31 protein-coding genes are annotated in these 43124 nt (G+C 40.5%); 19 read left to right on the forward strand and 12 right to left on the reverse strand.

What is annotated here, in order from left to right:
- Positions 1 to 40: 40 nt before the first annotated feature.
- Positions 41 to 253, reverse strand: coding sequence for a 50S ribosomal protein L31 (gene rpmE, locus K5Q58_RS16720; RefSeq protein ID WP_102527427.1), 213 nt, complete (start codon positions 251 to 253; stop codon positions 41 to 43).
- A gap of 125 nt (positions 254 to 378) precedes the next feature.
- The gene (locus K5Q58_RS16725; RefSeq protein WP_220755036.1) at positions 379 to 1209 is read right to left on the reverse strand and encodes a FimV/HubP family polar landmark protein; all 831 of its coding nucleotides are present in this window, start codon (positions 1207 to 1209) and stop codon (positions 379 to 381) included.
- A 77-nt stretch (positions 1210 to 1286) separates the two neighbouring features.
- Here K5Q58_RS16725 and priA point away from each other — a divergent pair, with 77 nt between their 5' ends.
- From priA to K5Q58_RS16770, 9 genes are all read left to right on the forward strand, one after another.
- Complete coding sequence (gene priA, locus K5Q58_RS16730; protein ID WP_220755037.1) at positions 1287 to 3482, forward strand: primosomal protein N'; 2196 nt, start codon at positions 1287 to 1289, stop codon at positions 3480 to 3482.
- 154 nt (positions 3483 to 3636) lie between these two features.
- Positions 3637 to 5382 carry an arginine--tRNA ligase gene (gene argS / locus K5Q58_RS16735; RefSeq protein WP_220755038.1) on the forward strand — a complete coding sequence of 582 codons (1746 nt, stop codon included), beginning with the start codon at positions 3637 to 3639 and terminating at the stop codon, positions 5380 to 5382.
- A gap of 1 nt (position 5383) precedes the next feature.
- Positions 5384 to 5965, forward strand: coding sequence for an SPOR domain-containing protein (locus tag K5Q58_RS16740; protein WP_220755039.1), 582 nt, complete (start codon positions 5384 to 5386; stop codon positions 5963 to 5965).
- Between the two features lie 166 nt (positions 5966 to 6131).
- Positions 6132 to 6656 carry an ATP-dependent protease subunit HslV gene (gene hslV, locus K5Q58_RS16745; RefSeq protein ID WP_220755040.1) on the forward strand — a complete coding sequence of 175 codons (525 nt, stop codon included), beginning with the start codon at positions 6132 to 6134 and terminating at the stop codon, positions 6654 to 6656.
- Positions 6657 to 6678: 22 nt separating this feature from the next.
- Entirely contained in the window at positions 6679 to 8004 is a 1326-nt protein-coding gene (gene hslU, locus K5Q58_RS16750) for an ATP-dependent protease ATPase subunit HslU (protein WP_220755041.1), read from the forward strand.
- A gap of 198 nt (positions 8005 to 8202) precedes the next feature.
- On the forward strand, positions 8203 to 8583 hold the full coding sequence (locus tag K5Q58_RS16755) for a gamma-butyrobetaine hydroxylase-like domain-containing protein (RefSeq protein ID WP_220755042.1): 381 nt from the start codon (positions 8203 to 8205) through the stop codon (positions 8581 to 8583).
- A 421-nt stretch (positions 8584 to 9004) separates the two neighbouring features.
- A complete protein-coding gene (gene ggt / locus K5Q58_RS16760) occupies positions 9005 to 10735 on the forward strand; it encodes a gamma-glutamyltransferase (protein WP_220755043.1) in 1731 nt (576 codons plus the stop codon).
- A 163-nt stretch (positions 10736 to 10898) separates the two neighbouring features.
- Complete coding sequence (locus K5Q58_RS16765) at positions 10899 to 11303, forward strand: MerC domain-containing protein (RefSeq protein ID WP_220755044.1); 405 nt, start codon at positions 10899 to 10901, stop codon at positions 11301 to 11303.
- Positions 11304 to 11552: 249 nt separating this feature from the next.
- Positions 11553 to 11948: a MerC domain-containing protein gene (locus tag K5Q58_RS16770; protein ID WP_220755045.1), complete on the forward strand. Its 396-nt coding sequence runs from the start codon at positions 11553 to 11555 to the stop codon at positions 11946 to 11948.
- Between the two features lie 214 nt (positions 11949 to 12162).
- Here K5Q58_RS16770 and acnB read toward each other — a convergent pair whose 3' ends face one another.
- Positions 12163 to 14760 (reverse strand): bifunctional aconitate hydratase 2/2-methylisocitrate dehydratase, encoded by a 2598-nt coding sequence (acnB, locus tag K5Q58_RS16775; RefSeq protein ID WP_220755046.1) that lies wholly within the window; start codon positions 14758 to 14760, stop codon positions 12163 to 12165.
- 456 nt (positions 14761 to 15216) lie between these two features.
- On the opposite strand from acnB, the gene hxpB reads away from it, so the two are divergent.
- Positions 15217 to 15876 carry a hexitol phosphatase HxpB gene (gene hxpB, locus K5Q58_RS16780; protein WP_220755047.1) on the forward strand — a complete coding sequence of 220 codons (660 nt, stop codon included), beginning with the start codon at positions 15217 to 15219 and terminating at the stop codon, positions 15874 to 15876.
- A 98-nt stretch (positions 15877 to 15974) separates the two neighbouring features.
- On the opposite strand, the gene K5Q58_RS16785 is transcribed toward hxpB, so the two are convergent.
- From K5Q58_RS16785 to ampD, 8 genes are all read right to left on the reverse strand, one after another.
- Complete coding sequence (locus K5Q58_RS16785; RefSeq protein ID WP_220755048.1) at positions 15975 to 18188, reverse strand: patatin-like phospholipase family protein; 2214 nt, start codon at positions 18186 to 18188, stop codon at positions 15975 to 15977.
- Positions 18189 to 18291: 103 nt separating this feature from the next.
- Positions 18292 to 22656, reverse strand: coding sequence for an EAL domain-containing protein (locus tag K5Q58_RS16790; RefSeq protein WP_259651375.1), 4365 nt, complete (start codon positions 22654 to 22656; stop codon positions 18292 to 18294).
- 298 nt (positions 22657 to 22954) lie between these two features.
- A complete protein-coding gene (gene lpdA, locus K5Q58_RS16795; protein ID WP_153913826.1) occupies positions 22955 to 24382 on the reverse strand; it encodes a dihydrolipoyl dehydrogenase in 1428 nt (475 codons plus the stop codon).
- A 156-nt stretch (positions 24383 to 24538) separates the two neighbouring features.
- Complete coding sequence (gene aceF, locus K5Q58_RS16800) at positions 24539 to 26491, reverse strand: dihydrolipoyllysine-residue acetyltransferase (protein WP_220755049.1); 1953 nt, start codon at positions 26489 to 26491, stop codon at positions 24539 to 24541.
- An 11-nt stretch (positions 26492 to 26502) separates the two neighbouring features.
- On the reverse strand, positions 26503 to 29166 hold the full coding sequence (gene aceE / locus K5Q58_RS16805; protein ID WP_220755050.1) for a pyruvate dehydrogenase (acetyl-transferring), homodimeric type: 2664 nt from the start codon (positions 29164 to 29166) through the stop codon (positions 26503 to 26505).
- 75 nt (positions 29167 to 29241) lie between these two features.
- Positions 29242 to 29994 (reverse strand): pyruvate dehydrogenase complex transcriptional repressor PdhR, encoded by a 753-nt coding sequence (gene pdhR / locus K5Q58_RS16810; protein ID WP_102527414.1) that lies wholly within the window; start codon positions 29992 to 29994, stop codon positions 29242 to 29244.
- Positions 29995 to 30444: 450 nt separating this feature from the next.
- Complete coding sequence (gene ampE, locus K5Q58_RS16815) at positions 30445 to 31296, reverse strand: beta-lactamase regulator AmpE (RefSeq protein ID WP_220755051.1); 852 nt, start codon at positions 31294 to 31296, stop codon at positions 30445 to 30447.
- Between the two features lie 149 nt (positions 31297 to 31445).
- Positions 31446 to 31994 carry a 1,6-anhydro-N-acetylmuramyl-L-alanine amidase AmpD gene (gene ampD / locus K5Q58_RS16820; RefSeq protein ID WP_220755052.1) on the reverse strand — a complete coding sequence of 183 codons (549 nt, stop codon included), beginning with the start codon at positions 31992 to 31994 and terminating at the stop codon, positions 31446 to 31448.
- 248 nt (positions 31995 to 32242) lie between these two features.
- Here ampD and nadC point away from each other — a divergent pair, with 248 nt between their 5' ends.
- Both nadC and K5Q58_RS21260 read left to right on the forward strand, forming a co-directional pair.
- Complete coding sequence (gene nadC, locus K5Q58_RS16825; protein ID WP_220755053.1) at positions 32243 to 33121, forward strand: carboxylating nicotinate-nucleotide diphosphorylase; 879 nt, start codon at positions 32243 to 32245, stop codon at positions 33119 to 33121.
- Positions 33122 to 34175: 1054 nt separating this feature from the next.
- Positions 34176 to 34517, forward strand: coding sequence for a type II secretion system protein (locus tag K5Q58_RS21260; RefSeq protein WP_220755054.1), 342 nt, complete (start codon positions 34176 to 34178; stop codon positions 34515 to 34517).
- A gap of 176 nt (positions 34518 to 34693) precedes the next feature.
- On the opposite strand, the gene K5Q58_RS16835 is transcribed toward K5Q58_RS21260, so the two are convergent.
- Positions 34694 to 36052 carry an O-antigen ligase gene (locus K5Q58_RS16835; RefSeq protein ID WP_259651376.1) on the reverse strand — a complete coding sequence of 453 codons (1359 nt, stop codon included), beginning with the start codon at positions 36050 to 36052 and terminating at the stop codon, positions 34694 to 34696.
- 311 nt (positions 36053 to 36363) lie between these two features.
- Between K5Q58_RS16835 and pilB the strand changes: the two genes are divergently transcribed.
- The 7 genes from pilB (at position 36364) to mutT (ending at position 42402) form a co-directional block, all read left to right on the forward strand.
- Positions 36364 to 38073 (forward strand): type IV-A pilus assembly ATPase PilB, encoded by a 1710-nt coding sequence (pilB, locus tag K5Q58_RS16840; protein WP_220755055.1) that lies wholly within the window; start codon positions 36364 to 36366, stop codon positions 38071 to 38073.
- A gap of 74 nt (positions 38074 to 38147) precedes the next feature.
- Complete coding sequence (locus tag K5Q58_RS16845) at positions 38148 to 39425, forward strand: type II secretion system F family protein (protein ID WP_220755056.1); 1278 nt, start codon at positions 38148 to 38150, stop codon at positions 39423 to 39425.
- Positions 39426 to 39458: 33 nt separating this feature from the next.
- Positions 39459 to 40388: an A24 family peptidase gene (locus K5Q58_RS16850; protein ID WP_220755057.1), complete on the forward strand. Its 930-nt coding sequence runs from the start codon at positions 39459 to 39461 to the stop codon at positions 40386 to 40388.
- 1 nt (position 40389) lies between these two features.
- On the forward strand, positions 40390 to 40995 hold the full coding sequence (coaE, locus tag K5Q58_RS16855) for a dephospho-CoA kinase (protein WP_220755058.1): 606 nt from the start codon (positions 40390 to 40392) through the stop codon (positions 40993 to 40995).
- 9 nt (positions 40996 to 41004) lie between these two features.
- Positions 41005 to 41742, forward strand: a complete 738-nt coding sequence (gene zapD / locus K5Q58_RS16860; protein WP_220755059.1) for a cell division protein ZapD — start codon at positions 41005 to 41007, stop codon at positions 41740 to 41742.
- 40 nt (positions 41743 to 41782) lie between these two features.
- Positions 41783 to 41992, forward strand: a complete 210-nt coding sequence (gene yacG, locus K5Q58_RS16865; RefSeq protein ID WP_220755060.1) for a DNA gyrase inhibitor YacG — start codon at positions 41783 to 41785, stop codon at positions 41990 to 41992.
- A 14-nt stretch (positions 41993 to 42006) separates the two neighbouring features.
- Positions 42007 to 42402, forward strand: coding sequence for an 8-oxo-dGTP diphosphatase MutT (mutT, locus tag K5Q58_RS16870; RefSeq protein ID WP_220755061.1), 396 nt, complete (start codon positions 42007 to 42009; stop codon positions 42400 to 42402).
- Positions 42403 to 43124: the final 722 nt, after the last annotated feature.

Below are 43124 nucleotides of genomic sequence, written 5' to 3' on the forward strand. Positions count from 1 at the left end.
CGCCGAAGGCGTCTTTTTCTTAAAATAATTGCAGTCGCAATTACTTCTTACCAAGTGCACCAAAGCGCTTGTTGAATTTGTCGATACGACCACCAGTGTCAACAACTTTCTGAGTACCAGTGTAGAATGGGTGACATGCACCACATACGTCTAAATGTAAGTTTTTACCTACAGTAGAGTTTACTTTAATTACGTTACCACAAGTACAAGTTGCAGTTACTTCAGCGTAGTCTGGGTGGATACCTGATTTCATTTGGATTACCTTCAATAGCAGGCCATGTCGCTCTCCCAACCCGAAGTTGAGCACCACATGCGTTCATAACAATAGCGTTAAGGCGCGCAATAGTACAGTATCTGTCCAACTCAAACAAGCAAAAGTTAATTGCCTGCATGTTGTTGCTCTAAACCTTCAAATTTCGCCTTATCATCAATCTTGTTTACATATTGATTTAATTGACTTTGCGAAGGGCACATTAAGATTACATCTTGTCTAATCAAATGGATTTTTTGCTTTGAAAAAGCTTTAGGATTAGCATCATAAATCGCCAACATAGCGCCATAGACATTGGTTTGCCATTGTTTATGATAACGTGAAGCAATGCGCCATAAAGTATCAGAGCGATCACGTTCAATGGTGCAACCCTCATTTACTATTGGAGTTGAGAGTGTTTGAGTGGAGAGTGTTGAAGAAGCGGAACTCGCTGATACTGAACTTGAATTCGGAGTTTTCTCTACTGCTGTGGTTTGCTGTGCTTTACCGCCTGTATTTGGCATTGGTGCCACTTTTTTAGGTTGATTTCGGGTATCGATTTTAACTTCGGTTTTGTCGGTAATTTTAATAAAAGGCGAATCAAATACGGGCAACACCGCATACTGGCGCCAACTATTACCTTTATACTCGCTGACAATTAATTTAGCGTTTGGATCGGTAACATTATCAACACCAATCGCAAATAACATATAGCCGCTGATAGGCTGAACCATCAATTCTTCCATGATTTCTTTCGAACCATTAGTTTGGCGAAGGTGGAAGCTAATTCGAGAAAAGTCGTTTTTACCGGCCACAATGTTCAGTTTAATCTTGGGGTGCTGCCCAACATCAAACTGACGACTGTTAATACTGATATGACTCAGTGCAGCTTGTGCCACAAATGAAAATAAAAAAAGTGATAGTGCCAATACAGCTCTGTTGATTATTCCTTTTGACATCAATTTTCTCTTATCCTATTTCTTTATGTTCTGGCTCTAGTAAACTAGGCCTTCTCAATTCTTAATGATGATGAATTATGCCTGTGTTTGTTGAGGTTGCTCTGCCCGTTCCTATGCGGCAAACCTTTAGTTACCAAGTTCCTGAATCCAACGTATCACAAATACAGCTTGGGTTGCGGGTAAAAGTTCCTTTTGGTAGACAACAACTTGTAGGCTTAATCACAGCGATAAAAAATGAATGTGACGTTCCAGCTAATAAAATAAAACCATTTTCAGAACTGCTGGACACCAAGCCGCTATTACCTGACTCACTTTACAAACTCACCTTGTGGGCTGCGCGCTATTACTTTGCCAGTCAAGGGCAAATGCTCAGTCAAGCACTGCCCATAGCTCTGCGTAAAGGTCTCAGTGCACAACCACAAACCGTGACATTTTTTGCCTTAAATGATGCCGGTAAACAAGTGGATATCAGTGTCCTTAAGCGCGCTCCTGCGCAAAAAAAATTATTCGAGCTATTACAACAGTCTTCAATCAGCCAAGATGACTTTACTACCCAAGAGCTTAGCAAGGTTGCCCTTAAAGCTCTTGAAGACAAAGGCTGGATCGATCGCCAGCTCGTTGTAAATGACACAGACTTAAGTTGGCGTGAACAACTTAATATGACTGAAACGCCATTAAAGCTCAATAAGCAACAAGCAGTTGCTGTTTCGGTGTTAAATCAACAACAAGGCTTTCATTGCAGTTTACTTGAAGGTATCACTGGCTCAGGTAAAACAGAAGTCTATTTGTCGATTTTAGAAACGATATTAAAGCAAGGCAAACAGGCGCTGATTTTAGTGCCTGAAATCGGCTTAACGCCGCAAACCATTAACCGCTTCAAACGCCGTTTCGATGTCAATATTGCTGTCATTCACTCAGCACTTACCGACAACCAAAGGTTAGAGGCATGGCGACAAGCAAGGTGCGGTGAAGCAGCGATCATCATTGGTACGCGCTCGGCATTATTTACCCCCATGGCTTATCCTGGGCTCATCATTCTTGATGAAGAACACGACAGCAGTTTTAAGCAGCAAGAAGGGGTGCGTTATCACGCCCGCGATCTTGCAGTGATGCGCGGACACTTAGAGAAGGTGCAAGTCATTTTAGGTTCGGCAACCCCATCGCTAGAAACCTTGCAAAATGCCATTTCAGGTCGTTACACTCACCTTGAACTTGCTGAACGAGCTGGCGCGGCTCAAAAAGTAAAACAAGGCATTATCGATATCCGCTCCCAGCCGTTAAAGTCCGGTATGTCTGCCTCGATGATTAATGAGATGCGCATGCACCTTGATGCGGGTAATCAGGTACTGTTATTTCTAAATCGCCGTGGTTTTTCGCCCGCGCTGTTATGCCATGAATGCGGCCATTTACATGAGTGCGATCGCTGCGATGCATTCTTTACCGTGCATCAAGGTTTGAATGAAATCTGTTGCCACCATTGTGGTAATCAGTATGCGATTCCGCATCAGTGTCATGAATGTGGCAGCACCATGTTAATGGGGCACGGAACTGGCACAGAGCAGCTTGCCCAAGCGCTTGAACAAGAGTTTCCACAATATCCTGTGGTGCGAATCGATCGCGACACCACACGTAAAAAAGGTTCACTGGAAAAACAGCTCAATAGTATTTTAAAAGGCGAATTTAAAATTTTGGTGGGCACCCAAATGCTAGCTAAAGGGCATCATTTTCCTGACGTCACCTTAGTAGGTTTAATGGATGTTGATGGCGCATTGTTTAGTGCCGATTTTAGAGCCCCAGAGCGCTTTGCTCAGCTTTATACCCAAGTATCTGGCCGTGCTGGTCGTGCTGACAAGCCCGGAAAAGTGCTACTGCAGACTCACCAAAGTGAAAACCCAATACTGCATGACTTATTAAAAAATGGTTATGGCAAATTTGCGCGCGCCCAACTTGAAGAGCGCCAACAAGCTTTACTGCCACCCGCATGGCATATGGTGTTATTACGAGCTGACGCCCACTTAGCAGAAGATGCGGATAACTTCTTACAGCAAGTGGCTAACTTATTACCCCAAGATAAAGATTTTGAAGTGATTGGCCCCATGCCTGCACCACTTGACCGTAAAGCAGGTAAATACCGCCGCCAGTTATTATTCCAAGCTAAAAACCGTCAACGTCTGCAACATGAATTTGAACAAATTTTACCGCAAATAGAAGCGCTCAATGAAAGCAAACGTTGTCGTTGGAGCATCGATAGAGACCCCCAAGATCTGATGTAATGCTATTGCAGCATATGAGGTTTATGCTGCGATTTATTTCAAATCAAAAAAATCTTGATTAATTGAGCTGTCGAGATAGCATTTGCATAGCAATAGCGGCTAAAATAGACGGTTACCCCATTCTTTTACTTTAAGTCAGTGCTAATTAACGCCCATGAAATCACATATTGCATCTTTACTAGAACAAACCGTCGACTCTTTTAAGCAACAAGGCATTGTCCCAGCTGATTTTCAGGCGCGAATTCAGGTGGAGCGAACTAAAGATAAAAGCCATGGTGATCTTGCGACTAACTTAGCCATGATGCTGACTAAAGTGGCTAAAAAGAATCCTCGTGATATTGCCCAGTTGATCATAGATAATCTACCAGCTTCTAGCCATGTTGCTAAAGTTGAGATTGCAGGCCCTGGTTTCATCAACTTTTTTATTGATGAAAACGCCCTAGCAAACCAATTACAAGATGCATTAAACGACGACCACTTAGGTGTCACGTTACCGGCTAAGCAAACCATCGTTGTTGATTACTCTTCTCCAAATCTTGCAAAAGAAATGCATGTGGGTCACTTACGCTCAACCATTATTGGTGACAGTGTGGTCCGCGCACTTGAATTTTTAGGTCATGACGTTATCCGTCAAAACCATGTTGGCGATTGGGGCACCCAGTTCGGCATGTTACTGGCTTATATGGAAGAGCTACGAGCAGCAAATGGCGAAAAAGCAGACCTTGAATTATCAGATTTAGAAACCTTCTACCGCGCCGCTAAAGTTCGCTTTGATGAATCAGAAGAGTTCGCTACTCGTGCACGTAACTTAGTGGTATCACTGCAATCTGGTGACGAGTACTGCAATAAGTTATGGCAAGAATTTAACGATATTTCGCTGCATCACTGTCATGACGTTTATGAGCGTTTAGGTGTGAGTTTAACTCGCGCTGACGTCCACGGCGAAAGCGCTTATAACGCTGACTTAGCACAGGTAGTTAAAGATTTAGATGCTAAAGGGTTATTAAGCGAAAGTAATGGCGCTAAAGTGGTTTTCCAAGAGGAGTTCCGCACTAAAGAAGGCGAGCCATTACCAGTTATTATTCAAAAAGCAGATGGTGGCTACTTATATGCCACCTCTGATTTAGCGGCCATGCGTTACCGCTCAAACGTACTTAAAGCTGACCGCGCTTTATACTTCGTGGATTTACGCCAAGCACTGCACTTCCAGCAAGTATTTAGTCTTGCCAAAACAGCAGGCTTTGTTCGTGAAGAGTTATCGCTAGAGCACACAGGTTTTGGCACCATGAACGGCCCTGATGGTCGTCCATTTAAAACCCGTAGCGGCGGCGTCGTTAAGCTGGTTGATTTACTTGATGAAGCAAATACCCGTGCAATTGAGTTAGTGCGCAGCAAAAACCCAGACATGGATGAAGCGACCTTAATTGAAATTGCCCGTGTTGTTGGTATTAGCTCAGTTAAATATGCTGACTTATCAAAAAACCGCAGCAGTGATTACATCTTTAGCTTTGAGCAAATGCTGAGCTTTGAAGGTAATACCGCGCCTTATTTATTATACGCCTACACCCGTATAGCCGGTATTTTCAAACGTGCTGAAGATGTCGATTTAAGCCAAGCTAAAATCGTCCTTGAGCACGATAAAGAAAAAGAGCTCGGCACTAAGCTTGCTCAGTTTGGTGAAGTCTTAACCCGTATGACTGAAAAAGGCTTACCACATGTCATGTGTGCTTATGTTTATGAGCTAGCGAGTGAATTCTCAAGCTTTTACGAAGCATGTCCTGTACTTGCCGCTGAAACAGAAGAGCAAAAGCAGAGCCGCCTATTGTTATCGCATCTAACCGCTAAGACACTGAAAACAGGTTTGTCTCTGTTAGGTATCGAAACATTAGAGCGTATGTAACATGAGCCGAGATTACGCTAACAAAAAGCCTAGTCCAAAGAAGCGTCAGCCAGCGAGAGGCAAAAAGGCACAACCTAAGCCTGCGAGCCGCTATTTGTCTACGTTTGTGATAATTCTACTGGTTGCAGGTTTTGGCTATTTCTTATGGTTTATCAGTGGCAGCTCAGAAGATGCGGTTGAGCAATCAACGCCCGCAGTAAAAACTGAAACTAAGCCAAAAGCGCAACCTGTTAAGAAAGATCCCAATGCTCTTCCGCCAAAACCAACGGAAGAGTGGACTTACTTAGAGGAATTAGAAAACAAAAGCATTGATGTTGATGTGCCAGAAGACGCATTAAAGTCTCAAGGCCCTTATCAAATGCAATGTGCTTCGTTCAGAAGACAAGATCAGGCTGAAGAAATGAAAGCCCTGATTGCTTTTCAGGGACTTGAAGCGCAAGTTAGAGCAACCAAAGGCTCAACTGGCACTTGGCATAAAGTGATATTAGGCCCATTTGAGTCTAAACGCGCCGCCGAGCGTACTCGTCACAAACTGCAACGCGCAGGAGTGAATGGTTGCCAAATTTGGCTGTGGCAATATTAATTATTATTTAGATAATGGCTAATTAAGCATTGTTTGCTATAAAAAGGCGCTTACTCTCAGTAAGCGCCTTTTTTGTCCCTTGAATTCCTAGCAAGCATCCCCATATCTGTTTTATCAACAAGCAGCAGCCTCATTTTTACTGCTGCCGTCGTTAAGAGGATTTACCGTGACTACTATCGTATCCGTTCGCCGCAATAATCAAGTTGTCATCGCAGGTGATGGCCAAGTTTCCCTCGGCAATACCGTCATGAAAGGCAATGCGCGTAAAGTGCGTCGCCTATACCAAAACAAAGTGATCGCCGGTTTCGCTGGCGGCACTGCAGATGCATTTACTCTTTTTGAGCGCTTCGAAACTAAGCTCGAAATGCATCAAGGCCACTTATTAAAATCTGCTGTAGAGCTTGCTAAAGATTGGCGCACCGACAAAATGCTCCGTAACCTAGAAGCCATGCTCATTGTTGCTGATACCAAAGAATCATTAATCATCACAGGTAACGGTGATGTGGTTCAACCAGAGCATGACCTAATTGCTATTGGGTCAGGCGGCAATTTTGCCCATGCTTCGGCATTAGCACTACTGCAAAATACTGATTTAAGCGCTCGTGACATAGCTGAAAAATCGCTAACTATCGCCGGTGATATTTGCGTATACACCAACCAACATAAAACGGTTGAGCAAATCGACTACTAAATTAGAACGTAAGGAATTATTTATGTCTGAAATGACCCCTCGCGAGATTGTCCACGAACTAGACTCGCACATCATTGGTCAAAAAAATGCTAAACGTTCTGTGGCAGTTGCGCTTCGTAACCGCTGGCGCCGTATGCAACTTGAACCATCATTTCGTCAAGAAGTGACGCCAAAGAATATCTTAATGATTGGCCCAACAGGTGTAGGTAAAACTGAAATTGCCCGCCGTTTAGCCAAGCTAGCGAATGCGCCATTCATTAAAGTTGAAGCAACTAAGTTCACTGAAGTGGGTTATGTAGGTAAAGAAGTTGAGCAAATCATTCGTGATTTAACTGACTCAGCTATCAAAATGACTCGTGAACAGCAAATGAAAAAAGGCCGTCATCGTGCTGAAGAATTAGCTGAAGAACGTATTCTTGATGTGTTATTGCCTAAGCCAAAAGATGATTGGAACACTGAGCAAAAAGACGACTCAAATACCCGTCAAATTTTCCGTAAAAAACTACGTGAAGGTCAGCTTGATGATAAAGAAATCGATATCGATTTAGCGGCACCACAAGTTAGTGCTGAAATCATGGCCCCACCAGGCATGGAAGAAATGACTAACCAGCTTCAAAGCATGTTCCAAAACTTGGGCCAAACCAAAGAGAACCGCAAGAAGGTTAAGATTAAAGAAGCTTTCAAGCTGTTAATTGAAGAAGAAGCTGCCAAGCTAGTCAATCAAGAAGACATGAAAGAACAAGCCATCGATTTGGTTGAACAAAACGGTATTGTGTTTTTAGATGAAATCGACAAAATTTGTAAGCGCGGCGAAAGCTCTGGCCCTGATGTATCTCGCGAAGGCGTGCAACGTGACTTACTGCCGTTAATTGAAGGTTGTACAGTAACGACTAAACACGGCATGGTTAAAACCGACCATATCTTGTTTATTGCTTCAGGTGCGTTCCAGATGTCAAAACCATCTGATTTAATCCCTGAACTCCAAGGCCGCTTACCAATTCGTGTAGAGCTTAGCGCATTAAGTGCTGATGACTTTAAACGCATCTTAACTGAGCCGCATGCATCATTAACCGAGCAATATATTGCGTTAATGGGCACAGAAGGCGTTAAAATTGAGTTTGCCGAATCTGGTATTGAAAAGATTGCTCAAGCTGCTTGGCAGGTCAACGAGACCACAGAAAACATCGGTGCCCGTCGTCTACATACTGTGATGGAAAAGCTGATGGAAGAGATTTCATATGATGCTTCTGAAAAATCTGGTAGTACATTTGTAATTGACGAAGCTTACGTAACAGATCATCTTGATACCTTGGTAGAAGATGAAGACTTAAGCCGCTTTATTCTGTAATTGCGCGAGTGATATTTGCCAATTGTGACTTATCACTAATTTAGTCATCCTGTTTTTAGTTAACATTAGCTAATATATGGAATGACTGCTTTAAGAGGTGGTGAACTCATTGAGTGACCACCTTTTTTATTATTATCGTTTTATCATTTTTGCTATTCATTGTTAAACTAACAGCATTGTAATAAGAGAGTATCCGTTATGAGTTCACCTAATGTGACTAACCTTAAATTAAAGCGTAAATCGAAGTTACTTGAAGTCACTTTTGATAACGGCGACGTCTTTAATATCACTTGTGAAATGCTGCGCGTTAACTCTCCCTCTGCTGAAGTGCAGCGTCATGGTAATCCAATCTTAGTTACTCACAAAAAAGCAGTTAATATTAAAGCGATTGAACCAGTAGGTAACTATGCAGTAAAAATCATTTTTGATGATGGCCATGACACAGGTTTGTTCTCATGGAAATTGTTACATGAATTTGGCACCCATCAAGTCGAAATTTGGGAAAGGTACTTAGCCCGTTTACGTGCTGAAAAAGGCTCTCGCGAACCATTGATTGATATGAACATCAAATACTCTTAAGTTTAAAAACGCTGTATATAAGTGTGTAAGTCTTATTTCGTTCAATACTTGATTTAGGGCTTACGCGTTCCTCCGCCAAACTTATCTGCTGCACTTATCAACAGTACTTAACTGCAAGCTATACCTCTTTCACTACTATGCTTATTTTCACCACAAAGCCACTTTGCTACGCTTAAAGCAATTCTCTTCTTGTCTATATTCAAGCCCAAAATTAACGCTAAGCCTTAATCAATACAGTACCATTTAAATAACCTAACCTTAGGCGAATAGTACGACTTGATAGCAAGAATAAAACCTTTAACAACATCAGTATAACGACTTTATACTCAAGCTGAATGCTTGCTGAACCAAACTGAGTTTGGGCACTATTCATTAGGCTGCTATGAAATAATGTTGATTCACTTTATACATAAGTCAGACTATGCATTTATCATTTATTATCCTGAGCTTTTTATGCGTTTCTAGCATGGATGCTAAAGCCAATTCCCTTCCCACTCAGCCTACCGCTGAGGGTAAATCTTTTATGGTTAGCGCCACTAATCCATACGTATCTAAAACGGGTTATCAAGTCCTTGAACAACAAGGTAATGCCATTGATGCCATGGTTGCAATGCAAATGGTCATGACAGTAGTAGAGCCTGATATGACTGGTTTAGGTGGTGGTACATTTGCACTGTATTTTGATAACCAAGCAAAAAAATTTCATGCCTTTGATGGTCGTGAAACCGCACCTGCCAGTGCTTATGCCGATATGTTTATGTCCCCAAATGGCACGATCGATAATAGTGAGGTTTTAGGTCCTCGCTCAGTGGCGATCCCCGGAACCCTAAAATTGCTTTATCAAGTGCATCAACAGCAAGGAAAACTGCCTTGGAACGAGCTGATACAGCCTGCCATTGAGCTAGCGACCCATGGCTACGCCATGAACAGTTATACCTATGATATTGTCGTCAGGGAACAAATCCGCTTACAGCAAGACCCTGAGATAAAATCACTATACTGGCAAGCAGGAGTCATTAAACCAGCTGGCAGTTTAATGAAGAACCAAGCACTCGCTCGTACCTTGAAAAAAATTGCTAAGCACGGCGATGACTACATGTATCAAGGTGAGTTAGGCCAAAAAATTGTAACAACGGTCAATCAACGACTTGATAATAATCAACCAAAGCTGTCGATAGATGACTTTAAAAAATATCAAATCAAGCACCGTGACATTGTGAAGTCCCAATATAACGGCAATCAAATCGTTTCATTTGGCTACCCTTCTTCTGGTGGCACCATGGTGGCACAAACTCTTGAGTTACTTGAGCCTTACCAGCTTGCAAAAATGAAGCCCACTGACGCTGAACCATGGCGATTAATGACCGAAGCAATGCGTATTACTCAAGCGGACCGTATTGCTTACTCCGGCGACCCAGACTATGTCGATATCCCTAGTCAGGAGTTACTTGATAAAACTTACTTAGACAACCGTAGAAAGCTTATGCCTAAAATGGGTGTCATGGTTGAGCAACCCTCAGCAGGCAAATTAACCGCTGTTACTCCTCCTAATGACAACTCATTAGAAGGGCAAGATACCGGCCATATTTCAATTGTCGATAGTCAAGGCAATGCGATTGCAATGACCAGTACAGTTGGAACAGGAATGGGATCGGGTGTCATGGTTGATGGCATGATACTTAACGCACAAATGGATAACTTTACCCATAACCCTAAAGTCGATGGAAAGTCGGCTCAAAATGCGATTGCACCAGGAAAAAGACCACGTTCAGCTACCACACCATTAATGGTGCTAGATAACCAAGAACAACTCCGAGTAGTGATTGGCTCACCGGGTAGCGGTCAAATTCCTGGATACGTTTTAAAATCACTAGTGGGGATCCTTGACTGGAATTTATCAGCCCAAGACGCTATCGATTTACCTAACATCCAATACGGCACCAAAGTCGACCGCACTAAATCACAATACTCAACAGGTTTACTCGTAGAAAAGAAAACCTTTGCAGAAATGCTTGTGCCAGAATTTATCGACTACGGTTACCCTGTTCATGTATTACCAATGGCCAGTGGACTTAATGCCATTGAAATTAGAAATGGCCAAATTATCGGTGCAAGTGATCGCCGAAGAGCATCGACTGCCATGGGTAAATAAAACCATTAAGTCACTCTGCCAATAAACCTTTAATCTTTCTCTAAATATGTAAATTATCCTTATATTACCTATTCCTTATTGAACACCAAGTCAGTCAGTGCTAAATTATAAATGATACAACATATCATTTATAATTTAGCAAATTAATCACTTGAGTATCAACATGAATAAACCTTCACAGATAATATTAGACCGACTCGCAATTTCAGCCTCTGTGTTGTGTGCTCTTCACTGTATTGCAGGTCCTCTTTTGCTAATACTGTTTCCGACAATGTTGGCACTCCCTGTAGGCGACCACTTTTATCATATGCTCATGGTATGGTTTATTATCCCAACTAGCAGTATTGCAGTATTTCTCGGCTGTAAAAAACATAAAGATCCAACAGTATTAGGGTTAGCTTTGATAGGAATGGCTGTACTTGCTGTCGCGGCAATCTATGGACATGACTTATTCGGTGAAACGGGTGAAAAACTGGCAACTGTATTCGCCACTATGATTCTAGCCTCAGCCCACTGGCGTAATTACTCTCTTTGTCGCAAAGACAAATGTGAACATGAACATGATTAAAGGTAGCTATTGGGCTTGAGTAACTATTTACAAACTTTTTTTAATTAATATCTTAGCCCTTATATCCGGTTTCGTTAACCACAATAGATTGCAGGAAAACGCTTTGCGCTAAATAAGCCCCGAAATATGCTAACTACACATATATGACTATTACTTATTGAATACCAAACATGCCAATGGTAGATTACCCGCCCTTAAATGATACAACATATCATTAAAGGGCCGCACATTTATCACTTGAGTATAAAAATGAACAAACCCGCGCAATTATTATTAGATCGCCTCGCTATTTCAGCTTCTGGGCTATGTGTACTTCATTGTCTTGCGGGGCCGATATTATTAGTCCTTTTCCCGGCAATGTCTTCACTTTCAGTAAGTGATCATTTTTATCACATACTCATGCTTTGGTTTATCATCCCAACAAGCAGTATTGCAATGTTTCTCGGCTTTAGCCGACACAAAGACCCTGTTGTATTAGGGTTAGCTTTTGTAGGAATGGGAGTACTTACTGTAGCCGCTATTTATGGACATGACTGGATTGGTCATACCGGAGAAAAACTGGCAACGCTCGCTGCTACCTTCATTTTAGCCTCAGCACACTGGCGTAATTACTCTCTTTGTCGTAACGACACATGCGAACACTAAATAATTAGAAGCCACTATTTAGTGTTGCGGAACTATTTCCAAACTGTGTTTGGACTTGGATTATGGTACTTCAGCCAGCTCCTTACCTTAATCCAAACGAAATTTAGAACAATAACAAGCATCATTAAACAACAAAGCCCAGACACAAAAATGCCAGCTAATTAGCTGGCATTTTTCAGTTTACGCTTTTAAAACGTAACCATCTTATCAAAGATTAAACTGCAGCTTGAAAAATCACGCTGTCAGCTTTCTTAGTGTAAGACTCAATCTCATCGAAGTTCAAGTAACGGTATGTGTCAGCTGCTGTTGCATCTAACTCTTTCGCGTATTCTTGGTACTCTGCAGGAGATGGTAAACGACCTAATAATGCAGCTACAGCCGCTAACTCAGCAGAAGCTAAGTAAACGTTTGCGCCTGTACCTAAACGGTTAGGGAAGTTACGTGTCGACGTTGAAACGACTGTTGAGTTCTCAGCAACACGTGCTTGGTTACCCATACACAGTGAACAACCCGGGATCTCGATACGTGCACCAACACGACCAAAGATGGCGTAATAGCCTTCTTCTGTCAGCTGATCTTTATCCATCTTCGTTGGTGGAGCAATCCACAAACGAGTAGGTAAAGTCGTAGCAAACTTATCAAGCATCTTACCAGTTGCACGGAAGTGACCGATGTTAGTCATACAAGAACCAACGAAGACTTCGTCAATTTTAGTATCAACAACTGATGATAATAAAACAGCATCATCAGGATCATTCGGTGCACAAAGAATTGGCTCTTTGATGTCAGCTAAATCAATTTCGATAACTTCTGCGTATTCAGCATCGCTATCAGCATCCATAAGATCTGGATTAGCAATCCACTCTTCCATGCCTTTAATACGACGTTCAATCGTACGACGATCGCCATAACCTTCAGAGATCATCCACTTCAACATCACGATGTTAGACGTTAGGTATTCAATGATTGGCTCTTTATCTAGCTTAATCGTACAACCTGCAGCACTACGCTCAGCTGATGCATCAGATAATTCGAATGCCTGCTCAACTTTTAGTTGCTCAAGACCTTCAATTTCTAGTACACGGCCAGAGAATGCATTGATTTTGCCTTTCTTCTCAACCGTTAGTAAACCCATTTCGATAGCTTTTAATGGGATTGAATGAACAAGGTCACGTAACGTGATACCTGGCTGCATTTCACCTTTAAAGCGAACTAAAATAGACTCTGGCATATCAAGAGGCATAACACCTGTTGCTGCTGCGAATGCAACTAAGCCAGAACCCGCTGGGAATGAAATACCGATTGGGAAACGCGTATGTGAATCACCACCAGTACCAACAGTATCAGGAAGTAACATACGGTTTAACCAAGAGTGAATAACCCCGTCACCTGGACGAAGTGCAACACCGCCACGATTCATGATGAAGTCAGGCAATGTTTGATGCGTGTTCACATCAATTGGCTTTGGATATGCCGCTGTGTGACAGAAAGACTGCATAGTTAAATCGGCACTAAAGCCTAAACATGCTAAATCTTTAAGTTCATCACGAGTCATAGGCCCTGTAGTATCTTGCGATCCTACAGAGGTCATCTTAGGCTCACAATATTGGCCAGGACGAACACCCGTTACGCCACAAGCTTTACCGACCATTTTCTGCGCAAGAGTATAACCCTTGTTAGATGCTGCAACGTCTTGTGGACGAACAAATACATCTGAAACAGCAAGACCTAGTGTTTCACGAGCACGGTCAGTTAGACCACGACCAATGATTAATGGAATACGACCACCAGCACGTACTTCATCAAGCAGTACTTCTGTTTTTAATTCGAAAGTTGAGATGACTTCATCAGTGCCACCGCGCTTAACAACGCCTTCGTATGGGTAGATGTCGATAACATCGCCCATTTCCATTTTACTAACGTCTAGCTCAATGGGTAGTGCGCCAGCATCTTCCATAGTATTGAAGAAGATTGGTGCAATTTTGCCACCTAAACAGAAACCACCAGCACGCTTATTTGGTACATAAGGGATATCATCGCCCATGAACCAAAGTACTGAGTTAGTTGCTGATTTACGCGAAGAACCTGTACCAACAACATCACCCACGTAAACTAACGGGTTACCTTTGGCTTTTAGTGCTTCGATTTCTTTGATTGGGCCCACTGTGCCTGCTACGTCTGGTACGATACCGTCACGCGCATTTTTTAGCATGGCTAAAGCGTGTAATGGGATATCTGGACGTGACCATGCATCTGGTGCAGGTGACAAGTCATCAGTGTTGGTTTCGCCAGATACTTTAAATACTGTTAGCGAAATCTTATCAGCAAGTTTAGGGCGGTTTAGGAACCACTCAGCTTCTGCCCAAGAAGTAACGATTTGCTTAGCAAACTCGTTACCTGCTTGCATTTTTTCTACCACATCGTGGTATGCATCAAACATTAATAAGGTATTTGATAATGCTGTTACTGCGATTGGCGCAAGTGCATCATTATCTAATTGAGCGATAAGCGGCTCAATGTTGTAACCACCTTGCATAGTACCAAGTAGTTCAGTAGCACGCTCAGTAGATAGAATTGGTGACGATACAGAGCCCTTTGCTACTGCATCTAAGAATGCCGCTTTTACGTACGCAGCTTCATCAACACCAGGGGGAATACGATTCTCTAATAGGTCAAGAATTACAGCCTCTTCACCAGCAGGCGGAGTCTCAACTAACTTTACTAATTCAGCCACTTGTTGTGCATCTAATGGCTTAGGGACAACACCCTCTGCAGCACGTTCTGCGACGTGTTTACGATATGCTTCTAGCACGGCAACATTCCTCTTTGTTTTGCGCCTAACAGCGAAACTGAACGTCATTTGATATGAAATTTATAAAAAATGACCATTCCACAGGTTCGGGCTTGAAATCCGACCCGTAGTATACTACAGGTTTGCAAAAGTATGAATTAGATCACACTCTAATGGAGACGAAATCGATGCTAATTTTTAGCTCGCAGCGTAATTTACCTGTCACTTTAAACAAATAAAATTAGACAATAGTTTAAAACAACATAAAAAACGATTAAATTCAACCCATTAAACTATACATAAATTTTAAATCAATCCTAGAAAGCAATTGAATAACTTAGATGATTTTTTGCATTTTTTTTATCTTTTCTGCATAGTCTTTGAACAGTTTTGCACCACAAACCACCCAAAGCGTACTTATTCAACTTTTTTGATTAGCTATTCATTATTAACGATTCACTTTAGTAAGGATTTATTATGAGTTCTACCACTTTAGAAGCGGTCATATTTGATATGGACGGTATTATCATCGACACTGAACCCGCTTGGCAGCAAGCTGAGGTTGAAGTACTCAATCAACTTGGGGTGCCTATTACTGTCGAAGATGCCGAGATCACCACAGGATTAAGAATCGATTTTTTAGTGAGCTATTGGTATCAGCGCCATCCTTGGCCTAATTATGATAATCAGCAAGTTGCGCAACAGATTATTGATAAAGTCATCACCTTTATTGAAACTCAAGGTAAGCCGATGCGTGGAGTGATTAATGCATTAAACCTTTGCCAGCAACAACAGCTAAAAATAGGTTTAGCCACATCGTCATCTTCGGATTTAATTGCAGCGGTAATGGGTAAGTTGGGGATTAAAGATTATTTCATGGCAATTGAATCAGCTGAAAACCTTAAATATGGTAAGCCGCACCCTGAGGTTTACCTTAACTGCGCGGATGCATTAGGAGTGCACCCATCACTTTGCTTGGCGATTGAAGACTCCTTTAACGGCTTAGTTGCCGCAAGAGCCGCATCTATGCAAACAGTGGCAATACCTGCAGAAAACGTAGCAGACCAAGAACGCTGGCAGCATATTGCTCACCAACAAATAGCACATTTAGATTTATTAGGTACCGTTTTGAAATAGCTGATGTCTTCAGTTTTCGTCTATAGTTAAGACATGTCGCTTAACAAGAAAGGCCGTCATTGGTGACGGCCTTTCTTAACGAGCAATAGCTAAAGCAATTAGAAATTCTTACCTACGAACAAATAAAATGCTTGTTCACCGGTATCGGTAAAACCAAACCCTAAGGCTGCAGGCCCCCAACTGGTATCTGTACCTAAGTAAACACTCCCTGCGTAGATAAGATCATCTAAGTCAATATCATCTTTATTAATCCAAACATTACCAGTTTCAAAGCTTGTCCCAAGGTAAAGCGGTACATCGGATAACAATACATCTCTACCTAAATCATATTGATAGATAAGCGCGCCAAATACTTTATGCGCTCCCGCTAATGCGCCTTTGTGATAACCTGACAAGTTTAAAAAGCCACCGAGTTCTGAAACATGCAAAGTAAACTCTCTATCGACATCTACTGTTGCTAAAGCCACCTTACCAACAATCGCATGATTACCCAGTTTTAATGCCCCTTTCCAATCGGCCTCATACTGCAACGATAGCTCATCAGATTTTTCCTCTATAGCACCTTTATAACGTTCGTCTCGAATCGATGCCTTAAAGGTCAGTCTTTGTCCCTCTGTCGGGAAACTAATACTGTTTAACGTATCAAACGAAAATGCAAAATAACCACCTATAGATTCGTAATCTAAATCAATAGAAGATACAGCCCTGTTAGATAAATCCCCTATTTCGCCTACAGCGCCTATTTCTATTAATCCTGCGTGCGAATAGTTGTACCCTATACCAATCTGAACTTGGTTGAGAGTGTTTTTAAGCTCATAAAGTCGGTCGTTGCCATCATAAAAATCCCAATCTTTGATTTCATACTCATAAGATACTCGACTATAAAAATCTTGGTCTCGGCTTAGGGGTTGATAAAACTCTGTACTGATCCTTTTTTCATAGCCTAAGTCTATTTCATTTCGCCATTCCCCACCATTTTCGGTCAGTTCCCCCATGGTATAGGCTAAGCTTAAGGTGATTGCAGAATCTAGGGTAAAGTCATCTTCCCAGTTAAATCCAATATCAAAGTAATTCGGCCCCCAAGATTTGGCTCGAGTGTTTACGGTTAAAACCCGTCCTTCTTCTGTGTCTTCAAATTCAGCATCAACACGCTCAAATTTGTTTAATGAGTAGAGACGCTTAATCCCCTCCTCTAAAGACTCTTTGGTGATCACTTCTCCTTCATCAAGGTCTAAAGTTTCTCGCAATAATTTTTCACTAACCTTTGAGTCATTATCAAAAACAATTTTAGTTGAAGGGCGATTTAATTGATTGACTAGCAAGGTTTTCACTTGTTTCTTATCTGCTTGATACTGCTGGTATTCTTGTTCGCTTACACTTAAATGTACCAGCATAGGTAAGGCAGCCTCACCAGCAATGCGTCCCGCCTCTAATGCTTGCGGCATAATTGCAAAATCTGTCGTGCTCATGCCATCAATAGCTGGACGAATAAGCACATCTCCTTCAGCCAATAAGGTTTTTTGATGTTCGGTGGTGGCCATAGTCAAAATAGTAGAAAGTTGTTCAAGCACAGCGATAGTACTATCCAATTCCTCTTTCGATGCTAACGGAGAACCTATATCAATGGCGATAACAACATCTGCGCCCATCGCTTTAATCACATCAATAGGCATGTTGTTGGAAATCCCACCATCAACCAATAACATGCCATCGATTTCGGCTGGTTGCAGTGCACCTGGAACGGTGGCAGAAGCTTGCATCGCTTTAACGATACTGCCTTTTTCTAATACTACTGCGTGACTCGTTGCAAGGTTTGTTGCTACTGCACGATAAGGAATTGCTAAATCATCAAAATCGCCAAACTGCTCAACTAAATCTGTTGAATAACGAAGCAACTGTGACATTGTCTGACCACGTAATAATCCACTGGGCGCAGTAAGGCCGCCATTTTTATAACCTACATTTATTGGAATATTAAATTTGTCGCGATGCTGTTTATCACGATAGGTAAGATTTTCACGAGGAATGGTATCAGAATACCCTTCAGCCCAAGGCGAGCTGAGCATAATTTCTTCAATTTCTGCCGCTGTGTAGCCTAATGCGTACATACCACCAACATAAGAACCAATACTGGTACCCGTGACATAATCGATAGGAATACGGTGCTGCTCTAATACTTTAAGCACGCCGATATGGGCTGAACCTTTTGCTCCCCCGCCACTTAATACGATACCGACAGAAGGTCGCTCTTTGGCTTGAACAAAACTTGTTACTAAGCTCAGTAAAATCAACAGTGCGATCTTGCGACCCATATATAGCATCCCTATCTTAAAATTATTCTCGGTGCCATTCTAACAAAGAAAAACCAACATTAATAAAACCTTTCAAACCAATAATTAACAACCAAAGCTATGATCAATCATTCTTACCTATATGATTTGATGATAAGCCAATAAAACGATCTAGCTGGTTTCGTGGCATTGGCTTAGCAAAGTAATAGCCTTGGATGATGTAGCAACCACGACTGAATACTTGTTCCATCTGCTCATAGGACTCAATACCTTCAGCGACTACATGTAATTTAAGGTTTCTGGCGAGCTCAATAATACTGCTTACAATGGCTTGGTCAGCTTCATTGGTAGCAATATCAATCAAAAATGAACGATCAATTTTTAAGGTATTGACTTCAAAATTTCGTAAATAAGCTAGAGATGAATATCCGGTACCAAAATCATCAATCGCCACTTCAATGCCCAGTAGTTTGAGCTGAGTTAAGTGAGAGTTAGCAATTTGCATCTCTTTCATCAAAACCCCTTCAGTGATTTCGATGGCCAAACATTTTGGCGGCATCCCCGTATCAGCTAAAATAATTTTTAAACTATCAATAAAATCAGCTTGCCTAAATTGCACTGCTGATACATTGACTGAAAGTTGAAATGGTTCATCATATAACTCATTCCAACGCGCTCCATCCACACATGCTTGCCTGAGTACCCAGCGATCAATATCAATAATCAGTCCACAGGACTCTGCTACTTTGATAAAAATATCAGGGCGAATAAAACCATCTTGTGGGTGCTGCCAACGAATAAGCGCCTCCATGCCAATAAATTTATCGCCTTGTAAAATATCAATTTGTGGCTGATAAAATAGCTCAAGATCATTGTTCTCTAACGCTTTACGAAGTTCTGATTCTATTCTCAGGTGATACTGAGCCTCAGCGTTTCTCTCTGCTGAGTAATATTGAAAATTACCGCGGCCTTCTTCTTTAGCGTGGTACATTGCCAAGTCAGCATTTTTAATCAAGGTTTCTGGATCTAGGGTATCTTCTGGCCAAATACTGATACCAATACTCGTGGAAACAAAGAACTCGCGACCGAACAACCTAAATGGTGCGCAGATTTCCTGCAGTATGGTTTCAGCAACCAAATTGACTTGATCAACATCGTTTGCATTTCTCAGTAAAATAACAAACTCATCGCCGCCAAAACGACATACTAAGTGTTGTTCGCCCACGCTATTTTGCAACCGTTTAGCCGCTTCCACTAGCAAGGCATCGCCCATACTATGGCCGTAGGAGTCATTCACATGCTTAAAACGATCTAAATCTAAAAACAGTAACGCAAGCTTTTCACCAAACTGGTTGGCATTATCGGTGATGTTGGTCAGTTTACGATTGAACATCGAACGATTAGCCAGTCCTGTGAGCACATCATAATTAGCAAGATTTCGTAAATTTAATTCGTTTTCTTTACGGCTGGTAATGTCAGAAAATACCACAACGTAATGCTGCGCATCCCCTTGTTTGTCCAGCATCACCGAAATATTTATCCATACCGGAAAGGACTGATTATGCTCTCTAATAAAAGTGAGTTCGCCATTCCAAGAGCGCTCAGTAACCAACAAATCATCTATATTGTAAGACTGATTACTTGAATGCATGAGTGATTCAAAGGATTGGCCTATGAGCTTGTCTTGCCTGCAATGCAATAAGGTATTAGCCGCGGAATTTACGACTTTGATGCACTTTTCTCTATCAAGGATCAGCATGCCTTCTGAGGTGTTTTCAAACGCTTTTGCTAATAAGTCTATTTCATTTTGTAATTCTCTTTGCTCAGATATTTCAGTATAGATACCTGCAACGCGCTCTAATTGAGACGTTTCTGAATTACGAGAAACCATCCGGCCACGGATCCGGAGCCACCCAACCATACCGGGGGCTCTATGGTAGCGAAACTCTATATCGACAGCATTTTGATTACCTTTTAGCAGCGCTAACCACTGTTGATTAACCGCGTCTTTATCTTCTTCAATAATAGGCAAGTCGGGTAAATAGTAAGAGAACTGTCTACGTTCGCCTAATATCCCAGATTTATTTTCAAAATGAATTTGATTTGATTCGCTATCCCACTCCCATAAATCTGAGTCACTGCCTCGTAATGATTGACGTAACTTATCTTCACTTTCTCTTAGGGCCGAATTAATTCCAATAACACGCTGCACTTGTTTTTGGCGTAACCATACGGATGAAAAAGCGATGAATAAAATAGTAAATAATACAACGGCTTTAAACCATTGCGATGCCCACCAATACTGTTCAACTTCAAATTCGAACTGAAAAGGCTCGTTTGCCCAAACACCATGACGTTGATGGAGTAAATCTAAGGTGTAAACTCCGGCTTTGAGGTCGGCAATGTTGATCTGTGTTTGGCCTACTAGTGAAATATATCGTGGGATTTCAGCTGAACCTTGTGATACTAGACGATATTTAAGGCTCATTGATGCTGTATTGATATAATCAAATGTGGTCATTTGAAAACTGATTAGCTTGGCATCTGGGCGAACTTTATCGAAAGAGCTAGGCAGTAAATTGAGCTCTGTATGGTCTTCATAAAAGACCGATATCGACTCAAGAAAAATATCATCCTCTTCCACACGTTGAGTCAATTTTTCAACATCTATCAACATCGCACCATCAGGGCTTCCTAAATAAAGCCCCAAATTTTCGTCATAAAAAGCAGCAGATTCATTAAACTCTGAGGAAATGAAACCATCATTAGCCGCAAAGACTTCAATTGCCTTAGTCGCTCGGTTTTGACGAATAACGCTCGACGAACACCCCACCACATTGTACTTAGGCAGTTGTTGTATGAAGTAAATCGTCGAACACTCGGCGTTCCACATTTCATTGACTGACACTGCACTATTCGTGGTGGTATTAAATTGGATTAAGCCATCTTGATAGGTACCAAGCCATAAATGTTCTTCATCGATATTAATGATGTTATTAATAGAAATATTACTGAATTGGCTTATTAATATATCGGCAAGAGAATTGAACCTATTATATTGATCAAAATATCCGAAAAACTTTTCTCCTCCCACCCATAGTCGATGCGCTTTATCCCGATACACACTACTGATATTAACTGTACGCTGACTATTATTATCGTCAAATAATGGAATCGAAACGATGTCTTTAAGTTCAGGTTCCCAATAATAAAGGTGATTAAACCCTCCCCACCAAATTCTGCCTTCTAAATAGGGATCTTGATAAGCCGTGAATAAAGCTTCTCCCTTAAGGCCATCACTTAACGAAGCAAATTGATCAAATGGAACTTGTTCATCTGATTGCTTGTTATAGACAAAAACACCGTTAGTTGTAGCAATAGCAATGTGTTCGTCACCTAATTCTGTGATCCCATAAACAGAGTCGCTTGCTTCAAACCCAAAAGGTAAATGCAAACTGGAACTCATATTTTGTTTATCTACAATCAATAATCCGCCATCGCCGCCAAGCCAAACTGTTTCAGGCTCGGCAAAGATGCTCCAAATCATTTCATCTTGTAGGCGGTATTTTGAAGCTTTATTAAAGTAATCAATTAAAAAATCAGGTTTTACTGCTAACAAGGCTAAGCCTTCACCAGAGCCACCAACCCAAATCAAATCATGTGAATCCACTGCGATATAGTCGACGTAATCAATATCGGTATGAAGCTTTAATTGATCTTTATAGGACTCGATGCTGTCATTTGAAGGGTTATATGAGAATAACCCTGATGTGGTGGTCATCCATAACAAGCCTCGACTATCTTCTACAAGTTGATGAATATTAAAAGGCACTGTTGATATAGGTTCGAGCGAGTTATTGGCAATATCAGCCTTAAAAAGCCCTTTACTGGTATATACCCAAACATTGCCGAATGAATCAACGTAAGTTCCTCGAATTGAAATATCATCTCCCCAATCGAGTTGCTTGATCAATTCACCTTGGTAATCTCTTACTTCAATTTGATAACGAGAAGAATAGATAAGTTTGTTGTCAGCGAGTTGACCAACGCTATTCCAAATTAGCCTATCGTCGAGTTTATATTGATGAATTAATTTGAGTTGTAAGCTGCTTGCATCAAGCTCAAACATGCCTCCAGATAAGGTCAATAATGCTAAGTTGCCATTATTCAATTGAGTATATGCATTGATATAGTCATCTAAAAAAGTATCTGTTGGACCGAGTAAATCTGAAAATTGATTGTTTTCTATATCGTAGAGGACAAGCGAGGTAAGCGTACCTATGAGTAAGTGCGTTTTATCAACTTTAACGAGGAAGTTAATGTTTTCATCGGTTAATGCATTAGCTGTATCAGGTTGGTCAATTCGGCGAATGACCGAACTACTCACTCTAAAAAGTCCTTGTTCAGTCCCTAGCCAAACATAACCATAGTCATCAAACTCAATATCATTGATGGTGTAATTAGCTAAGCCATCTTGAACATTGAACAAACGCTGAACCACATTAACAGCATAAGCTTGAGTGCAAAAAATGATTGTCAGGCATAAGACTGTAAAAAACCGTAGAACGCTTTTTATCATTATTAGGTAGGTACTCTTTTAAAAACGATGAATATTTTTCGTTGGAGTTTCCTTGCAAAAATAACGTCGGCTTCATGCCTACAACAAATCAGTATTTAAAATATCACTATTGATACAGATTTTAAATATATCACTTACATGTAAATTTAGACCAAAAAAAAGCACCCCGAAAGGTGCTTTAATACAAATTGCTATAAATATTGACAGATTACTTTTTCTTTTTTGCTTTTGGATTTGGCAAATCAGTAATTGAACCTTCGTAAACTTCAGCAGCAAGACCCACTGATTCATGTAATGTTGGGTGAGCATGGATAGTTAATGCTAAATCTTCAGCATCACAACCCATTTCAATTGCTAGGCCAATTTCACCTAATAATTCGCCACCGTTAACACCAACAACAGCACCACCAATTACGCGATGAGTTTCTTTGTCGAAGATTAACTTAGTCATACCATCGCTAGCGTCAGAAGCAATTGCACGACCACTTGCCGCCCAAGGGAAGCTTGCTGTTTCGTATGCAACGCCTTGCTCTTTTGCTTCTTTCTCAGTTAAACCTACCCATGCAACTTCTGGGTCAGTGTAAGCGATTGAAGGAATGACTTTAGGATCGAAGAAGTGCTTAAGACCTGAAATAACTTCAGCAGCAACATGACCTTCATGCACACCTTTATGAGCCAACATTGGTTGACCAACGATATCACCGATAGCGAAGATGTTAGGTACATTAGTACGTAACTGCTTATCAACATTGATAAAACCACGCTCATCAACATTGACACCCGCTTTTTCAGCGTCAATTGATTTACCGTTTGGTGTACGTCCAATAGCCACTAATACTGCATCGTAACGGATAGGCTCAGCTGGTGCTTTTTTGCCTTCCATTGTGACGTAAATACCGTCTTCTTTCGCTTCAACTGCTGTAACTTTCGTTTCAAGCATCAAGTTGAACTTCTTCTTGATCTTCTTAGTGAAGATACGAACGATATCTTTATCTGCTGCTGGAATCACTTGGTCGAACATTTCAACGACGTCGATTTCACTACCAATTGATGAGTAAACTGTACCCATTTCTAGGCCAATAATACCGCCACCCATAACTAATAACTTACCTGGAACTTCTTTAAGTTCTAGTGCGTCAGTAGAATCCCAAATACGTGGGTCTTCATGTGGAATAAACGGTAATTCGATTGGACGAGAACCCGCAGCAATAATAGCGTGTTCAAAATTGATCACTTTAACGCCGTCTTCACCTTGTACTTCGATAGTGTTTGGCGAAGTGAATTTACCGTAACCGTTAACCACATCAACTTTACGCATTTTAGACATTCCGCCTAAACCACCAGTTAACTGACCAACAACTTTTTCTTTAAAGCCGCGAAGTTTTTCTAAATCAATCGTTGGCTCACCAAATACAACACCGTGATGCGCAACTTCTTTAGCTTCTTCAATCACTTTAGCGACGTGTAAAAGTGCTTTTGACGGGATACAACCCACATTCAAACAAACACCGCCTAACGTGCTAAAACGTTCAACAATAACCGTTTCTAAACCTAAATCTGCAGCTCGGAATGCTGCTGAATAGCCTGCAGGGCCTGAACCAAGTACTACTACCTGAGTTTTGATTTCGTTACTCATGTTTTCCTCTATTTTTCTCTTGTTGGCGGAAAAACCGTCCAAACTGCAAAATGTGGGCAAATCTTGTAAGGTGGCCGCATTTTACCCTTTGTTTGATACTGATCACAATCCTGTGACGAGATAAAAAAGGCTGCTCACAGTGAGCAGCCTTTTTCTTTACAAAATTAACGTACGGATGTCGCTAAGAATGCTAGATAATGTCACGCTGAAACGCGCAGCCATTGCACCATCAATTACGCGGTGATCATATGATAACGACAGTGGCAACATCAGCTTAGGCTCAAAATCACTACCGTTCCATTTAGGCTTCATTTCAGACTTAGACACACCTAAGATAGCAACATCAGGATAGTTAACGATTGGGGTAAATGCTGTACCACCAATGCCACCTAAACTTGAGATAGTAAAACAGCTACCTTGCATATCTGCAGACTTAAGCTTGCCATCACGAGCACGAACTGAAATGTCCATTAGCTCACGAGATAGCTCAACAATGCCTTTCTTATCAACGTCACGTACAACAGGAACCATCAAGCCATTTGGCGTATCAACTGCAACACCAATGTGGAAGTATTTCTTCTGGATTAATGATTCACCATCAGCACTTAAGCTTGAGTTAAACACAGGGAATTCAGCCAATGCTTTCGCTACTGCTTTCATCATAAAGACTAGCGGAGTAATCTTGTAATCAGCTTTCTTTTTCGCTGCAAGTGTATTCTGCTCTTTACGGAATGCTTCTAACTCAGTGATGTCAGCTTCATCAAATTGTGTCACATGTGGAATAGTGACCCAGTTGCGATGTAAATTTGGTCCAGAAATTTTCTGGATACGGCTTAATGGAATCTCTTCCACTTCACCAAACTTACTGAAATCAACTTTAGGAGCAGCAATCACATTTAGACCACCCGCGCCACCAGCAACAGCAGTTGCAGCAGATGCCTTAGGGCGGCTAAGTTCGTACTTAATAAATGCTTGAACGTCTTCTTTAAGAATACGTCCTTTGCGACCTGTTCCCTTAACTAAAGTCAGGTCAGCTCCAAATTCACGCGCTAAGCGGCGAACGGCAGGTGATGCATGTACAGCACCTGTTTTAGGCTGACTACCTGCACTTGGGTGATGCGGTACTGGCGCAGCTTTTGCTGGAGCTTGAGCGACAGGAGCTGGTGCACTCGCAACAGGTGCTGGAGCCGCAACAGGCGCACTAGCAACAGGTGCTGTTGATGTCGTTTCTACAGTAGCAATGATGCTACCTTGAGAAACTTTGTCACCAACGTTAACTGTTAAGCTCACTAATTTACCTGCAAATGGTGCTGGTACTTCCATCGTCGCTTTATCAGTTTCGAGGGTAATTAAGCCTGTATCCACTTCAAGTACATCGCCAACAGCAACAAGCACTTCAATGACGTCGACATCAGAAGCATCACCAATATCTGGTACTGCGACTTCTTTAACTTCAACTGTACTCGCGGCAGGTGCCGCTGGTGCAGGAGCAGTTGTGGCTGCATCATTTGTAGCAGGCGCCGCAGCGCCTATTTCTAGCATGAGCACTAAAGAGCCTTGAGACACTTTATCGCCAACCACAACTTTAAGCTCTTTAACCACACCAGCTGAAGGTGCTGGCACCTCCATGGTCGCTTTGTCAGTTTCAAGCGTAATTAAACCTGTATCAGCTTCAATGGTTTCACCAACGCTGACCAATACTTCAATAATATCGACATTTTCAGCATCACCGATATCTGGCACAGTCACTTCTATAATTTCAGTACCACCCGTTGATACTGGAGCTGCACTAACAGGTGCAACTGGAGCAACTTCAGGAGTCGGTGTTGGCGCTGCAGCAGGTTGAGCCGCTTCTGCAGGAGCAGATGCTGCGCCTGCGTTAAGCATGGCGATCAACTTCCCTTCTGAAATAGTGTCGCCTACAGCGACTTTAAGCTCAGCAACGGTGCCAGCAAACGGCGCTGGAATATCCATTGTAGCTTTATCGCTCTCAACCGTAACAATCGAGTCTTCTGCTGCAATGTCATCACCGACAGCAACACAGACTTCAATAACCTGAACTTCATCACCACCGATATCAGGAACCAAAACTTCTTTTAATTCAGCCATTTTGTTTCTCTCTATGCGAACTGTGGATTGATCTTATCAACGTCGATACCATATTCTTTGATGGCTTTAGTTAGCACATCAACTGGTATTTCGTTACGGTCAACAAGGGCTTTAAGTGAAGCAATAACAATGAACTTAGCATCAACTTCAAAGTGGTGACGTAAATTGTCACGGCTATCACTGCGGCCGAAACCGTCAGTACCAAGTACTTTGTAGTCAGTTGGGATGTAAGCACGTAATTGTTCGCCGTAAATCTTCATATAATCTGTCGCTACAATAGCAGGTGCATCTTTCGATAACACTTCAGCAATATATGGTACTTTTGGCGCTTCAGTTGGATGCAGCATGTTATAACGCTCAACAGCTTGACCATCACGAGTTAACTCGTTAAAGCTAGTAACACTGAATACATCAGCAGTGATACCGAAATCTTTCGACAACGCTACAGCCGCTTTACGTACTTGCTCTAAGATAGTACCGCTACCCATTAACTGGACAGAGCCTTTACCACTACCTTGAAGGGTTTCTAACTTGTAGATCCCTTTAACAATACCTTCTTCGCTGCCTTCTGGCATAGCAAGTTGTTCGTAGTTTTCGTTCATCGTTGTTAAGTAGTAGAAAACATCTTCCTGCTCACCGTACATGCGACGAATACCGTCTTGAACTATCACTGCAATCTCATAACCGTAAGTTGGGTCATAAGAAATACAGTTAGGAATAGTGTTAGCTAATACATGGCTGTGACCATCTTGATGCTGAAGACCTTCACCATTCAATGTCGTACGACCTGATGTACCACCAACCATGAAGCCACGAGCTCGCATGTCACCCGCAGCCCATGCCATGTCGCCAATACGTTGGAAACCAAACATTGAGTAGTAGATGTAGAACGGGATCATTGGAGTATCGTTAACAGAGTAACTTGTTGCCGCAGCAACCCAAGATGACATTGCACCTAACTCATTAATACCTTCTTGCAATACTTGACCGGTTTTATCTTCACGGTAGTAAGCAACTTGATCTGAATCTTGTGGCTCGTATTTTTGTCCTTCATGGGCATAAATACCTACTTGGCGGAATAAACCTTCCATGCCAAAGGTACGCGCTTCATCAGGAATAATCGGTACTATTTGTTTACCGATTTTCTTATCTTTAAGCAGTGCAGTTAAGATACGTACAAACGACATCGTGCTTGAGATTTGACGACCATTAGAGCCTTTCAGTACTGAGTCGAAAATCTTTAATGACGGCACTTCGATATCTTGTGAGAACTTTTCAAGACGCTTTGGCATAGCACCATGTAAAGTTTCACGGCGTGCTTTGAGGTACTTAACTTCTTCTGAATCAGCACCAGGATGATAGTAAGGAATATCTTCTAACTGGTCATCGCTAATTGGGATATTGAAACGATCGCGGAAGTATTTAAGCGATTCAACGCCCATTTTCTTCACGTTATGCGCGATGTTTTTACCTTCACCCGCATCACCCATACCGTAACCTTTAACTGTTTTAGCAAGGATTACTGTAGGACGACCTTTGGTGTTTTTAGCATGTTGTAATGCAGCATAAATCTTAACTGGATCATGACCACCACGGTTCAAACGCCAAATGTCATCATCTGACATGTTCGCGACCATTTCGGCAGTTTCAGGATACTTACCAAAGAAGTGCTCACGCGTATAAGCGCCACCTTTAGCTTTACAGTTTTGGTATTCACCATCAACGGTTTCTTCCATTAACTGTAGTAATTTACCGCTAGTATCACGTGCAAGTAATGGATCCCAGTAGCGACCCCAAATCACTTTAACTGCTTCCCAGCCTGCGCCGCGGAACTCGCCTTCTAATTCTTGAATGATCTTACCGTTACCACGAACAGGACCATCAAGACGCTGTAAGTTACAGTTAACGATAAAGACTAAGTTATCTAATTCTTCACGGGCAGCAAGACCGATTGCACCTAATGTTTCAGGCTCATCACACTCACCATCACCAAGGAAACAATATACAGTTTGCTCAGAACAATCTTTTAAGCCACGGTCAGTTAAGTATTTAAGGAAACGTGCTTGATAGATTGCTTGAATAGGACCAAGCCCCATCGATACTGTCGGGAACTGCCAATAGTCAGGCATCAATTTAGGATGCGGATATGAAGACAGACCTTTGCCATCAACTTCTTGACGGAAACCGTTCATTTGATCTTCGCTAATGCGGCCTTCAAGGAACGAACGAGAATAGATACCCGGTGCGATATGACCTTGATAATAAACTAAATCGCCACCGTCTTTTTCATTCGGTGCACGGAAGAAGTGGTTAAAACACACATCATAAATAGTCGCACTAGAGGCAAAACTAGAAATGTGACCACCTAGCTCTAAATCTTTCTTAGAACCACGTAATACCATTGCAAGGGCATTCCAGCGAACGATGGCACGAATGCGGCGTTCCATTTCCTGATCACCAGGCATATGCGGCTCTTGGCCAGAAGGAATCGTATTCAAATAAGCGGTAGTCGCTTTGTATGGTAGATGGGTACCATTGCGGCGAGCTTTATCGATTAATTGTTCAAGTAGAAAGTGCGCGCGTTCAGGGCCTTCTTGCTCTAATACCGCTTGCAGTGAATCTACCCACTCTTGAGTTTCTAATGGATCTAAGTCTTGTAGCATATCTTCAGACATGTCGCTGTCCTTCTCTAGATACTGATAATTAATGTGTTTCGGTCAATTTATAATGAGGTTTCACTATAATTTGTATCAAACACCGCTCTTTAAACGGCGCAAGCTACGCTGCAACCGACTGTCTTCTTCCCTCACTGACAACATGACTTCTTCGATATAACTTAAATGTTCATTCGAAGCTTCACGTGCCGCGTCAGGGTCGCGGCGAACGATTGCAGCGAGTAATGCTCGTCTGTGCTCATTCGCCATTGTAGATGCTTCTTCGCGTCGGCTTAGAAGCTCTAAGTTTTGTGCCACGTTTTTGTGCAACACAGGGGTTAAACTAAGTACTAGGTGTAACATCGCCACATTGTGTGATGCTTCAGCTACTGCACGATAGAAACGTACAATCGCATCTGCTTGCGCTTCCACATTGGCTGCGGCTTCAACTTCATTGATTGAACGCTTAATGCTTTGCATATCCGCGTCATTACCACGAAGTGCAGCAAAGTAAGCCATCATTCCTTCTGTTGCATGACGAAACTCCAGTAAGTCATACTGACTTTCTGAATCGTTATGCATCAATTCAACAATAGGATCGGCTAGGCTCTGCCATAGTTGTTCTTTTACATAGGTGCCACCACCTTGGCGACGCATTAAAAGCCCTTTGGCTTCTAACTTCTGAATAGCTTCACGCAATGAAGGACGAGACACTTCAAACTGCAAAGCCAGTTCACGCTCTGGCGGTAACTTCTGCCCAGGCTGTAAACTACCTTCAAGGATCATGCGCTCTAATTGCTCCATGATCACATCTGAAATTTTTGGCTGGGTTATTTTGCTATAAGCCATTTGGCCCTCAGCTCCGTTGTCAATTGGTCTTACCAATTTATATGAGATAGCGCACTTTATCAAATCAAACATTTGATGTCTAGTTAGGCTAGTGTTGAATGGATGTTAGTTGAAGGTTTCAAACGCAACGACTCTTGAACGAATAAGAGCATAACGAAAAAAACCTTCAAAGGGGTCTGACCATTTGCTAAACGCGACCACTGAGGGGTTGCGAATGAAATAAATGGCTTAACAGCCACTCGTTTCGGATTATTTTCTGTTAAACATTAGCAGTAAATACAACAATTGAGAGGCTAAAAAATAAAAACTGTTTTTCTATTTCAAATTAATATTAGTTATAGATTAATTAATATTAATCATTCTAGCTTTAACTGTAATGCCAATAACTTAAAACTAAGTAATTGGCGTTAGCGAACTAGAGCCCAACTTAAGTCTTAAATACCTCAAGCATTAGCTGACCAAGCCAAAAATAGTCAGCACAGATAACACCGTCAGCAGCAATATAAAGTTACGCTTACTCAGTGCGAGTAAAGCTAATGTAGGTTGGACACATACAGGCGCCGAAGTTGACTCAGGAATAGACTCTGCTGCCAACGCAGTATAAGAAACAATATTTTTAGCTGAGTTTTTAGCGTTAAAAACTTGCTTGCGCCACTCAGAGATCCCTGATGCAAAATGTCCGCTTAAAACAAAACCAAAACTAAACACTCGACTAGGTAGCCAATCAAGTAAAAATAGTAATTGACCGATAAACGGCATCTCTAATTTATTTTGTTGATTATATTGTTCATAAAAACGTACTGAACAGTAAAGTATGGCACCAACTGGACCAAAACAAATTAAGAATAAGGCAACAGCACCATAATATCGGTAGTTCACCCACGCCACAGTTTTACCGATTTGACGGCCTAAATCTTTTTCATCAATAGCGTCTAAACATTCAGTGCAATCTAAATTTTCAGCATAGTGATAACAGGCCTGAACATCGCCACGACATGCTGCTAGCATATACTTTTTAAAACAGGCACGCAGAGACTGATGGCTTAAACAAAGAATAGAAATAGCCACCCAGAACAATAGCGTTATTAAATCGTAAAATACGCCGTCGATAAGAAATAATATAAGGAAAACAATAATGGCAGGAATGAGTACAACGGCAGACACTGCTATTGCTGAATCTAACTTTTTGTCTTTCCAGAATAATTGCTGATATTTGGCTAACATCGAGTCAAATTGCCAATTTGCTGGCAATAATTTCAGTCGCTCAACCATAATCGCAATCAATAAAGAAAATAATGCCATGTGACCCCTGTTTACAGCCAAAGAAGTGAAAGCTAAAAATATCTATATTTGTTTCTATCTAAGCGTTCATTAAACTTTATATAAACGCTGATCATTTCTATTAAACACAGTCACGAAACTGGGTTGATAAACTTGATTTGCAGACTAAGCTATATCGACAATAAACGAAAGTAGCGCTGCCAATCAAAGCTCTGCCCAGGATCCGTTTTTCGCCCAGGTGCGATATCACAATGCCCTACAATCTCATTCTGCTTAAGCATAGGATATTCATCAAATAACTCCAAGGTTAATCGAGCTAAAACTTGATATTGCTCATTGGTATACGGATCAGTATCGGTGCCTTCGAGCTCTATGCCAATAGTAAAGTCATTGCAGTTTTCACGCCCTTTTAAATTGGATACACCAGCATGCCAAGCTCTATCATCACAACTAACATATTGCACCACTTCACCGTCACGGCGGATCAGAAAATGAGCCGATACTTCAAGTCCCACTAATTTACTAAAACTTGGGTCAGCAGTTTCATCAATACAGCCTTGAAATAAACCATCAATATGCGGCAAACCATAACAACCAGCAGGTAGGCTTATATTGTGGATAACCAAGCCACTAACTTCATTTAGAGGTCGTTGGTTAAAATGTGGCGATTTACATATTCGTGCGCTTTGATGCCAGCCAGCTTCAATCGTGTTTTTCATAATATTAATCTGTAGCCTAACTATTTCTGTGTTAGAAGGTAGAAAGATAGTTAAAGAGAATAATACGGGATATTCTATCTATCTTAACAAGCTTAAGGTACCCGTTAAATGTACCAGTAAAATGAAAAAGTTCAGCGCTATATTTTAAATTAGCAACTGTGGTAAAGTTGCCCCATACCTGTTTTATAATCAGTTAGGACTATACTGCTCTTCTAACTGATGTCGCTGTAATAGCAAGGATTATGCACATGATTGAAAATGACATCCGTCAAGCCGTAAAAACCGCTCTTGATGAAGATTTAGGTCATACCCCTTCTCATATACCACAAGATATTTTAGCCGCCGACATTACAGCTCAGCTTATTCCTGCTGATAAATACGCAGAAGCCGTATTAATCACTCGAGAAGAAGGCGTGTTTTGCGGTAAGGCGTGGGCAGAGCAAGTGTTCAACCAACTTGGAGGTGATGTTGCACTCCATTGGCATGTAGATGACGGTGATTTGCTCGTCCCTAATCAAGTCTTGTGTGAGTTGTCAGGGCCAGCGCGAGCAATATTGACTGGTGAGCGCACCGCGATGAATTTCATTCAAACTTTGTCAGGCGTCGCCAGTTTAACGAAACATTACGTCGATAAAATTGCGGGCACTCACACTCGTTTACTTGATACCCGTAAAACCATTCCAGGATTGCGCACAGCTCAAAAGTATGCGGTCACTTGTGGTGGTGGTAAAAATCATCGTATTGGCTTATTTGATGCTTTTTTGATTAAAGAAAACCATATCATGGCCTGCGGCAATATTGATTTAGCGATAAAAGCGGCAAGAAAGCTGGATAATGAAAAGCCTGTAGAAGTAGAAGTAGAGTCGATTGCAGAGCTAACAGAAGCACTTGAAGCTGGCTCTGACATTATTATGCTAGATAACTTTGATGTCACCATGATGATTGAAGCCGTAACCTTAAATAATCAATTTAAAGAGCAAGGGAAAGGCGCCAAGCTCGAAGTGTCAGGTAACGTCACTATCGATACCATCGCAGACTTTGCTAAAACGGGTGTCGATTACATTTCAGTAGGGGCACTAACTAAACACGTTAAAGCGTTGGATTTGTCTTTAAGACTGAAGTCATAATAACCCAGTAATGTTATGCGCCTATGGACGCTGGCTTAATACAGCCTCTTTGTATCGCTAGATCATTCAATGTTTATGTCATCTTCTATCTGTAAGCTAACTAAAAACTAGATAACGTTATTTAAGCACTCTAACCAGAGTGCTTTTTTATGTCTTTCATTGTAAAAATGAATTAATCGTTCCACTATTGAATACCACTGCATAATAGATACTTGCCTCAAGTAACACTCAATATAATTTCTGCTAACTCAGGAATGAAATAATCTAAGAAACTAAGAAACTAAGAAACGAAGAAACTCAATTAAACCTAATTGCTAACCCTCTCGAAAAGTGACTTACCATTAATTAGCATCTGGATATATAGTACATATTTCTATATTTTCCAACAAATAACAAAGCCATAAAATTGACTTATTACAAGTCCAGTCAATAAATCATCTACACCTGCTAAATTTGTCACTATTTTGTTGCAAAACCAGCAACAACAAGGCGTTCAATTATACTTTTTACGCTTTTTTTGCACTTTTGCGCGATAAGCTATTCCATTATTGATAACTTTATAATAACGTTCACTACAGGTGAGTCAGATTTCAAACTCAACTTTTTACAAATTAATTTTCAAAGCGTTACGAAGGTAACTTTCTAAAACTTTGAATCGTTATTTATAAAAGCAATGTTGAATGAAACACTCCGTTAACAACATTCTGATAAAGTTATATTGTTTGTTGCCGTTATAGACAAAGTGGCGAATATTTAATCTCTACCCTATCCTATAACAACGAAGCTGTAAGAATTAACTTGTAAGAATGAAGTAATGCATGGGCTCACTAATTTACTTACATAGCAGTTAAGTAACGTCAGTTATATAGCTGTTCTGTTAAGTAGTATCAGATGAGTCAAGATGTACCAGTTTAAAAGTAATAAAAATACACTAGTTTATTAATGCTAGAAGGATTGCGGTGATAGGACACCAGTCAATATAACTAAGGGCCTTTAGTTATGTTGAGTTTCACGGATTAGAACAGCCCCGAAGCAACACATAGAGAGATAAAAAATGAAAAGCATCAACCAAATTAAAAACGCTAAGGGTTTTACTCTTATTGAATTAATGATCGTAGTAGCGATCATCGGTATTCTTGCAGCAATCGCATTGCCTGCATATCAAGAATATGTAGACAAAGGTAAAGTAAACTCATGCCTAGGCGAAGCCGCTGCTTTTGAAAAAGCATTTGCAGCAGCAACGATTGCTGAACTTGATACCATTCCTACATTTGTTGCAAACGCATGTACATCAAGTTCAACTCCATCTGCAGGCGGGGCAACATACCAAACTGGTGTCAGTGGTATTGAAGTAACATGTGTCGCTGCAACAGCTTCTTGTACGGCAAATACTTAACATCCAGAGCTACTAACTTTAATAGAAAATGCCGCTATTCATAAAATAGCGGCATTTTTATAATATGTTTAACCACGACTATCTCACTTATACAATTCAGTAAAGCTTAATTAAACCCTCTATAATCATTGATAATTTCAACACCATTAACATATCTTATGCTTTCTACAATATGATCAGTAACTTATCAAACCATTAATCCATATTCTGGGATACAAAGCGGGTAATAACTCTTCATGTTGGTATGTCATGAGCATAAAGCAACTCATCAGTGACACGAGCAAGCACAATATTACACGCCACCATATACTCAACTCACCAAGCTTCTTTTGTTCGTGAGAAATTAAAACCGCCAACAGAAATACAAACATAAGCTGCGCATAAGGCATAACACCTACACCGCTAAATAATGAATAGATAAGACCAGATAAGACGCTGATAATAATTGGCACACTTGAAATATCATTAGAGTGCCTTAAATTTACTAATCTTCTATAACAAAAACTACTTACCCAGACAATAGCGACAAAACAGGTTACAGCTCCATATTCATATAATATTTGCATAACTGAATTATGCGGGTGAGCATTAAATAGAGGCTTTCCTTCAGCCCAAACAAAGCTCATTGGGCCAAAACCCAAAAGTATTTTTTCTGGGATGGCATTTAAAACATAAAGCCATAAATCAATCCGCCCAGAACTCCCTGTTCGAATTTGAAAATTAGTGCTGTCCATCAGCCAGTATGGCAGCATGATAATGAACACTAACCAAAAGCTTATACCTATAAGCAAGCATTGCATGAATGCACAGAATAATTGGCGCCTCTGCTTAATATGTAAAAAATAAGCAACGAGAGTCACTGATAAAATCAGTGACAATATCGAGCCTCTAGCCTCAGTTTGTAGCAACACCATCCAATGTAATGAAATTATAACAATCGATATTCTTTTGAACCTTTTTAAAGGTTCATCAAAAAAAGGTAAGAGTAAAATAGGAATTATCATTACCTGTAATTGATTAAAGAATCTCACATTGACATAACCCGTTACTAAACCATGAATATTAAAAGCTTGCCCGTCCGCATAAGAAAAAATTAAAAATAAAATATATTTAAGATATATACACACTGAAAAAAAGAGCATGAATGCATAAAGCCCTTTAAGTAGTACGCTAAACTGGATAGTTCTGACACAAGAACAAAAAATTACAAAAATAGTAAATAATAGAAGGGTATTAGCAAGTTCAATCCCTCCCCAAAATGGATGTTTACTAGAAAGTGCCGATATAATTCCTAGGGTCAAAAAAATGCCAAAGAGTTTGTAGGAGGTATTAGATAGTTTTAAAACTTCAATTTTTTTTACAAAACAAAAGCTACAAGAACATAGCCACATCATAGTAATTGTTAAAATACGCTTTAAATCATACTCATTTCCTATGCCGCTTAAACCGATAAATTGAGAAGAAAATACTGTACCAAGCAAAATAAATCCAGATATCAAAGCAAACATCACTACTGAATACTGTTTTAAATTCACAGACCAACCTCCATTGGGAACTTTTTATAAACTTGAAGATCTTACTAATTACTATTAAAAAGCAGATAAAATATAAAAACAACTTGGTTTCAAAGTTATCCTAATCACCAAGAAAATAGCTTAAAGTTCACCATATGTAGCTAAATATCACTCTAAGCAAAACTGTAACACCAGAAGAATAACACATAGAAATTCACAAAGATGGAGCAAGATAGCTATATTCGCACAACCTCATTTACAATTAATGTTCTACAATGACAAACTTCCGAAAACACGTTATTATTTTATGTCTTGGAAAAACTGGAGACTCCATGCCTTCTACTAGTCTACATTTAGGATTATCGACTCTTTTTACTCGTAAAGGGATACTTAGCGAAGCGCAATTGTCTTCTGCCATATCAGAGTCGAGAAAGACTAACCGCTCCTTAGTTGGTTCACTTGTTCATTCTAAAATATTATCTTCACGTGAAATAGCCGAACTATGTTATGAGGAATATGGTACTCCTTTACTTGATTTAAGTGAGTTCGACGTTACTCATATTTCAGAAGACATACTGAATAAAAAACTGATGGCCAAACACAATTGTTTACCACTATTCAAACGTGGAAATAGACTATACATAGCGACATCAGATCCAACTAACATTAGTGCTTTAGAAGATTTTCAATTTAGTTTAGGTTTGCATGCTGAAGCGATATTAGTTGAAGATGATAAGTTAAACCTAATACTAGAAAAGTTGATTGAAGATGATATTTCAGGTTTAGATTTAGCGGGTGTAGATGAAGAAGCGCTTGCCAATATGGAAGTTGCTGATACGGAGCGCCATGACGAACCAGCAGGTGAAAGTAGTGATGATGCCCCCATTGTTATTTATATTAATAAAATACTCACTGATGCCATCCGTAAAGGTGCCTCTGACTTACATTTTGAGCCTTACGAAAAACGTTATCGAATCCGTTTCCGTATCGACGGCATTTTACACGAAGTATCAGAGCCTCCTGTCAATTTATCAAATCGTATTTCTGCTCGCTTAAAAGTCATGTCAAAGTTAGACATTGCAGAACGCCGAGTCCCCCAAGATGGTCGTATTAAAATGAAACTGTCGCGGACAAAATCAATTGATTTTCGTGTCAGTACCTTGCCCACGATTTGGGGCGAAAAAATAGTAATGCGTATATTGGATTCATCATCTGCGCAATTAGGCATTGAAAAGCTCGGTTATGAAGACGACCAGCGTTTACTTTATGAAGAGATGCTAGCAAAACCTCAAGGGATGATTCTAGTAACAGGTCCTACTGGTTCAGGTAAAACAGTCTCGTTATACACAGGCCTTAATATTCTCAATACTGAAGAGCGTAATATTTCAACTGCCGAAGACCCTGTAGAGATTAACCTAGAAGGTGTTAACCAAGTTCATATTAACTTAAAAGCAGGCTTAACCTTCGCATCTGCCCTGAGATCTTTTTTACGCCAAGATCCTGATGTAGTCATGGTAGGTGAAATTCGAGATCTAGAAACGGCAGAGATAGCAATTAAAGCCGCCCAAACAGGTCACTTAGTATTATCAACCCTACATACTAATTCGGCAGCCGAAACCCTAACTCGCTTAATCAACATGGGCGTACCGGGTTATAACATTGCAAGCTCAGTGAATTTAATTATTGCTCAACGTCTTGCCCGCCGCTTATGTCCTGAATGCAAGTCGCCTGAAGATGTCCCTATAGAAGAACTGCAACGACTTGGCTTTACTCAAGATATGATTAATACTGGATTCACTGTATATAAACCGGTGGGTTGCGAGCATTGTTCTGGTGGTTATAAAGGGCGGGTCGGTATTTATGAAGTGATGAGAATGACCGATGAAATATCCAGAACTATTATGGAAGGCGGCAACTCATTACAGATTGCACAGCAAGCTAAAACAAGTGGTATGCGAGACTTAAGGTTATCCGGCCTCTTAAAAGTGACTCATGGCATTACCAGTATCGCAGAAGTAAACCGTGTAACCAGCTTTGGATAAATATAATATAATTTAAATTAAAGTATTGATAATATTGCTTTATTGCACATAAAAAATAAAAAAGGATTTGCTTTATGGCAACTGCATCGGCAAGAAGAAAGCCAAAAACCAGTAAAAGCGCAAAAAAAAATTCTAAGCTCCAACCCAAGGTTTTTACCTTTGAATGGAAAGGGGTCAACCGTGATGGGCAAAGAACTTCAGGAGAACTACGAGGGGCGTCCATTGCTGAAATTAGAGGTGTCTTAAAAGCTCAAGGTGTGACACCGAAAGGGGTTCGTAAAAAAGCAACACCTCTGTTTAAATCTGAAAAAAAAATTACCGCAATGGATATTGCGATGATTACCCGTCAAATATCAACAATGCTTTCAGCAGGTGTACCTTTAGTCACAACAATAGAACTTTTAGGTCGAGGCCACGAAAAAGCCAAAGTGAGAGAGCTTCTTGCAGGAATCCTTACAGATGTGCAATCAGGTATTCCATTATCTGATGCCCTAAGGCCACATAGACAATATTTTGATGATTTATATGTTGACTTAGTTGCAGCGGGCGAACATTCAGGCTCTTTGGATGCAGTTTTTGATAGAATTGCAACTTATAGAGAAAAAGCTGAATCTCTCAAATCAAAAATTAAAAAAGCATTATTTTACCCTGCTGCAGTCGTTGTTGTCGCTATTGCAGTTACAGTCCTGTTGTTACTGTTTGTTGTACCTCAATTTGAACAAATTTTTGCTGGTTTCGGAGCCGAGCTTCCAGCTTTTACCCAAGTCGTAGTCAATTTGTCTCGCTGGTTGCAAGCATCTTGGTATTTTTTTGTCATTGCGATAGTGATTTCAGTCTGGGCATTTAGACGAGCCCACTTAAACTCACAAGCCTTTAGAGATAGAGTCGATGAGCTTATATTAAAAATACCAGTTATAGGAAACATATTGCACAAAGCAGCAATGGCACGCTTTGCTAGAACTTTAGCAACAACGTTTTCAGCAGGTGTTCCCTTGATAGATGGCCTTGAGTCAGCTGCTGGCGCTTCAGGTAATGCTGTATACAAAAAGGCCTTATTAAAGGTTCGTCAAGAAGTGATGTCAGGGATGCAAATGAATGTCGCCATGCGAACTACCGGCTTATTTCCTGATATGTTAGTCCAAATGGTGATGATTGGTGAAGAATCAGGTGGATTAGATGATATGCTCAACAAGGTCGCCAATATTTATGAAATGCAGGTAGATGATGCAGTAGATGGGTTATCAAGCCTCATTGAACCCATCATGATGGTTGTGATTGGTACTCTAGTAGGTGGTTTAATTGTGGCCATGTATTTACCTATTTTCCAAATGGGTAATATTGTTGGTGGATAACAACCAGCAAAAATAAGAAATTAAAAGAATAATATGAATGATTTTTTAACTATTTTTATTGAATCCATGAGCCAATCACCTTGGCTCTTTATTTCAATTAGCTTTATTTTTGCAGCCATTATTGGTAGCTTTTTAAACGTCGTCATTCACCGTTTTCCTGTGATGATGAAGCGTGAATGGCAAAGTGAATGTAATTATTACTTGTCTGAATACCACCCAGACATAGTCAAAGAAGTCGGCGAGAAACGCCTTAACAAACCCATTGATAGCTACCCTCAAAAGTACAATTTAGTGGTGCCAGGTTCAGCATGCCCGAAATGCAAAACAGACATTAAACCTTGGCATAACTTACCCATTATTGGTTGGTTAATGCTCGGTGGTAAGTGTGCAAGTTGTAAAACATCAATTAGCGCTAGATACCCGATTTTTGAATTAATTACCGGTCTTTTAATAGCAACTTTAGCTTGGCACTTTGGCCCCACATGGCAATTTCTTTATGCATCAATTCTAACCTTTGTTTTAATAGCCCTTACAGGTATTGATTTAGATGAAATGCTGCTGCCAGATCAATTAACCTTACCCATATTATGGTTAGGTCTAATTATTAATCTAAAAGGTGTTTATGCGAGCCCAACAGATGCTGTTATTGGTGGTGCTGCAGGTTATTTGAGCCTTTGGTCGGTGTTTTGGCTATTCAAACTCGCGACAGGCAAAGAAGGCATGGGCTATGGCGACTTTAAACTGCTTGCAGTATTTGGTGCATGGTTAGGTTGGCAATTCCTTCCTTTAATTATTTTACTTTCATCATTGGTAGGTGCTGTTATTGGCATTTCAATGATGATAAGCAAGAAAATCACCAGAGAAAACCCAATTCCATTCGGTCCTTATATTGCCATCGCAGGATGGGTTGCCCTTGTATGGGGACAGGATATTATCAACTGGTATCTAGGTACATTCATATAGTATGGCTGATTTCATCGTTGGCCTTACTGGCGGAATTGGCTCAGGTAAAACTACTGTTGCTAATTTGTTCCTAGATTTCGGAATAGAACTGGTTGATGCGGATATCATCGCTCGAGAAGCTGTTGCAAAAGGCTCTCAGGGACTCTGTGAAATTAAAAAGCACTTCGGCTCTGAGGTATTAGACAGCAATGGGTTATTAGATAGAGCAAAGTTACGCTCAAGAGTGTTTGATAATGAAAAAGAAAGACAATGGCTCAATAACTTACTGCACCCTTTAATTCGCAATCATATGCTCAAAGCTGTAGAAGATGCTAAATCTCCGTATGTTATTATGATTGTTCCCTTGCTTTTTGAGAACGGGTTAGATAGTTTGGTCAATACGACTTTAGTGGTGGATATTCCACCACATGAACAGATAACTAGAACAGCAAAACGAGATGGGGTAACTTCAACAGAAGTTGAAAAAATTCTAAATCGTCAGATAAGTAGAGAATTGAGACTTACTAAGGCTGATACAGTCTTAGACAATACCTTACCTCCCGAAGAATTACGAAAAACTGTTCAGTTATTACATTTGAAGTATTTAGCTCAAGCATCATCAGCATAGATAAAAACAATGAATAACGATTTAATATATGAACAGCCGTTAAATGAAAAAACCAGAAGTTATCTGCGACTTGAATATTTGGCTGATCAATTAAATCTCCATCTTGATACCGATTATCAGCATCATTGTTTTTACCCACTTTTTTCATTAGCTGAATTAACAGACAGATGTGACTACCGAACTGATATTCTAAAGGATATTGACAAACAATTAGTCATCTTAGCTAAATGGCATGCTTTGCCCCATGTAGATAAATCGCAAATACAAAACATAATCGATCAACTCAACGCATCAAAAGCCCCATTACAAACAAATGAACGCATAGGCTGCCGCCTAAAACAAGATCGTTTTATTGCCGCACTCAAACAACGATTTGGTATGCCAGGAGCTTGTTGTAATTTTGACTTACCTCAGCTGCATTATTGGCTAGCAAAGCCATGGCAAGAAAGGCAGTTAGATCTAAATAGCTGGATTGAGAATTTTTTACCAATCCTTAAGCCAATAAAATTACTGCTTGAACTCACAAGAAGTACCGCAGAATTTAGAACTGCAGAAGCACAACAAGGGTTTTTTCAGGGGAACAGCCCACAAACGTTATCTTTGATTAGAGTTCAAATCGATCACACTCAAGATTGTTACCCAACTATTAGCGGCCATAAAAACAGATATGCTATCCACTTCGTTGATTTCGAAAACCAAAAACATACAGATAAATTAGTTAAATTCAAACTAGCTACTTGTAACTAAATTCATTAGGATCTCACTATATTAATTAGCGAGATGACTTATGCCTATTTCTGTAAAATGTCCTATATGCCAAATTGACGTTCTTTGGGAGCCGCAATCGAAGTTCAAACCTTTTTGCAGCGAGCGCTGTAAAATGATTGATCTTGGCGATTGGGCAAGTGAGAAACACGCTATTCCAGTAAAACCTGAATTTGATCATGAAACTTTAGATACAGAAGGTTTTGATGAAGGTGACTTTTTTAAACACTAAGTTGAGCAAATGAAATGAAAAGAATACATGTCGCTGTTGGCATTATTATAAATAATGAACAACAAATACTGTTAGCTAAGCGCCATGAACACCTTCACCAAGGTGGCAAATGGGAATTTCCTGGTGGTAAGGTGGAAATAGATGAAACGGTTTCACAAGCGCTTATAAGAGAGCTTAAAGAAGAAGTTGATTTAGACGTAGAATCTACAAAACCCTTCATGGATATCTCTCATAATTACCCAGACAAACATGTCCTACTGGATATTCACCTTGTTACCAACTTTAAAGGTGCTGGACAGGGTTTAGAAGGACAAATAATCCAATGGGTAAATAGTGAAGAATTAGGAACATTCGATTTTCCCGACGCAAACTTACCTATACTAGATAAGATAAAACAGCTGAAGCTTTAAATACGAACTATCCCAAAACTTAAGTGGTGAGCTGTAAGTTCATCACTGTCGAATAACACTAGTAGACCGTTTTTTATTAACAACCTTCAGAGCTAACAGACAGCTAATCATCCAAAACCTCAAGATACAAGTGGCATAGTTATAAAGGCACAACTATCCTACCTTAAACATTGCTTAGTGCTTATCCCATTTCTACCGTGGTAAAGTTACCTACATGACGACAGCTATTATTCGCCACTTGTCTATCAGATTTGATTCTTCAATCCCTAAAGTACAGATTCTAAAACGCCCATATAAATAAACTTAGTGCTATATTCCACCTATAGAAATTTTTACTGAAAATAAAACTATCTGATCTCACTTAAAAGAAATTAGGCGCTTGCATTCGCGTATCAATCACACTGTCTTTCGCGGCACTAATTCTTACTCGATATATACGAAAAAAGCCCTGACTGTTAAGCCAGGGCTTTATCGACTCTCTTAAAAAGAGAAATTAAGCGCTTGGTAATGACCTACTTTCACATGGGCATATCAATCACACTGTCTGCTGTTGATATGTCTAAACTTGAGCTTTAGCTTCGTTTCTGAACATGTTTATCTTAAATGACAGACACAAAAAAGCCCGTTACGTGAGTAACGGGCTATCTGCTCTCTTAAAAAGAGAAATTAGGCGCTTGGCAATGACCTACTTTCACATGGGGAGACCCCACACTATCATCGGC

The sequence above is a fragment of the Shewanella sp. KT0246 genome, from assembly GCF_019654955.1.
GTDB lineage: Bacteria > Pseudomonadota > Gammaproteobacteria > Enterobacterales > Shewanellaceae > Shewanella > Shewanella goraebulensis.

Excerpts from the sequence above, each read along its gene's own strand:
- rpmE (WP_102527427.1), bottom strand. The coding sequence starts at position 253 with ATGAAATCAGGTATCCACCCAGACTACGCTGAAGTAACTGCAACTTGT.
- K5Q58_RS16725 (WP_220755036.1), bottom strand. The coding sequence starts at position 1,209 with ATGTCAAAAGGAATAATCAACAGAGCTGTATTGGCACTATCACTTTTT.
- priA (WP_220755037.1), top strand. The coding sequence starts at position 1,287 with ATGCCTGTGTTTGTTGAGGTTGCTCTGCCCGTTCCTATGCGGCAAACC.
- argS (WP_220755038.1), top strand. The coding sequence starts at position 3,637 with ATGAAATCACATATTGCATCTTTACTAGAACAAACCGTCGACTCTTTT.
- K5Q58_RS16740 (WP_220755039.1), top strand. The coding sequence starts at position 5,384 with ATGAGCCGAGATTACGCTAACAAAAAGCCTAGTCCAAAGAAGCGTCAG.
- hslU (WP_220755041.1), top strand. The coding sequence starts at position 6,679 with ATGTCTGAAATGACCCCTCGCGAGATTGTCCACGAACTAGACTCGCAC.
- K5Q58_RS16755 (WP_220755042.1), top strand. The coding sequence starts at position 8,203 with ATGAGTTCACCTAATGTGACTAACCTTAAATTAAAGCGTAAATCGAAG.
- ggt (WP_220755043.1), top strand. The coding sequence starts at position 9,005 with ATGCATTTATCATTTATTATCCTGAGCTTTTTATGCGTTTCTAGCATG.
- K5Q58_RS16765 (WP_220755044.1), top strand. The coding sequence starts at position 10,899 with ATGAATAAACCTTCACAGATAATATTAGACCGACTCGCAATTTCAGCC.
- K5Q58_RS16770 (WP_220755045.1), top strand. The coding sequence starts at position 11,553 with ATGAACAAACCCGCGCAATTATTATTAGATCGCCTCGCTATTTCAGCT.
- hxpB (WP_220755047.1), top strand. The coding sequence starts at position 15,217 with ATGAGTTCTACCACTTTAGAAGCGGTCATATTTGATATGGACGGTATT.
- K5Q58_RS16785 (WP_220755048.1), bottom strand. The coding sequence starts at position 18,188 with ATGGGTCGCAAGATCGCACTGTTGATTTTACTGAGCTTAGTAACAAGT.
- lpdA (WP_153913826.1), bottom strand. The coding sequence starts at position 24,382 with ATGAGTAACGAAATCAAAACTCAGGTAGTAGTACTTGGTTCAGGCCCT.
- aceF (WP_220755049.1), bottom strand. The coding sequence starts at position 26,491 with ATGGCTGAATTAAAAGAAGTTTTGGTTCCTGATATCGGTGGTGATGAA.
- aceE (WP_220755050.1), bottom strand. The coding sequence starts at position 29,166 with ATGTCTGAAGATATGCTACAAGACTTAGATCCATTAGAAACTCAAGAG.
- pdhR (WP_102527414.1), bottom strand. The coding sequence starts at position 29,994 with ATGGCTTATAGCAAAATAACCCAGCCAAAAATTTCAGATGTGATCATG.
- ampE (WP_220755051.1), bottom strand. The coding sequence starts at position 31,296 with ATGGCATTATTTTCTTTATTGATTGCGATTATGGTTGAGCGACTGAAA.
- ampD (WP_220755052.1), bottom strand. The coding sequence starts at position 31,994 with ATGAAAAACACGATTGAAGCTGGCTGGCATCAAAGCGCACGAATATGT.
- nadC (WP_220755053.1), top strand. The coding sequence starts at position 32,243 with ATGATTGAAAATGACATCCGTCAAGCCGTAAAAACCGCTCTTGATGAA.
- K5Q58_RS21260 (WP_220755054.1), top strand. The coding sequence starts at position 34,176 with ATGAAAAGCATCAACCAAATTAAAAACGCTAAGGGTTTTACTCTTATT.
- pilB (WP_220755055.1), top strand. The coding sequence starts at position 36,364 with ATGCCTTCTACTAGTCTACATTTAGGATTATCGACTCTTTTTACTCGT.
- K5Q58_RS16845 (WP_220755056.1), top strand. The coding sequence starts at position 38,148 with ATGGCAACTGCATCGGCAAGAAGAAAGCCAAAAACCAGTAAAAGCGCA.
- K5Q58_RS16850 (WP_220755057.1), top strand. The coding sequence starts at position 39,459 with ATGAATGATTTTTTAACTATTTTTATTGAATCCATGAGCCAATCACCT.
- coaE (WP_220755058.1), top strand. The coding sequence starts at position 40,390 with ATGGCTGATTTCATCGTTGGCCTTACTGGCGGAATTGGCTCAGGTAAA.
- zapD (WP_220755059.1), top strand. The coding sequence starts at position 41,005 with ATGAATAACGATTTAATATATGAACAGCCGTTAAATGAAAAAACCAGA.
- yacG (WP_220755060.1), top strand. The coding sequence starts at position 41,783 with ATGCCTATTTCTGTAAAATGTCCTATATGCCAAATTGACGTTCTTTGG.
- mutT (WP_220755061.1), top strand. The coding sequence starts at position 42,007 with ATGAAAAGAATACATGTCGCTGTTGGCATTATTATAAATAATGAACAA.